58 protein-coding genes (1 of these 58 only partly in view) are annotated in these 55,904 nt (G+C 69.2%); 27 read left to right on the top strand and 31 right to left on the bottom strand.

What is annotated here, in order from left to right; translation table 11 throughout:
- From QM774_RS03880 to secA2, 7 genes are all read right to left on the bottom strand, one after another.
- Positions 1–408: the 5' portion of a MerR family transcriptional regulator gene (locus tag QM774_RS03880; protein WP_414976584.1), read on the bottom strand. Its footprint begins 198 nt before the window's first position; only the first 408 of its 606 coding nucleotides appear in the window; its start codon is at positions 406–408; its stop codon lies beyond the left edge, outside the window.
- A 297-nt stretch (positions 409–705) separates the two neighbouring features.
- On the bottom strand, positions 706–1,221 hold the full coding sequence (locus tag QM774_RS03875) for a bifunctional nuclease family protein (RefSeq protein ID WP_414974630.1): 516 nt from the start codon (positions 1,219–1,221) through the stop codon (positions 706–708).
- Between the two features lie 44 nt (positions 1,222–1,265).
- Positions 1,266–1,946 (bottom strand): MerR family transcriptional regulator, encoded by a 681-nt coding sequence (locus QM774_RS03870; RefSeq protein WP_414974629.1) that lies wholly within the window; start codon positions 1,944–1,946, stop codon positions 1,266–1,268.
- Positions 1,947–2,027: 81 nt separating this feature from the next.
- Positions 2,028–2,471, bottom strand: coding sequence for a glycogen accumulation regulator GarA (gene garA / locus QM774_RS03865; RefSeq protein ID WP_414974628.1), 444 nt, complete (start codon positions 2,469–2,471; stop codon positions 2,028–2,030).
- 187 nt (positions 2,472–2,658) lie between these two features.
- Entirely contained in the window at positions 2,659–3,063 is a 405-nt protein-coding gene (gcvH, locus tag QM774_RS03860; protein ID WP_414974627.1) for a glycine cleavage system protein GcvH, read from the bottom strand.
- A gap of 51 nt (positions 3,064–3,114) precedes the next feature.
- The gene (locus QM774_RS03855) at positions 3,115–3,792 is read right to left on the bottom strand and encodes a CDP-alcohol phosphatidyltransferase family protein (RefSeq protein WP_414974626.1); all 678 of its coding nucleotides are present in this window, start codon (positions 3,790–3,792) and stop codon (positions 3,115–3,117) included.
- Positions 3,789–6,083 (bottom strand): accessory Sec system translocase SecA2, encoded by a 2,295-nt coding sequence (gene secA2, locus QM774_RS03850; protein WP_414974625.1) that lies wholly within the window; start codon positions 6,081–6,083, stop codon positions 3,789–3,791. Before secA2 ends, QM774_RS03855 begins: the two co-directional genes overlap by 4 nt.
- A gap of 118 nt (positions 6,084–6,201) precedes the next feature.
- On the opposite strand from secA2, the gene QM774_RS03845 reads away from it, so the two are divergent.
- Genes QM774_RS03845 through QM774_RS03830 form a run of 4 tightly spaced genes read left to right on the top strand, consistent with a single transcriptional unit; the run spans position 6,202 to position 10,089 of the window.
- Positions 6,202–6,996 (top strand): META domain-containing protein, encoded by a 795-nt coding sequence (locus QM774_RS03845; protein ID WP_414974624.1) that lies wholly within the window; start codon positions 6,202–6,204, stop codon positions 6,994–6,996.
- 16 nt (positions 6,997–7,012) lie between these two features.
- Positions 7,013–7,999 carry a malate dehydrogenase gene (locus QM774_RS03840; protein WP_414974623.1) on the top strand — a complete coding sequence of 329 codons (987 nt, stop codon included), beginning with the start codon at positions 7,013–7,015 and terminating at the stop codon, positions 7,997–7,999.
- 26 nt (positions 8,000–8,025) lie between these two features.
- The gene (gene ppk2 / locus QM774_RS03835; protein ID WP_414974622.1) at positions 8,026–8,853 is read left to right on the top strand and encodes a polyphosphate kinase 2; all 828 of its coding nucleotides are present in this window, start codon (positions 8,026–8,028) and stop codon (positions 8,851–8,853) included.
- 3 nt (positions 8,854–8,856) lie between these two features.
- Positions 8,857–10,089 (top strand): polysaccharide pyruvyl transferase family protein, encoded by a 1,233-nt coding sequence (locus tag QM774_RS03830; protein ID WP_414974621.1) that lies wholly within the window; start codon positions 8,857–8,859, stop codon positions 10,087–10,089.
- A gap of 455 nt (positions 10,090–10,544) precedes the next feature.
- Here QM774_RS03830 and QM774_RS03825 read toward each other — a convergent pair whose 3' ends face one another.
- From QM774_RS03825 to QM774_RS03810, 4 genes are all read right to left on the bottom strand, one after another.
- Positions 10,545–12,014: an MFS transporter gene (locus QM774_RS03825; RefSeq protein ID WP_414976583.1), complete on the bottom strand. Its 1,470-nt coding sequence runs from the start codon at positions 12,012–12,014 to the stop codon at positions 10,545–10,547.
- Positions 12,015–12,121: 107 nt separating this feature from the next.
- Complete coding sequence (locus QM774_RS03820; protein WP_414974620.1) at positions 12,122–13,114, bottom strand: glutathione S-transferase family protein; 993 nt, start codon at positions 13,112–13,114, stop codon at positions 12,122–12,124.
- Positions 13,115–13,119: 5 nt separating this feature from the next.
- Positions 13,120–13,698: a hypothetical protein gene (locus tag QM774_RS03815; RefSeq protein ID WP_414976582.1), complete on the bottom strand. Its 579-nt coding sequence runs from the start codon at positions 13,696–13,698 to the stop codon at positions 13,120–13,122.
- Positions 13,699–13,890: 192 nt separating this feature from the next.
- Entirely contained in the window at positions 13,891–14,406 is a 516-nt protein-coding gene (locus QM774_RS03810) for a M15 family metallopeptidase (protein WP_414974619.1), read from the bottom strand.
- An 88-nt stretch (positions 14,407–14,494) separates the two neighbouring features.
- Here QM774_RS03810 and QM774_RS03805 point away from each other — a divergent pair, with 88 nt between their 5' ends.
- Entirely contained in the window at positions 14,495–15,889 is a 1,395-nt protein-coding gene (locus QM774_RS03805) for a lipase family protein (protein ID WP_414974618.1), read from the top strand.
- A 35-nt stretch (positions 15,890–15,924) separates the two neighbouring features.
- Complete coding sequence (locus QM774_RS03800) at positions 15,925–16,287, top strand: DUF488 domain-containing protein (protein WP_414974617.1); 363 nt, start codon at positions 15,925–15,927, stop codon at positions 16,285–16,287.
- Between the two features lie 12 nt (positions 16,288–16,299).
- Here QM774_RS03800 and QM774_RS03795 read toward each other — a convergent pair whose 3' ends face one another.
- Positions 16,300–16,620: a hypothetical protein gene (locus tag QM774_RS03795; protein WP_414974616.1), complete on the bottom strand. Its 321-nt coding sequence runs from the start codon at positions 16,618–16,620 to the stop codon at positions 16,300–16,302.
- A 65-nt stretch (positions 16,621–16,685) separates the two neighbouring features.
- Entirely contained in the window at positions 16,686–17,354 is a 669-nt protein-coding gene (locus tag QM774_RS03790) for a GAP family protein (protein ID WP_414974615.1), read from the bottom strand.
- A gap of 82 nt (positions 17,355–17,436) precedes the next feature.
- On the opposite strand from QM774_RS03790, the gene QM774_RS03785 reads away from it, so the two are divergent.
- Together QM774_RS03785 and QM774_RS03780 are read left to right on the top strand one after the other, a co-directional pair.
- Entirely contained in the window at positions 17,437–18,093 is a 657-nt protein-coding gene (locus QM774_RS03785; protein ID WP_414974614.1) for a TMEM175 family protein, read from the top strand.
- The gene (locus tag QM774_RS03780) at positions 18,090–18,437 is read left to right on the top strand and encodes a YrdB family protein (protein WP_414974613.1); all 348 of its coding nucleotides are present in this window, start codon (positions 18,090–18,092) and stop codon (positions 18,435–18,437) included. Before QM774_RS03785 ends, QM774_RS03780 begins: the two co-directional genes overlap by 4 nt.
- A gap of 13 nt (positions 18,438–18,450) precedes the next feature.
- Here QM774_RS03780 and QM774_RS03775 read toward each other — a convergent pair whose 3' ends face one another.
- From QM774_RS03775 to QM774_RS03765, 3 genes are read right to left on the bottom strand one after another with little or no spacing between them, the layout of a single operon-like run.
- Complete coding sequence (locus QM774_RS03775) at positions 18,451–19,476, bottom strand: fused (3R)-hydroxyacyl-ACP dehydratase subunits HadA/HadB (RefSeq protein WP_414974612.1); 1,026 nt, start codon at positions 19,474–19,476, stop codon at positions 18,451–18,453.
- 35 nt (positions 19,477–19,511) lie between these two features.
- Positions 19,512–20,489 (bottom strand): NADPH:quinone oxidoreductase family protein, encoded by a 978-nt coding sequence (locus tag QM774_RS03770; protein WP_414974611.1) that lies wholly within the window; start codon positions 20,487–20,489, stop codon positions 19,512–19,514.
- The gene (locus tag QM774_RS03765) at positions 20,486–21,286 is read right to left on the bottom strand and encodes an alpha/beta hydrolase (protein WP_414974610.1); all 801 of its coding nucleotides are present in this window, start codon (positions 21,284–21,286) and stop codon (positions 20,486–20,488) included. The genes QM774_RS03770 and QM774_RS03765 overlap by 4 nt, the downstream gene beginning before the upstream one ends.
- 286 nt (positions 21,287–21,572) lie before the next feature.
- Between QM774_RS03765 and QM774_RS03760 the strand changes: the two genes are divergently transcribed.
- Positions 21,573–23,246 (top strand): DUF222 domain-containing protein, encoded by a 1,674-nt coding sequence (locus QM774_RS03760; RefSeq protein ID WP_414974609.1) that lies wholly within the window; start codon positions 21,573–21,575, stop codon positions 23,244–23,246.
- A gap of 16 nt (positions 23,247–23,262) precedes the next feature.
- On the opposite strand, the gene QM774_RS03755 is transcribed toward QM774_RS03760, so the two are convergent.
- Complete coding sequence (locus tag QM774_RS03755; protein WP_414974608.1) at positions 23,263–23,865, bottom strand: DUF6636 domain-containing protein; 603 nt, start codon at positions 23,863–23,865, stop codon at positions 23,263–23,265.
- Between the two features lie 153 nt (positions 23,866–24,018).
- On the opposite strand from QM774_RS03755, the gene QM774_RS03750 reads away from it, so the two are divergent.
- From QM774_RS03750 to QM774_RS03740, 3 genes are read left to right on the top strand one after another with little or no spacing between them, the layout of a single operon-like run.
- Positions 24,019–26,301 carry an excinuclease ABC subunit UvrA gene (locus tag QM774_RS03750; protein ID WP_414974607.1) on the top strand — a complete coding sequence of 761 codons (2,283 nt, stop codon included), beginning with the start codon at positions 24,019–24,021 and terminating at the stop codon, positions 26,299–26,301.
- Between the two features lie 24 nt (positions 26,302–26,325).
- Complete coding sequence (locus QM774_RS03745; protein ID WP_414974606.1) at positions 26,326–27,555, top strand: esterase/lipase family protein; 1,230 nt, start codon at positions 26,326–26,328, stop codon at positions 27,553–27,555.
- On the top strand, positions 27,552–28,076 hold the full coding sequence (locus QM774_RS03740) for a GNAT family N-acetyltransferase (protein WP_414974605.1): 525 nt from the start codon (positions 27,552–27,554) through the stop codon (positions 28,074–28,076). The genes QM774_RS03745 and QM774_RS03740 overlap by 4 nt, the downstream gene beginning before the upstream one ends.
- Here the strand turns inward: QM774_RS03740 and zapE are convergent.
- Positions 28,073–29,089, bottom strand: coding sequence for a cell division protein ZapE (gene zapE / locus QM774_RS03735; protein ID WP_414974604.1), 1,017 nt, complete (start codon positions 29,087–29,089; stop codon positions 28,073–28,075). The genes QM774_RS03740 and zapE overlap by 4 nt on opposite strands.
- 35 nt (positions 29,090–29,124) lie before the next feature.
- On the opposite strand from zapE, the gene QM774_RS03730 reads away from it, so the two are divergent.
- The 4 genes from QM774_RS03730 to msrB all read left to right on the top strand — a co-directional run bounded on the left by QM774_RS03730 (position 29,125) and on the right by msrB (position 33,172).
- On the top strand, positions 29,125–29,898 hold the full coding sequence (locus QM774_RS03730; RefSeq protein WP_414974603.1) for a dihydrofolate reductase family protein: 774 nt from the start codon (positions 29,125–29,127) through the stop codon (positions 29,896–29,898).
- A 10-nt stretch (positions 29,899–29,908) separates the two neighbouring features.
- Positions 29,909–31,456: an alpha/beta fold hydrolase gene (locus tag QM774_RS03725; RefSeq protein WP_414974602.1), complete on the top strand. Its 1,548-nt coding sequence runs from the start codon at positions 29,909–29,911 to the stop codon at positions 31,454–31,456.
- 94 nt (positions 31,457–31,550) lie between these two features.
- Positions 31,551–32,738: a glycosyltransferase family 87 protein gene (locus QM774_RS03720; protein ID WP_414976581.1), complete on the top strand. Its 1,188-nt coding sequence runs from the start codon at positions 31,551–31,553 to the stop codon at positions 32,736–32,738.
- Positions 32,735–33,172: a peptide-methionine (R)-S-oxide reductase MsrB gene (gene msrB / locus QM774_RS03715; protein ID WP_414974601.1), complete on the top strand. Its 438-nt coding sequence runs from the start codon at positions 32,735–32,737 to the stop codon at positions 33,170–33,172. Before QM774_RS03720 ends, msrB begins: the two co-directional genes overlap by 4 nt.
- A 3-nt stretch (positions 33,173–33,175) precedes the next feature.
- On the opposite strand, the gene hemQ is transcribed toward msrB, so the two are convergent.
- Genes hemQ through hemE form a run of 3 tightly spaced genes read right to left on the bottom strand, consistent with a single transcriptional unit; the run spans position 33,176 to position 36,299 of the window.
- A complete protein-coding gene (hemQ, locus tag QM774_RS03710) occupies positions 33,176–33,871 on the bottom strand; it encodes a hydrogen peroxide-dependent heme synthase (protein WP_414974600.1) in 696 nt (231 codons plus the stop codon).
- A gap of 26 nt (positions 33,872–33,897) precedes the next feature.
- On the bottom strand, positions 33,898–35,262 hold the full coding sequence (hemG, locus tag QM774_RS03705) for a protoporphyrinogen oxidase (RefSeq protein WP_414974599.1): 1,365 nt from the start codon (positions 35,260–35,262) through the stop codon (positions 33,898–33,900).
- Positions 35,259–36,299, bottom strand: coding sequence for a uroporphyrinogen decarboxylase (hemE, locus tag QM774_RS03700; protein WP_414976580.1), 1,041 nt, complete (start codon positions 36,297–36,299; stop codon positions 35,259–35,261). Before hemE ends, hemG begins: the two co-directional genes overlap by 4 nt.
- Before the next feature lie 124 nt (positions 36,300–36,423).
- On the opposite strand from hemE, the gene QM774_RS03695 reads away from it, so the two are divergent.
- On the top strand, positions 36,424–37,059 hold the full coding sequence (locus tag QM774_RS03695; protein ID WP_414974598.1) for a DUF3000 domain-containing protein: 636 nt from the start codon (positions 36,424–36,426) through the stop codon (positions 37,057–37,059).
- Positions 37,056–38,276, top strand: coding sequence for an HRDC domain-containing protein (locus tag QM774_RS03690; protein ID WP_414974597.1), 1,221 nt, complete (start codon positions 37,056–37,058; stop codon positions 38,274–38,276). The genes QM774_RS03695 and QM774_RS03690 overlap by 4 nt, the downstream gene beginning before the upstream one ends.
- On the opposite strand, the gene dxs is transcribed toward QM774_RS03690, so the two are convergent.
- The 3 genes from dxs to QM774_RS03675 form a co-directional block, all read right to left on the bottom strand.
- Positions 38,230–40,113: a 1-deoxy-D-xylulose-5-phosphate synthase gene (dxs, locus tag QM774_RS03685; RefSeq protein ID WP_414974596.1), complete on the bottom strand. Its 1,884-nt coding sequence runs from the start codon at positions 40,111–40,113 to the stop codon at positions 38,230–38,232. The genes QM774_RS03690 and dxs overlap by 47 nt on opposite strands.
- A gap of 68 nt (positions 40,114–40,181) precedes the next feature.
- Positions 40,182–41,450 (bottom strand): class I SAM-dependent RNA methyltransferase, encoded by a 1,269-nt coding sequence (locus QM774_RS03680; RefSeq protein ID WP_414974595.1) that lies wholly within the window; start codon positions 41,448–41,450, stop codon positions 40,182–40,184.
- Positions 41,447–43,456 (bottom strand): APC family permease, encoded by a 2,010-nt coding sequence (locus QM774_RS03675; RefSeq protein ID WP_414974594.1) that lies wholly within the window; start codon positions 43,454–43,456, stop codon positions 41,447–41,449. The genes QM774_RS03680 and QM774_RS03675 overlap by 4 nt, the downstream gene beginning before the upstream one ends.
- A 39-nt stretch (positions 43,457–43,495) precedes the next feature.
- Here QM774_RS03675 and QM774_RS03670 point away from each other — a divergent pair, with 39 nt between their 5' ends.
- From QM774_RS03670 to QM774_RS03660, 3 genes are read left to right on the top strand one after another with little or no spacing between them, the layout of a single operon-like run.
- Positions 43,496–44,167, top strand: a complete 672-nt coding sequence (locus QM774_RS03670; RefSeq protein WP_414974593.1) for a potassium channel family protein — start codon at positions 43,496–43,498, stop codon at positions 44,165–44,167.
- Complete coding sequence (locus QM774_RS03665; protein WP_414974592.1) at positions 44,164–44,826, top strand: potassium channel family protein; 663 nt, start codon at positions 44,164–44,166, stop codon at positions 44,824–44,826. The genes QM774_RS03670 and QM774_RS03665 overlap by 4 nt, the downstream gene beginning before the upstream one ends.
- Positions 44,827–44,841: 15 nt before the next feature.
- Positions 44,842–45,279 (top strand): hypothetical protein, encoded by a 438-nt coding sequence (locus QM774_RS03660; RefSeq protein WP_414974591.1) that lies wholly within the window; start codon positions 44,842–44,844, stop codon positions 45,277–45,279.
- A gap of 38 nt (positions 45,280–45,317) precedes the next feature.
- Here QM774_RS03660 and QM774_RS03655 read toward each other — a convergent pair whose 3' ends face one another.
- Positions 45,318–45,689: a DNA-binding protein gene (locus tag QM774_RS03655; protein WP_414974590.1), complete on the bottom strand. Its 372-nt coding sequence runs from the start codon at positions 45,687–45,689 to the stop codon at positions 45,318–45,320.
- A gap of 105 nt (positions 45,690–45,794) precedes the next feature.
- Between QM774_RS03655 and QM774_RS03650 the strand changes: the two genes are divergently transcribed.
- Positions 45,795–46,508: an alpha/beta hydrolase gene (locus tag QM774_RS03650; protein ID WP_414974589.1), complete on the top strand. Its 714-nt coding sequence runs from the start codon at positions 45,795–45,797 to the stop codon at positions 46,506–46,508.
- 15 nt (positions 46,509–46,523) lie between these two features.
- Here QM774_RS03650 and QM774_RS03645 read toward each other — a convergent pair whose 3' ends face one another.
- The 3 genes from QM774_RS03645 to dut are packed head-to-tail and all read right to left on the bottom strand — an operon-like array spanning position 46,524 to position 48,422.
- Positions 46,524–47,057, bottom strand: a complete 534-nt coding sequence (locus QM774_RS03645; RefSeq protein ID WP_414974588.1) for a hypothetical protein — start codon at positions 47,055–47,057, stop codon at positions 46,524–46,526.
- A 56-nt stretch (positions 47,058–47,113) separates the two neighbouring features.
- Positions 47,114–47,935 (bottom strand): DUF3710 domain-containing protein, encoded by an 822-nt coding sequence (locus tag QM774_RS03640; RefSeq protein ID WP_414974587.1) that lies wholly within the window; start codon positions 47,933–47,935, stop codon positions 47,114–47,116.
- Between the two features lies 1 nt (position 47,936).
- Positions 47,937–48,422: a dUTP diphosphatase gene (gene dut / locus QM774_RS03635; RefSeq protein ID WP_414974586.1), complete on the bottom strand. Its 486-nt coding sequence runs from the start codon at positions 48,420–48,422 to the stop codon at positions 47,937–47,939.
- Between the two features lie 54 nt (positions 48,423–48,476).
- Between dut and QM774_RS03630 the strand changes: the two genes are divergently transcribed.
- Complete coding sequence (locus QM774_RS03630; protein ID WP_414974585.1) at positions 48,477–48,980, top strand: DUF3093 domain-containing protein; 504 nt, start codon at positions 48,477–48,479, stop codon at positions 48,978–48,980.
- A 7-nt stretch (positions 48,981–48,987) separates the two neighbouring features.
- Here the strand turns inward: QM774_RS03630 and QM774_RS03625 are convergent, their stop codons facing one another.
- Entirely contained in the window at positions 48,988–49,287 is a 300-nt protein-coding gene (locus QM774_RS03625; RefSeq protein ID WP_414974584.1) for a DUF4193 domain-containing protein, read from the bottom strand.
- 211 nt (positions 49,288–49,498) lie between these two features.
- Here QM774_RS03625 and cei point away from each other — a divergent pair, with 211 nt between their 5' ends.
- A complete protein-coding gene (gene cei / locus QM774_RS03620) occupies positions 49,499–50,155 on the top strand; it encodes an envelope integrity protein Cei (RefSeq protein WP_414974583.1) in 657 nt (218 codons plus the stop codon).
- 16 nt (positions 50,156–50,171) lie between these two features.
- Here cei and QM774_RS03615 read toward each other — a convergent pair whose 3' ends face one another.
- Positions 50,172–51,053 carry an inositol monophosphatase family protein gene (locus QM774_RS03615; protein WP_414974582.1) on the bottom strand — a complete coding sequence of 294 codons (882 nt, stop codon included), beginning with the start codon at positions 51,051–51,053 and terminating at the stop codon, positions 50,172–50,174.
- A gap of 55 nt (positions 51,054–51,108) precedes the next feature.
- Here QM774_RS03615 and ppgK point away from each other — a divergent pair, with 55 nt between their 5' ends.
- The 3 genes from ppgK (at position 51,109) to QM774_RS03600 (ending at position 53,987) form a co-directional block, all read left to right on the top strand.
- Complete coding sequence (ppgK, locus tag QM774_RS03610) at positions 51,109–51,870, top strand: polyphosphate--glucose phosphotransferase (protein WP_414974581.1); 762 nt, start codon at positions 51,109–51,111, stop codon at positions 51,868–51,870.
- Positions 51,871–52,071: 201 nt separating this feature from the next.
- On the top strand, positions 52,072–53,658 hold the full coding sequence (locus QM774_RS03605) for an RNA polymerase sigma factor (RefSeq protein WP_414974580.1): 1,587 nt from the start codon (positions 52,072–52,074) through the stop codon (positions 53,656–53,658).
- A gap of 140 nt (positions 53,659–53,798) precedes the next feature.
- Entirely contained in the window at positions 53,799–53,987 is a 189-nt protein-coding gene (locus QM774_RS03600) for a hypothetical protein (protein ID WP_414974579.1), read from the top strand.
- A gap of 71 nt (positions 53,988–54,058) precedes the next feature.
- On the opposite strand, the gene QM774_RS03595 is transcribed toward QM774_RS03600, so the two are convergent.
- Positions 54,059–55,831 (bottom strand): DEAD/DEAH box helicase, encoded by a 1,773-nt coding sequence (locus tag QM774_RS03595; protein WP_414974578.1) that lies wholly within the window; start codon positions 55,829–55,831, stop codon positions 54,059–54,061.
- Positions 55,832–55,904: the final 73 nt, after the last annotated feature.

Below are 55,904 nucleotides of genomic sequence, written 5' to 3'. Positions count from 1 at the left end.
GCACTCGTACACGGTGGCGCCGTCGGAGAACAGGGTGATGCGGGCGAGGTCCTCGACGCCGCGCTGTCGGAGGTGATCGACGGCCACACGGATGTTCTGCAGGGAGATGCCGGTGTCGAGCAGACGCTTGACGATCTTGAGGACCAGGATGTCCTTGAAGGAGTACAGCCGCTGGCTGCCCGAGCCGGCGGCACCGCGGATCGACGGCACGACCAGCGAGGTCCGGGCCCAGTAGTCGAGCTGACGGTAGGTGATGCCGGCGATCTGGCAGGCGCTGGGGACGCGGTAGCCGACGAGTTCGTCGGGCACGGTGTCGTTGGGGAACAGTCCCGGCGCGATGTCGTCGAGTCCACCCTGCACGGGCTCGGTCACGGCGTCATCGATCGTGGTCTGTCCGGCGGGACGCAGATCGGACGGCTGATCGCCCACGGTATCTCCCTTACGCAACTCGGACCCTTCGGTACGGTCCTCGTCCGAGGATACTCCGCCAGGTCGCTTTCCAGTAGGTGCCGCGTGCACCGGCTGCTGCCCGTGCTGCGACGTCGTGTCTGAAACTAGGGCCGCCGACGTGCGGGAACAACGCGACACACGGGTAAATCTCAACCTTAAGTTCAGGTGTAGGCCAATGGTGACCGGGCCGAGACCACTCCGTTACCAAAGTGGCTGATGTTACTTATGTGACTGGTGTGAAAGATGTGACTTGTGTCAGGCCGGGTTCTCGGGACCCAGGAAGTCCTCCGGCGACACCTGATCGAGGAACTCACGAAACGCTTCGAGGGCCTCTTCGCTGTCGGCGCCCTCGTCGTCGGCGTCCCGGGGAGCCTCCTCCTCGGGCATCAGCAGACCGGCGTCGTCGAGGACCTCGTCGGTCGCCACGATCGGCGCGCCGAACCGCATCGCCACCGCGATCGCGTCCGACGGCCTCGCCGACACCTCGACCCCGGAATCGAACACCATCTCGGCGTAGTAGGTGCCCTCCTGGACGTCGACGATCTTCACCTGGGTGAGCTTCTGATCGAACGCTTCACAGAGGTTGACGATCAGGTCGTGCGTGAGAGGCCGGGGCGCTTCGATTCCGCGCTGCTGCAAGGCGATCGACGCCGCCTCGCTCTGACCGATCCAGATCGGCAGGTACCGCTCACCGGTCTCCTCCCGAAGCAGAAGAACCGGCTGATTCTGCGGGGGCTCCACCCGGATTCCGACGACTCGCATCTCACCCATCGCTCACCCCTCTCCCGGGCCGGACGGGTGCCGGCGCCGGACGCTCAGTCGAGAACGCCGCGGACCGCGGCCTTCACCAACTGAGTATGCAATGTCACCGAGAGCGCCGCCATCTCGCGGATCAGCTCCTCGGCGCGATCGCGCGCACCGGTCCCCCGGCCTTTCGCGATGGGACCGGCGACCTGAGCCACCAGGCCGGCCTCCCGATCGGCGCTCACCTTGAAGGCACGCAGATGACGGGTCTCCAGACCGAAGTTCGCGAGCGCCGCCGCCGCCTCGACCAGACGGACCGCATCCTCGTCGAAGAACCCGCCGGGCCCCGACGACAGAAGGCTGTTGCGCATCAACTCGGTGATGAACGCCGCATCCACGCCGGTCCGCTCGATCAGCACCTCACGGGACACCCGACCGCCGCGTTCGGAGAAGTCGGTCGCCGGGGCCACCGCACTCCGCGCCGACGAGAGCATCGCCGGACCGGTGGCCTCACCGGTCTGCGCGTCCATGTCGTCGAGCTGCTCACGGATCACCTTGAGCGGCAGATAGCGGTCACGCTGGGCCGTCAGGACGAAGCGCAGACGCTGCACGTCCGCATCGCTGAACCGGCGGTAGCCCGACGGCGCGCGTTCGGGAGTGACCAGACCCTCCGACTCGAGGAACCGGATCTTCGAGATCGTGACGTCCGGAAAGTCCTCCCGGAGCACGTTCAGCACCGCGCCGATCGACATGGGCCGATCACCGGCGCGGTCGCCTCCCGGGCGCCCCGCTTCGGAGCGCGCTGCAGATCCCGTCACTGTGGTCGCCAGGTCCTACTCTCCGGCGCGCGGGCCGGACAGGAACACCAGGCGGAACTTGCCGATCTGGACCTCGTCACCGTTGCTGAGCGCGGCGTCGTCGACCGGCTCGCGGTTGACGTAGGTGCCGTTCAGCGAGCCCACGTCCACGACCTTGAAATCGTTGTCGGCGACACGGAACTCGGCGTGACGACGGCTGACCGTCACGTCGTCCAGGAAGATGTCGCTGTCCGGATGCCGGCCGGCCGACGTGGTCGGCTGGTCCAGCAGGAAACGCGAGCCCGCATTCGGGCCGCGCTTGACCACCAGCAGAGCGGTGCCCGGGAGCAGTCGCTCCACACCGGTGTCGGCGGGTTCGGGAGACGTCGCGGGGGCGTCGATCTCCTTGATGAAGTCTTCACGGAAGACCGAAGTGGTCTCCACCGGGGCTTCAAAACCGTCGTCGTTACCGCTCACCACAACTCCTTAGCCGGCCTGCCGAAGCGGCCGATCGCACAAAAATTCACTGCGAACGCCTCTCGTCATCGAGTGCGCTCGCGGGCAGCATCTCTCACTAGAGAAACTACCGGGTCTCCCCCGCCTCCGTCAGCACTCCTGCCGACGAGGAAGGAAATTTGGATCCTATCGTTACCGACGGCGCTCGCCGTCAGTCGCTGATGACGGCGCGGTAGCCCGCGGCGTCGAGCAGATCGCCGAGAACAGCGTCCAGATCGACGTCGTCGGCGACGGTGATCTCACACAGCCAGCCGTCACCGTACGGATCGGAATTGACCAGTTCCGGCGACGCCTCGAGGGCGTCGTTGACGGCCGAGACCGTGCCGTTCAGGGGGCCGTAGATGTCCGAGACGCTCTTGTGCGACTCGACTTCGGCGAACGACTCGTTCTCCTCGACCTCGCTGTCGACCTCGGGCAGCTGCACGAAGACGACGTCGTTGAGCGCCTGCTGCGCGTAGTCGGTGACACCGACGCGGACCGTGAGGGAGCCGGTCTTCCGGATCCACTCGTGCTCCTTGGTGTACCGCAACTCCTCGGGGATCTGCGTGTCAGTCAACGTGTCACCTTTCTCGGGGCCGATTCGGTGAGAATCGCTCTGGGGAGAACTCTATCCGGAGGCGCCCGGACCCGGGCGGCCGGGCCGACTCTCTTCGGCGGCCGCCGGCGCCTCGCCCACGCGCGGCATCCGCCGCATCACCGACACGGTCTGGATCCAGTACAGGATCAACGACCACACGTACATGCCGACGCCCCAGATCAGGAACGCCCAGCCGACCGGATAGAAGACGGTGCCGACCCAGCCGTCGAGCTGACCGGCCAGAATCCACGGGAAGGCGCTCATCAGCGCGAACGTCGCCGCCTTACCGATGTACAGGGTCGGCAGCGCCAGCACGCCACGTGTCCGCAGCAACGGCGCGGTCGCGAACAACAGGACCTCACGGGCCAGGATCAGGCCGATGATCCACCACGGCACGTAGTGCTTGAGGCCGAAGCAGATCGGGATGACGACGATGTAGAGCCGGTCCGCCGCCGGATCGAGCAGCGCGCCCAGCTTCGACGACTGTCCCAGCCAGCGGGCCAGTTTGCCGTCGAGCCAGTCCGACAGACCGGAGACGAACAGGATCACGAACGCCCAGCCCGGAGAATCGGCTCCGAGCAGCACCCAGACGAACACCGGGACCAGCAGCAGCCGCAGCACGCTGATCGCATTCGGCACCGTCCAGATCGCATCGGGTGCGGTGCTCCCGGCGGCCTCGGACTCGTTCCGGGCGCCGCCCTCGGTCATCGGAAGATGCCGACGATGCCCTGCATCGCCTGCGAGCCGGCGGAGAACTGATTCTGGTGCACCAGGTAGGTCCACGTCATCGTCGAACGACGCAGGTCCGCGGCATCCAGATCCACCCCGTCGGCGGTGATCGGCAGCGTGCGGAACGACTCCCGTGCCGCCTGCTGCGCTTCATCGAGGATCTTGGTGAACTCGGCGAAGATCAGCTTGTGGAACTCCTCGAGGGGGCTCTGCTGCCCCAGGGCCCGCAGATGGATGCTGGCCTGCACGTCGGCCACGTACGCGAGGTGGTCCGCCCACGCCCGGTCCAGGTGATACAGCACGATCTGCCGGGCGGCCTCCCCGATGACGTCGTCCGGCACGCCGTCGGCTTCCAGCTCCGCCCAGCGCTCGGGCTCCTGCTCCTTCATCTCGTCGGCGGCCACATCGGTCTTGAGGACCTGCATGCGGCGCCGCACGATGGCCTCGCGCTGCTCGTTGACCTGCTTGTTGTACGCCCAGGTGTTGGAGTGCAGGGTCAGCATGGCGCCCTCGGCGACGCGCTGCGCCTGCTCGACGGTCTCCACGCCCTTCGGGCCCATCAGGCCGTCCGCGGAATCCGAATGCGGCTCGCGCTTGAGATCGCCGTACTTGGTGACCAGGGGATCCTCCAGGCTGGAGAAGAAGATCGACGTTCCCGGGTCGCCCTGTCGGCCGGCGCGTCCGCGGAGCTGGTTGTCGAGCCGCTCGGTCTCGTACCGGCCGGTGCCGACCACGCAGAGACCGCCGAGGTCGAGGACCTCCTGGCGGGCGGCGTCGTCACCGTCCGATCCGCCGAGACGGATGTCGGTACCGCGGCCGGCCATCTGCGTCGACACGGTCACCGCATCCTTGCGGCCCGCCTCGGCGATGATCGCGGCCTCCTCGGCGTCGTTCTTGGCGTTCAGCACCACCGCGCTGACCCCGGCGCGTTCCAGGAAGTAGGCGAGCTCCTCGGACTGGGCGACGTCGTGCGTGCCGATGAGGATCGGCTGGCCGGTCTCGTGGGTCTTGGCGACGTAGTCGACGACCGCCTCCACCTTGTTGGCCTTGGTGTCGTACACCTTGTCCGGCTCGTCGATGCGGATGTTCGGCTTGTTCGGCGGGATCTGCGACACCTGCAGGTCGTAGAACTGGCGGAACTGTTCACCGGCGGCGATCGCGGTGCCGGTCATGCCGGCGATGTGCGGGTAGCGGCGGATGAGCGCCTGCACGGTGATCGTGTCGATCACCTCGCCGGCCTCCGTCAGCGGCAGCCCCTCCTTGTACTCGACGGCGGCCTGGACGCCGTCCGGCCAGCGCTGCAGCCGTGCGACACGGCCGCGCGAGGCGTTGATCAGGTGCACGCCGTTGTCGCGGACGATGTAGTCGATGTCGCGTTCGAGCAGGTAGTAGGCGTACAGGGCGACGTTGACGTCCACCAGGGTGCTGCCGACGTGCTCGTCGTCGTACAGGTTGATCCCGCCGAGGGTCTTCTCGATGAACTCGGCGCCCTCATCGGTGAGCGCGACGTTGCGGCCGTCGGGGTCCACCTCGTAGTGCTTCTTCTTCGAATGCGCGACGACGTCGTAGATGGCGCTGTTCGGGATGGCGGCCGGAGTGGCGCCGGCCAGGATCAGCGGCACCAGCGCCTCGTCGACCAGCACCGAGTCGGCCTCGTCGACGATCGCGACGTCGGGGGTCGGCGACACCAGTTCGTCGGCGGTGGTCGCGAGCTGGTCGCGCAGCACGTCGAAGCCGATCTCGTTGACCGAGCCGTACGTGACCTTGCTGCCGTACGCGGCCTGACGCTCAGCGCGCGTGGAGTTCTCCGAGATCGACCCGACGGAGACGCCGAACAGCTCGTAGAGCGGCTTCATCCAGTTCGCGTCGCGATCGGCGAGGTAGTCGTTCACCGAGATGACGTGCACGGAGTGGCCCTGCAGCGCGTACCCGATCGCCGCGATCGCACCGGCGAGCGTCTTGCCTTCACCGGTCGCCATCTCGACCACATCGCCCTCGAGCATGCGGAGCGCACCCTGCAGCTGGACGTCGAACGGCGTCTGGTCGAGCGCCCGCTTGCCGCCTTCGCGCGCCATGGCCAGGAAGCGGGTCCGTCCGCCCTCGGTCTCGACCTTGAGGTCGGCGGCCTCCTTCGCGAAGTCGGCGTCGGACAGTCCGGCCGCCCACTCGTCGTCCTCCGCGGAGGCGTCGATCAGCGCGACCGACTTCGTCTGGTTCCGGGACGACTGCGCACCCAGTGCACGCCACATCGCATTCGAGAACTTACCCACCGGTGAATCCCACTCCTCATGTCTCGATCCCGGCACGCTGCGCGCCCGGGAGGAATCGTGATCTACCGTACGCGGGTCTCTCCACTCACGGACGTCTCACTGCACTACCGTTTAATGCGTGAGCGCATTCCGCACGATTCGCACCGTTTCGGTCCTCGTTCTGCTGGGCGCTGCCGCGGTCGCCGGATGCGCTCGCAGTGACGGACAGTCCCCCGCCGATCCGTCGATGCTGGCCGGTACGACCTTCCTGGCGAGCGCCGACGGGGTGACCGGTCCCCCGATTCCCGGGGGCGGCCCCCTCGAGGTGTCCTTCCCGGAGAAGGACCGGATCAGCGCCACCGCCGGCTGCAATCGGCACAACGGCGGTGTGTCCTTCGACGGGCACACCCTGACCGCGGGACCGCTCGCCTCGACGATGATGGCCTGCCCGGGCGAGCGGATGCAGGCCGATGCCTGGCTCGCCGACCTGTTCTCGGCACCGCTGCAGTGGTCGGTCGGCGACGACCACGTCCTCACGCTCTCGCGCGGAGACCGGACCGTGCGTCTGGCCCCGCGCCGGGATCTGCCGCTGGAGGGCACCACGTGGAAGGTCACCGCCCTGGTCCGCAACCAGGGCGTCGAGTCGTCGGTGGCCCTGAACGACGCCGCACCGCACCTGACGATCGATGACGGACGGGCGTCCGGCTTCGCCGGCTGCAACGACTTCGGCGGTCCGGCGACCGTGTCCGGCGACACCGTCGACTTCGGACGACCGGTCGCCACCGTGAAGGCCTGCGCCCCGGAGATCAACGACGTCGAGGGCGCGGTCCTGTCCGTGCTCACCGGCGCGGTGAAGTACGCGATCGAGGGCGATCAGCTCTCGCTCACCAACGTCGCGAGCCCGGACCTCGGTCTGCGGCTGACGGCGAACTGACTGAAAGGTCGCCACCATGACCAAGACTCCCGTCACCGTCGCCGTCACCGGTGCCGCCGGAACCATCGGCTACGCCGTGCTCTTCCGCATCGCCTCCGGCGCCATACTGGGCGACGACCAACCGGTGAATCTGCGGCTCCTGGAACTCCCGCAGGCGGTGTCGGCTGCCGAGGGCACCGCCATGGAGCTCGCCGACTGCGCGTTCGGCCTGCTGGGCGAGGTCGACGTGTTCGATGATCCGCGCCGGGCCTTCGACGGGGTGAACGTCGCACTGCTGATCGGGGCCAAACCGCGCTCGGAGGGCATGGAACGCGCGGATCTCCTGTCGGCCAACGCGTCGATCTTCTCGGCGCAGGGCGCCGTGCTGAACGAGGTGGCCGCCTCCGACGTGCGGGTGACCGTGGTCGGAAACCCGGCCAACACCAACGCCGCGATCGCCGCCCGCCACGCCCCGGACATCCCGGCGGAGCGCTTCAGCGCCCTCACCCGGCTCGATCACAACCGCGCGGTCGCCCAGTTCGCGGCGAAGGCGCAGACACCCGTCTCGCAGGTCGGTGGCCTCACCATCTGGGGCAATCATTCGGCCACGCAGTACCCGGACGTGTTCCATGCGTACGCGGGCGCGGTGTCCGGCGCCGATCTGGCCGCCGATCGTGCCTGGCTGGTCGACGACTTCATTCCGACCGTCGCTCAGCGCGGTTCGGCGATCATCGCCGCCCGCGGCGCCTCCTCGGCGGCGTCGGCCGCCAACGCGACCATCGAACACACCCGGGACTGGGTGCTGGGCACCGACGGCGACTCCTGGACGTCCGCCGCCATCGTCTCCCCCGGGGCGTACGGCGTGCCCGAGGGCCTCGTCTGCTCGTTCCCGGTGCGCTCGGTCGACGGCGACTGGACGATCGTGGACGGCCTGGAGATCAACGACTTCTCCCGCGAGCGGATCGACGCCTCGGTGGCCGAACTGCAGTCCGAGATCGCGGCCGTCGACGCCCTCGATTCCTGATCGGCTGCCGAACCTAAGGTTGAACCATGGCTAAGAAGAAGCGCGCCCGGAAGCTGTCGAAAGCGGCCTACGAAGCCGAACTGTTCCGGTTGCAGACCGAGCTGGTGGCCCTGCAGGAGTGGGTCCGCGAATCGGGCGAGCGGATCGTCGTGATCTTCGAGGGACGCGATGCGGCCGGCAAGGGCGGCGCGATCAAGCGCATCACCCAGTTCCTCTCGCCGCGCGTGTGCCGCGTCGAGGCGCTGCCGGCACCCACCGATCGCGAGCGCGGCCAGTGGTACTACCAGCGCTATGTGGCCAAGCTGCCCGCCCCCGGCGAGATCGTGCTGTTCGACCGGTCCTGGTACAACCGGGCCGGTGTCGAGAAGGTGATGGGTTTCTGCACCCCCGAGGAGCACACCCGATTCCTGCGCCAGACGCCGATCTTCGAGCAGATGCTCATCGACGACGGCATCGCGTTGCGCAAGTACTGGTTCTCGGTGTCCGACGACGAACAGTTGCGCCGGTTCCGCGCCCGCCGCGACGATCCGGTCCGTCAGTGGAAGCTGAGTCCGATGGACCTGGAATCGGTCTACCGCTGGGAGGACTATTCGCGCGCCAAGGACGAGATGATGGTGCACACCGACACCTCGGCGAGCCCGTGGTTCGTCGTCGAGTCGGACAACAAGAAGGCCGCGCGGCTCAACATGATCGCGCACCTGCTGTCCACCATCGACTACCAGCCGGTGCCGCATCCCGAGGTGAAGCTGCCGAAGAAGCCGCTCCCGTCGAGCAACTACGTGCGTCCGCCGCGCTCGCTGTCGAAGTTCGTCCCCGACCACGTCGCCACCCTGCTCGGCGACCGCGACGACTGATTCATGGCCGTCGATCTGGCGTCACTGCGCCATCGTGCCCGCCGCGCCGTCGAGTCCCGCGATCTGATCTATCTGGTCTCTCCGGCAGGCCACCCGAACTACGGCGACGAACTGATCGCCGAGGCCTGGCTCACATACCTGGCACGTCACCGGCCGCTGGCGACGGTGGTCGTGGACAGTCCGCGGCCCGGACAGGCCGCACTGCTGCTGCGGCATGCGAACCGCCGGGCGATCTTCGTCAGCACGCTGTGGGAACTGACCCGGTATTCGGCCCAGGACCCGCCCCCCGCCGACGTCGATCCCGCACAGCCGTGGGACTGGGCGGCGCGGGCCGCGAGCAGATTCGGCCCGGCACCGATGGAGGGACACGGCGTGGACCTGCTGCTGCGCGCCACGACTCTTCACCTGGTGGGCGGCGGCTACGTCAACGCGGTCTGGCCGCACCAGGTGGCCCTGGTCGCGGCGATCGCCGAAGTCGCCCGCACCACGGGCGCACGCGCGGTCGGCACGGGTCTGGGCCTGACACCCCCGGTGCCGGGCCTCGCGGGAGAACGGCTGCGCACCGACGCCGCGGCGTTCGAGGTCATCGACGTCCGTGACCGCCCGTCGATGGACCTCCTCGATCAGATTCCGGGCGCGTCGTTCGACGGCGACGACGCCTGGCTGTCGCCACGGGTCCGGCGCCCCAAACGCCCCGGCCGCAGCGACCCGGTGATCCTGTGCGCTCAGGGCGATCTCACCGACGACTTCCGTCGCGGCGATCGGACCGGTCTGCCCGCGCTGGCCGAGTTCATCGAGGCGACCCTGGACGCCTGGAGCGTTCCGGGTCACGACGTCACCGTCGTCGAAGGCATGCCCGCGTCGGACCGGAAGGTGGCCGATCTGCTCGGCGATCGGCTCGCCGGCGCCACCGTCGTCCCCTTCATCGACGTGTGGCGCGACGGTCTGCCGACCGGCACCGGCGCCACCTGGCTGAGTACCCGGTTCCACCCGCACCTGTTGGCTGCCGCCTCTGGGGACAGTGGCGTCGCCATCGTGCCCAAGCCCGACTACTACGGCACCAAACACGCCTCCCTCATCGAAGCCGGCAGCGCCTGGACCCTCGCCGCCGACGGCGACACGATTCCCGATCGCCCCACCGCCGGCGGATTCTCCGCCGACGCGGTGCGCACGGCGCAGAAGACGAAGACCGACCTGGCCGCCCGGCTCTATCCGGCGGGCGTCCGTCTGCGCTGATCGCGGTTCGGTCTGATCACGCTCCGCACCGATCCCGGTATGGTTCCCCCATGCCCGACACTCCTCCCGGCGATCAGACGCCGGCGCCTGCCGAGCCCGTGACCGCTGCCGCCGTCACCGACGACGGCAACTCGAAGACACCGCTGGTCGACAAATTCACCCGGTCACTGCTCCGCATGGCCAAGGCCTTGCGTCTGCTGCTGGCCACCCTGGCGGTACTCGCCGCCCTCGTCGGCGTCGCCGCACTCGTCGTCGGGCTGTGCGCGTGGCACGACTGGTTCCACTGGCATCTGCCGCTGGGCGTTCTGCTGGTGGTGCTGGTCTGCCTGCCGGCCATGCTGCTGCCGTTCTATGTGCACCGGCGGACGCTGCCGCTCACTCGCGCGGTCGAACACCCCAACGAGTTGCTGTCTCAGGCCCGTGAATACGCCGGGAGCCTGAACATCCGCACCGGTTCAGACCTCTCGGACTTCACCGCGGTCGCCAAGAAGCGGGGCCGCTTCCGTCCCAGCAACCTGTGGAAGATGACCCGGAGTCTCACCAAGTTCACCGAGCAGGTCCAGCCCAACCGGCAGACCGAGCCGCTCCTCGCCGCCTTCATGCCCAGCTATCTCTCCGACCTGTGGCTGATCGTGCTGATCACCGGCTGGGCTCTGCTCACCGCCGTCGCGCTGCTGGTCGTCTCCGTTCTCGCCCTGGTCTTCGGCTGGCATCCCTGATCGCGCGACGTCGCGGCGTACCGCGACGACCACGATGCCGATCGTGAGGAGCTGAAGCAGGCCGCCGCCCACCAGCGGCGCGCGCGGCCCGAAGATCTCGGCGAGCCAGCCGAGCAGCGGTGACCCGAGCGGGGTGCCGCCCATCAGCACCGTCATGTACAGCGCCATCACCCGGCCGCGGACCTGCGGATCGACGCTGGTCTGGATGTACATGTTGGCCGCGGTCAGCGTGAGCAGCGTCGTCACGCCCATCACCGGAAGAATCGCCGCATACCAGCCGTAGCCGGGCGCGAGACCGGACAGTGCGATGAGCGCGCCGACGATGACCGACATCACCACCACGAAACGCAGGGTCGGGGCCTTCGCACGGCGGGCGGCGATCAACGCACCCAGCAGCGAACCGATCCCCATGATGGAGCCGACCAGTCCGTACGCCTCGGCACCGAGATGGAACTGGTTGCGCACCATCAGAGCGTTGGTCATCTGGAAGTTCATGCCGAAGGTGCCGACGGCGAACGCCACCCCGAGCGCGATCATCAGATCCGGGCGCCGCCGGATGTAGGTGAAGCCCTCGCGCAGCTGACCTTTCGCCCTCGGCAGCGGAACCGTCGGGGTCAACTGGTCGCGGTGCAGCAGGGCCAAAGCCAGCAGGAACGCGAGATAGCTGACCGCGTTGGTCAGAATCGCCCATCCCGCACCGGCCGACGCCATGATGAGTCCGGCCACGCCCGGACCGATCAGCCGGGCGGCGTTGAACGATGAACTGTTCAGTCCGATCGCGTTGGTGAGGTGGTCGGGGCCGGCCACCTCGGACACGAACGACTGGCGCGCGGGCGCGTCCAGGGCGGAACCGATGCCGAAGATGAAGGCGAACAGATAGACGTGCCAGGTGGTGGCCGTCCCGGTCACGGCCAGGAGGCCGAGTCCCAGCGCCGACAGCGCCATCCACGACTGCGTGACCATGAGGAGTTTGCGCTTGTCGAAGCGGTCGGCGAGAAGTCCGCCGACCGGAGACAGCAGCAGCGCGGGCAGGAATTGAAGAGCCGTGGTGATGCCGACCGCCATGGCCGAACCGCCGGACAGGGACAGTACGAGCCAGTCCTGGGCGACGCGCTGAATCCACGTGCCGATGTTGGAGACGAAGGCTCCGGTGACGTAGAGGCGGAAGTTGGGTACCGCGAGGGCGGCGAACGTCTGGCTTCTCACCTTCGTCAACGCCGATCGGCCTCCTCGTGTCTCCGAAGAGGTTCAACGAACGAGTCGCGCGGATTGTTCCCGGTATCCGCCGGCCGCCGGTCGGGTCAGGGTCGGCGTCAGAGTGGCGCGGGCGCCGTCCCGCTCCCGAACGGGCGTCCACCCAGCGCCTCCCGGCCGTGGGGCGTGCTCCATCCCGACGGGTCGGGCCCGGCGGGCACGATGCCGGACGGATTCAGATCGCGATGGACCTCGTAGTAGTGCCGCTTGATGTGGTCGAAGTTCACCGAGTCGCCGAATCCGGGCGTCTGGTACAGGTCGCGGGCATAGGCCCACAGCACCGGCATCTCGCTGAGTTTGCTGCGGTTGCATTTGAAGTGCCCGTGGTAGACGGCGTCGAATCGGGCGAGGGTGGTGAACAGCCGGATATCGGCCTCGGTGATCGTGTCGCCCACCAGATAGCGCTGCGTCGCCAGCCGCTCCGACAGGGCGTCCAGCTGGGCGAAGAGCTGGTCGTAGGCTGCGTCGTACGCAGCCTGGGACCCGGCGAAACCGCACCGGTAGACGCCGTTGTTGACGTCCCGGTAGACGTCGGCGTTCACCGCGTCGATCTCGGCACGCAGATCGTCCGGGTACAGCGCCGGGGCACCCGGCCGGTGGTGGTCGGTCCACTCGGTCTCGAGGTCCAGGGTGATCTGGGCGAAGTCGTTCGTGACGACCGCCCCGGTCGTCTCGTCGACGATGGCCGGCACCGTGATGCCCTTCTCGTAGCCGGGAACCCGAGCGAAGTAGGCGTCCTGCAGTCGCGGAATTCCCAGCACCGGATCGATGCCGTCGGGGTCGAGATCGAACGTCCACGAACGTGTGTCGTGGGTGGGACCGCACACCCCCATCGACAGGACCGGCTCCAAGCCGAGCAGCCGGCGCACGATGATCGCCCGATTGGCCCACGGGCACGCGTAGGACACCACCAGTCGGTAGCGCCCGGGCTCGACCGGGTAGTCGTCCCCGTCGCCGCTCCGGGTGATGCGGGTCTCGATGTAGCGGGTGTCGCGGACGTACGGCTGGTCCGGCACCACATAGGTGCCGGGCTCGCCGTCGGACTCGGCCACGGCGTCTACTTGTCCCCGCCGCCCATCGAGGCATCCAGTTGCGCCGCCACATCGATGTAGCAGGCCTTCTGCACCTCCGGCTTGCGGATCTCCTCGGCCACCGTCTTGGCGATGACCCGTTTGATCTCGGCGTCGACCTGCGCGAGGTTGCGCACGATCTCGCCCCGCATGTTCCGGGAGGCCACATCGACCAGCACGTCCCGCGGCGACGGCGGCTCCACCTCGATACGCACCTCGAGCGGCTTGGCACACCGCACGGTCAGCGGCAGCGTGACCAGACCGTCGACGTCGTAGCGCAGCCGGTCGAGCTTCAGATCGATCAGGAGACCGATCTTGAGCGGCAGCTTCACCAGGAAGGTGATGAGCTGTCCGACGTTACGCGTGATGTCCGGCTGATCGATCTTGACGTCGGCCTTCACGTTCACCAGACCACCCGGACCGGACGGAATCGGGCCGACCTGGAACTCCTCACCGGCGATGTTCGCGAAGGCGTCGGCGATCCGCTCCTCGGTGACCGCCACCTCGAAGAAGGCGCGGCCGAACTCCTCGTACGAGAGGTAGTCGACGTCGCCGGATCCGGCCACGGCGTCCGTGGCGACGGGGGCGACGGTTCCGGCGGACGCGGGCACGGCGTCGGTGACCGGTGCGGCCTCGTCGGACACCGCGGCGGTGGCGTCGGCGGGCGAGCTGAAGTCTGCATCGTTGTCAGGCACGGACCCATCCTTGCCTATCGCGCCCGGAATGCTCCACTTGTTCCGGAGAATCCGTCATGGTCGTCACCGGCGGGGACGATAGGAGGCATCCGGGATGCGCTTCGGGCAGGCACCGCCCGGGAAGGTCAGCAGCTCGAAATGCCACCATTCGTTGTCGAAGGGCCGGCACAGCCCGTACCGGTTGCCGTTGCGCTGCAGCCACGCCGCTCCGCGCGCAGGCTTCACATCGATCGCTTCACCGCTCACATGGGTCGAATCCCGGGGCGGGAGCACCCAGCGACGCGTCTCCTGCGGCGACCCGTAGGTGGCCAGGCCCTCCCGCCAGAGCTGCTGCTGCTCGGCGACGCTGCGCTTGCCCGAGTTGATCGACAGCGGAACACCCTGGGCGTGGGCGTCGTTGGCAGCGAGCGTGTACGCGGTGGCCAGCTGCGGGGTCAGTCCCGCGGTGCCGGGAGCCAGTGGGATGCCGAGCAGGTTCGCACGCCCCTTGTCGGCGTGGGCGGGCGCGGCGGCCACCAGCGTTCCGGTTGCGGCGGCCGCCGCGACGGCGACGACGGCCAGGTTCCGACGCAGATTCATCGGTACTCCTTCTGCTCTGACAGTGCGACTCATTGTGCCACTCGCTGAAATCATTCATTTCTGTGACCGGCGCCACTACCATCGCGGCATGGGTCGAGGGAAGCCATACGTCTTTGTCGTGCTGTCCGCGGTGGCGGCGTTGCTGCTGTCGCCGGTGCCCGCTCAGGCGGCGCCCTGGGAGCCGCCCAACATGATGGCGGTGCCGCCCCAGGTGCCCGAAGCCATCGACGGGGTGGTCCCGCCGGCGCCGTATCCGAAGGTCGATCCGATTCCGCAGCGTGCGCAAGCACCCGGCTTCGACAAGACGACCCTGCAGCTGCGCAACGCGATCCTTCCCGACCCGGTGGGCGATCCGATGTTCGATCGGTGGCCGTCGAAGGCGTCGCTGGCCGGCCAGAAGAACGGCGACCTGATCGCCCAGCGCGATGTGACCGGCACGGCGGGCATCGTGGTCACCGCCCCGATCACCCGCGCGCGACTGATCAAGTTCCGGTCGACCGACGCGCTGGACCAGCCGATCTTCGCGACGGCGACGGTCATCGAGCCCCGGGCGGCGTGGGACGGGCCGGGACCGCGCCCGATCCTCGTCAACAACCTGCCGATCGATTCGCTGGGCGCCGCCTGCACGTCGGGCGTCACCCTCGCGCACGGCTTCGGGATCACCACCGGGGCGACCGACCTGATCCCGCCCACCACACAGCTGGCGCTGGCGCGCGGCTACACCGTCATCATCCCGGACCATCAGGGACCCCGGATGGCCTATGCCGAGCCGAATCTGGCGGGCCACATCATCCTCGACTCGATCCGGGCGGCGGGCAACCTCGATCACGCCCGATTCGGTGAGAGCCGGGTCGCGATGACCGGTTACTCCGGCGGCGCGATCGCCAGCAACGGTGCCGCGAAACTGCTCGGCGGTTACGCCCCCGATCTCGTGGGCCGGATGGTGGGCGCCGCGTACGGCGGCGTCCCGGCCGACTTCCACATGCTGGTCGGCAGCATGAACGCGAATCTCGCGACCGGCCTGTTCCACGCCGCGACGCTGGGGATCGCGCGCGAACAACCCTCGATCCTGCCGATGGCGAATCACTTCGCCCAGTGGCTGGCGACGTCACCGCTGAAGAACGTCTGCATCATTCCGGAGGCGCTAGCCGGTCAGACGTTCTTCCCGATGCAGTTGATGTCGAACGATCCGGATCCGTTCCATTCGCCGGCGGCTGAGCAGATCTACAAGGTCACGAAGATGGCCGGCAAGAAGGCCGAGGTTCCCCTGTACATCTACAACGGTGCGCAGGAGTTCTGGATCCCGGCCCAGGCGGCCCGGAACCTGTACCACGAGCAGTGCCGGCTCGGAGCGAACGCGACCTATCGCGAGGTGTTCGGCGAACACGTGATCGCGGCCGTCACCGGCTATCCGGAAGCGCTGACCTGGCTGGACGCTCGGCTTCGCGGTATTCCGGCCACGAGCGAGTGTCCCCGGCACTGACCGTGCCGCCTGGATGCTCGTATCCTGGAGATCTCATGAGCGCACCCGTGCGGATCCGGCGGATCTACGACGAGCCCTCCACCGACGACGGGGCCCGGGTCCTGGTGGACCGCCTCTGGCCGCGGGGTATCAGCAAGGAGCGCGCCGCCCTCGACGAGTGGTGCAAGACGGTCGCGCCGTCGACGGAACTGCGGCGGTGGTACGCGCACGATCCGGCGCGGTTCGACGAGTTCGACCGCCGGTACCGCGCCGAACTCGAGTCCGGAGACGACCAGACCGCTGGGCTCGCACATCTGCGAGAGCTGGCGACGGACGGGGTGTTGACGCTACTGACCGCGACGAAGGATCCGGCGCTCAGTGAGGCCGAGGTCCTCCGCCGGATCCTCACCGGGGGCTGAGTGCTCCGGCGGTCAGAGGATCTCCGGTTCGACGTTCACGCGCCGCCTGATCAACCTCTGCATCTGGGCCGCCAGCCATTCGGTGGACAACCGCTGGGTAGCGATGGAGCGGCGTGCGGCGGCGATGTCGACGATGTCCGGCCGGGTCGGTAGACAGGCGGCCCCGTAAACGGCGATCACGGCATCGACGGTGCTGGAGGAACTCACGCCGAACGTATACGCACCCACCTGCATGTCGAGCCCGTCCTCTGTCAATGCGTCGACCAGGCTCACCGCGGCCTGCAGGATGGTCGGCCGAGGACCGCCGCGGCAGGCCCGTCGTTTCTCGTTCATACCGGGATCATGCATCGCCCCTCCGACAGAGGGCGCCGTGACCGACGCCTGACCCGCCCGGCGTTTCAAAGCAGTGCGATGCCGTGACCGAGACTCTGTGCGGCGAGCATGGTCATCAGAGTCGCGACCACGGCGGTGCCGTGCTTGGCGAGCCAGGTGTGCACGGCCTCGAGCATCCCGTCCATCCTGTGTCCGGCGATCAGATAGGCGATCACCGGCACCGCCACCGTCGAGATGCCGATGACCGTGAAGACCGTGATGGCCACCGCCTGGGTGGCGGCCGGCTGGCCGGCGACCGAGAACCCGGCATCGAGATCCAGCAGCGCACCCTTGATGTTCAGGAAGCCGAGGCCGAAGCCGATCACCAGCGCTTTGCCCGGGCTCATCGACTCGATGGCCGTCATCCACTTCGGCTGTTCGGTCTGCGCACCCTTGGACGGAACCGACCGCCAGGACAGGTACGCCAGATACGCGAAGACGATGCCGATCACGAGCGGCATGGCCTTCGACAGCCATCCGTCCCCGTTCGCCTGCTGATCGTGTGGGAGTGCCGAGCCCACCAGCGCCGCCGGCACCACGATCGCCAGGATGCCGAGGGTCCAGCCCAGCAGGTACATCGGTCCGGCGACCCGGGCGCGCCTGGTCAGCAGAAGGAGGATCGCTCCGATGATCGGTACGGGAGAGATCGCGATTCCCACGGCGTAGGGCAAGACGGTTCCGATGGCGCCGTTCATCCGGCTCCCCCTTCGTGTTCGAGACCGCGAGTCGTCGGCGACTCGACGCCCACAACGTAACAGCGCGGACTACGCTTTCGTCATGAAACTCCAGGCCCGCGCCCAGCGGCGCACCGGCGAGGGACTCAAGCGACTCACCGCGTTCACCGACGCGGTCGTGGCGATCGCCCTGACCCTTCTGGTGCTGCCGCTCACCGACCTGGCCGACGATCGCCATCCGCCGGAACAGACCGTGTGGTCGTTCCTCGCGGCGAACTCGGACACGCTCATCTCGTTCGGCGTCAGCTTCGCCGTCATCTGGGTGATGTGGCGACACCATCACCGGTTGATCGAGTACTTCGCGACCTACGACGACACCCTGGTCCGGCTCCATTTCGTCTGGCTGCTGACGATCGTCGTGATGCCGTTCTCCACCGCGTTGATGTCGTCGCCGCTGCGCTGGGCCAGCACCCTGTACATCGCGGTCCTGTTCGTCTCGGCGGGCATCCTGCTCGCCATGCGCTGGTGGGGTGTGCGCCATCCCGATCTCCTCGAACCCGGGGCGTCACGCGATGAGTTCGTCGCCGAGGGCATCGACTACACGAGTGTCGGGTTGCTCGCGGTCGCGATGGCGGTCAGCGCGGTCTGGCCCGACAGCGGCGAGGAGCCGCTGCTGATCCTGTTGCTGGGATTCCCTCTCGGCGCACTGCGGGACCGTCGGCGCGCCGCACGCGGCGACACGGTAGGCGTGGACGGATGAACGACGTCAACGCCAACGACGTCCTCGCGTTCTTCGTCGAACTCGCGGCGCTCGTCCTGCTGGGCGTCTGGGGCTGGCATGTCGGTGCCGACGGTTCGTGGACCCGGCCGCTGCTGGCCGTGCTGTTCGTCGCCGTCGCCATCGGCCTCTGGGCGTTGTTCGCCGCCCCGAAGGCGCGGATCCAGGATCCGACGCTGACGCTGCTCACCAAGGTGGCGGTGCTGGGCGCCAGCGTGGTGGCCGCGTTCGTGGTCCTCGGCAACCCCGGCCTGGCCGGAGTGTGGGCGGCCCTGGTCGCGGTCAACCTGATCCTGACCTACCGCGGGCCGTACGCCCGCGGTTGATCCGGTCCTCGCGTCAGGAGAAACGGATCTCCAGGGTCGCCATGCCGAAGATCTTCTTGCCGCCGGACTTGGCGGTCAGGATCACGACGCCGCTGCGCGTCTCCTCGTCGAGGGACTTGATGCGGCCGCCGTATTCGACGTCGCCGCCCTCGGCCGGAACGATCGCCGGGGCAGACAGGCGCACCGCGTAGCGCTGGACGGCGCCCGGGTCGCCCGACCAGTCCGAGATGACGCCCGCACCGAGTCCCATGGTCAGCATGCCGTGGGCGATGACGTCGGGCAGTCCGGCCAGCTTGGCGATGTCCTCGTCCCAGTGGATCGGGTTGGCGTCACCGGAGACGCCGGCGTAGTTCACCAGGTCGCCGCGTGCCAGACCCGTGTGGTGCTCGGGGATCTCGTCGCCCTTGGTGAGACCGTCGAAGCTCAGCGAGTTCGGCGTGCGGGTGCGGCCGATCTCCGACTGCTTCGGGGCCTCCCCCTCGCGCACGGTCTTCACGTAGTTCTGTGCCGATTCCTCGGCGGTCAGGATGTCGACGTCGTGCATCATCACCTTGCGCACGGCCGGCGTGATGTTCGGATCGACCTCGTCGGCGCTGACGCCGACGACGGTGGTGTGCATCGTGTGCACGGTCTCGCCGTTCTGGTCGACGAAGGTGTTGGTGATGGTGATCATGTCCTTGCCGGCGATCTGGCGCACCGACGACAGCTCGACGTCGGTCTGCAGGACGTCACCGGCGACGATCGGCCGGTGCTGCTCGAATACCTGCTCGGTCTGAACATAGGTCTCGTAGCCGACGACCACGGTCTCCATCAGCTTCTGGTTGGCCGCCATCGCCGGAATGGAGGTGAACGTGATCGGCGCGACGAGTCCGCTGTAGCCGGCGGCCTTCGCCGCGTCTTCGTCCCAGTGCACGGGGTTGTCGTCCTGCACTGCGCGCGCGTACTCGCGGATCTTCTCGCGTCCGACTTCGTACGTGTAGTCGGCCTTGTAGTAGTGGCCGACTCGTTCCAGCAGCCCGGGGGCCTCCGCCGTGGTCATCGATTCTCCCAACCGTTTCGCGTAACGGACCGAGTCTAGTCCGTTCCCGCGCCGATCAGGACGACGGCCTTGCCGCGCACCTTTCCGTCGGCGAGATCGGTGAGAGCCTGCGGGAGGTCCGCCAGGGAGTAGGTGGCGTCGACGGGCGGCCGCATGCCGTCGGCGATCATCTCGGCGAGCTCCTCGTGCAGGAGCCCGGGCACGTCCGGGTGCGTGCGGATGTATTCGCCCCAGGCGGCACCGACGATCGAGATGTTGCGGAACAGGACCCGATTCAGTTTGACCGTCGGGATGCCGCCGGCGGCGAAACCGATCACCACATAGCGGCCGTCCGGGGCCAGCACTCGCAGCGCGTCGTCGAAGACGTCGCCGCCGACCGGATCGATCACGACGTCCGCACCGCCGTCGGACAGCTCCTTGACCTTCTGTCCCCAGCCGTCGACCAGTTGCACCACCTCGTCGGCGCCCGCGGCACGCAACATGTCGTCGGCGCCGGTGCGATGGACGACGGCGATGACCGTCGCGCCCATCTCCTTGGCCACCCGGATGCCGGCCACGCCGACGCCACCCGCCGCACCCAGAACGACCACGACCTCGCCCGGCGCGGTCTGCGCCCGCAGCTTGAGTGCGAACAGCGCGGTCTGGAAGTTGATGCCCATCGCCGCGCCCTCGGCGAACGTCAGCTGGTCCGGCATCGGCAGAAGCTGAGCCTCGACCGCCGCCACCTTCTCGGCGAAGCCGCCGATGCCCGAGAACACCAGAACCTTGTCGCCGACCGCGTAGCGGCCGCCGTCCGGCGCCTCCCGGACGACGCCGGCCACCTCGGTGCCCGGTGTGAACGGCACCGGCGGGCGCATCTGGTACTCCCCGCGTGAGATCAGAACGTCCGGGAAGCACACGCCGCACGCCTGCACGTCGATCAGATAGCGGTCCGGCCCGGCGACCGGGTCGTCGAGGTCCGTCAGCTCCAGGCCGGACGGACCGGTCTCGGCGGTGAGCAGTTGCGCCTTCATGCCGTCGTCTCCGCGGTGATCCGGTTGGCGGCGAGCCATTCGTCGACGAAGTCCATCGTCTTGGGCAGGTTCGGTGCGACCGTCATCTGATGGCACGATCCGGCGACTTCCCGATAGGTGGCGCGATCACCGTACTTCTTGGCGGTCGCCTTGATCATGGGCGGCACACAGCATTTGTCGAGTTCCCCGGCGAGCAGCAAGACCGGGGTGGTGATCGTGTCGAAGTGGACCGTCGCCGCATGCGTACGGTCGGTGAAGTAGAAGGCCATCTGCCGGTAGACCGTCCCCGATTCCGCGCACAACTGCGTATACATCTCGTCGGCCTTGTCCCGGGGAAGGCTGTTCACGATGTACTCGTTCCACGGCTTCTTGGAGATCGGGAACATCGGCTTGCTGCGCAGCCAGGTGAGCGTGTACCGCGACCACACCTTCGTCGTCGTCGGATACTGGGCGAAGATGCCGGCTGCCGGAGCAGTACCGATCAGGATCTGTCCGCGATTGGGGACCTCCTGCGCGAGGAGTTGGGCGATCAAACCGCCCAGCGAGTGGCCCACGATGAGCGGCGGGGTGTCCATCTTCTCGACGAGCCCCTTCAAGAAGTCGACATAGTCCCGCAGACCGAGCTTCGCCACCCTCTGCGCACAGGCCTGCACGTCGATGTCGTGGGCGTCTCCGTGCTCCGGAAGGTCGGGGGCGTGGACGGTGAAGCCGCGGGCCGTCAGCTCCGGCCCGAACTCGTCCCACGCCTTCGCATTGCTCCAGGTGCCATGAATGAGCAGAACGTCTTGTGCGGGCATGGAATACGGACCTTTCGTGGGGCGGGAACTCGCCCCCGACGCTATCGGCCGAACGATCGACGCGGCAGGTAATCGCCGACTCCGCTGGCCGCGGTCGCCGCCGGGTGCGAGCGACCTGGACCGATACGAGTTCTCGCGGCCGGCCGGTTCCCTCAATACCCTCCAAAGTTCCGGCTGAAAGATTGGAGAAGTCCCCTCCCCGGCCGGCCTGGAAATTGTCGTAGGCCTGCGTAAACTAGAAAGTAGTCGAACACCTGTTCTAGTCGACGAAAAAGGGGGTGTGGACATGAGTCGACGACGCAAGCAGTCACGTACTCCGAAACGCTGGCGCGATGCCGACCTCACACCCCTGGGTTTGGGACCCGTACCGGACGGCCTGTCTGATCATGACGCTGATGTGGCGGCGATCAATCAACTGGTCGCGACGTGTGAGGGTGAGTCGTATCTGGTGTGGCGACGTCTGAACGCGGTCGCCGACCTCCTCGAACGACGCGCCCCTGTCGATCCAGCAACCGCCAAGGACTCGGTCGAGTTCACCCGCCTGTGCGACCCGCGTACGAAACTGGTCACCAGTATCGCCACCACTTTGGCGGTCAGTACGTATCTGGCGGAGAAGCTGGTGACCGAGGGCGAAGCCCTACGCCACCGCCTGCCGCAGACCGGAGTGTTGTTGCGGGACGGGGTCTTGAGTCCGCGAGCATTCTCTGCGGTGGTGTTCGAAACCACCGCCGTCATCGACCCAGGTCTGATGGTGCAGATCGATCACCGGATCGCCGACGAACTCACCGCCTCCGGCATACGCACCGTGACCACCGTCGCCGATCTGGCACGCCGGATCGTCGCCGACGTCGACACCGAAGCAGCCCGCGCCGAACGCGAAGCAGCCAAGAAGAACGCCGGAGTGGCGAGTTACCCGATCCGCAGTGGGATGGCGGTCCTGGAAATCACCGACACCGCCGAACGGGTCGCGGTCATGGACGCCGCGATCACCGCCGCATCCCAGAAGACCGACGAGACGGACACCCGCAGCAGTGGCCGCCGCCGCGCCGACGCCACCTTCGACTTGTTGACCGGGGACGGCACTGGTCCCGGTTCCCGGATCGTCGTCAACGTCATCACCGACGGATCCACGCTTGAGGGCGGTGATAAGCCCGGGCACCTCGACGGCCACGGAACGATCTCTGCCGATCATGTGCGCGACATCGCGTCGACGCCCGGCACCGTCGTGCGGCCTCTGGACTTGACCACGCTGGCCGACCACACTGCGCAGGCGGCGGATCCGTATCGGCCTACTGCCCTGTTGGACACGGTGGTGCGTGGCTTGTTCGGAACCTGCACCTGGCCGGGTTGTTCACGCCCCGCTCACCGTTGCCAGCTCGATCACGTCACCGAATACAACCACCAGAACCCTGATGCGGGTGGTGCGACGTGTTGGTGCAATCTCAACCCGAAGTGCGTGTTCCACCACCAGATCAAAACCTTCGCCGACGGGTTTCTCGATGATCAGGTCATCGACGCGAACGGTCAGATCTGGACTGAAGTCACCACTCCCGAGGGATTCGTCTCCCGGACCCGGGCAGCCAACACCTGGCTACTACCCGACCTCGGGTTGATCCCGTGCCGGCATGGACCGCCCCAGGATCTCCTTTCGACAAGCTCAAGGAGCGGGTCAACAGACCCAGCGAACGGGACTGCACCACAACGCTCCTCGAGCACACCGCAACGCCCCTTGAGCGTGCGGTGCCCTGAGCATGCGTGGCGGAGCTTGCTCCGACACGCGGTCGAAGGGTCGAAAGGAGCCGAACCCACACGCACCCGTACCCGCACGGAGGCCAAACACGCCTACCGGCTGCAGCTGCGCGCCCAGAACCGGCAGGCTCGCTTCGAGAGGCTCAACGAGCGGACTATCGAGCCGGCGACTCGCACGGCATTCGCCGATGACGGACCGCCACCGTACTGACTCGGCAGATCTCGGCTCACCAGGAGCGTGCCTCCTGCATGGACAGGACGAAACCGTGCTCGCCGGACGGCGTGTTGCAGGTCATGCCGTCCTCGCGGGACGTGCACGTGTAGCCGTTCGCGGTGATCGTGTAGCCGTACGGCAACGGCTTACGTTCCGGGGATGCGAACACGCCCTGGTTGAAGCAGGACGGCGTCACCTTCTCGCCGTCCAGATAGAAGCCCCGCGTCAGCGAGTCCACCGGATTCATGTCATTGCCCCGGCAGTCGGCACCCGCCGGAATCGGCGCCTTCTCCGCCTGACACCCCGCCGAATACTGTCCCGCACCCAGACGGCACCAGACGTTGCCGGACGGCGACACGAACGCCACATCCCCCTGATATCCGTCCGAGCGGAAATCGTCCGGATTCGCGTTCGTCAACTGCGAACCCTTCGGGGGACCCGGCGCCGTCGAGGCACCCGAACCGGCGCTACCGCTGTCCGACGGCGCCCCGGGGGCCGGCGACGCGGACTCGGTGACCGTCACCGTGCTCGGCGACGCCGCCGGATCGCTGTTCCCGCAGCCGGCGATCAGGATCGGCGACGCCAGCAGAGCGGCCGCCGCGATCGACTTCTTCATGGATCACTTCCTCGCTCCCCACCCGGAACGCAACGTACGCCGCCGCCGCCCCGGCGCAGTTCGCGACCGGATCGAGACCGAGATGAACCCGGGTACCCGGCAGATCCGACTAACGTCGCGGGAGAACACCGTGAACACCGAACGGAGGCCGGGATGTCGCGCGACGACGCCGAGATGATCCGGGTGGTCGGCGCCCGCACCCACAACCTGAAGAACGTCTCCGTCGACATCCCGAAGAAGTCGCTCACCGTCGTCACCGGAGTGTCCGGCTCGGGCAAGTCGTCGCTCGTTCTCGACACGGTCGCAGCCCAGGCGCAGCGTCTCGTCAACGACGCCTACCCGACGTTCGTCCGCAGCCGCCTGCCCCAGTACCCGGCACCCGACATCGACTCGATCTCCGGACTCACGTTCACCGCCCTCATCGACCAGCGGCGCTTCACCGGCAACGCCCGCTCCACCGTCGCCACCGCCGCCGACCTCGCCCCGTTGATCCGCCTCGTCTTCTCACGCATCGGCGAACCCAACGCCGGCTATTCGCCCGCCTACTCGTTCAACGACCCCTCCGGCATGTGTCCCCGCTGTGAAGGCCTCGGCACCGTCGTCGACATCGACGTCGACACACTCATCGACCTCGACAAGTCCATCAACGAAGGCCCCGTCAACTTCAGTCAGTTCCGGCCCCAGGTGTACCGCTGGAAGCGTTTCGCCTACTGCGGACTCTTCGACCGTGACATGAAGCTCCGCGACTACACGCCCGAGCAGATGGACCAGTTCCTCTACGCCGACCAGATGAAGCTCCCCGACCCCGACCCGGAATTCCCGAAGACCGCGAAGTTCGACGGCGTCATCACCCGTATGCGGGACGTCTACATCAAGAACCGGCCCGCCACCATGTCGGCCGAGGTGACCGCCGAGCTCGACGCCGTCACCGACTCCGGGGTGTGTCCCGAATGCGATGGCGCCCGCGTCAACGCCGCCGCCCGGGCCAGCCGGATCGACGGCCGTAACATCGCCGACTGGAACGCGCTGTCCGTCTCACACCTGCGTGAACTGGTCGCCGGCCTCGACGACGCCCGCGTCGCGCCGGCCGTCGACGGCATCCTCGCCACCCTGGACTCCCTGCTGTCGGTCGGACTCGGCTACCTCACCCTGGACCGCGAATCGTCGACGCTGTCGGGCGGTGAAGCCCAGCGCGTCAAGATCGTCCGGCATCTCGGCAGCGCACTCACCGACACCACCTACGTGTTCGACGAACCGTCCACCGGCCTGCACCCGGCCGACGTCGAACGCCTCAACCGTCTGCTGCAGCGTCTGCGCGACGACGGCAACACGATCCTGGTGGTCGAACACCACCCGCAGGTGATCCGGGTGGCCGACCACATCATCGACATCGGGCCGGGCGCCGGCACAGCCGGCGGCACCGTCCAGTTCGAGGGCACCCCGTCGCAGCTCCGCGACGCCGGCACCGTCACCGGGCGCCTCCTCTCCCAGCCCCTCCGGTTCGCCGCCCGTCTTCGCGAGCCCGCCGGACACGTCACGATCAGGAACGCGACCGCCCACAATCTGACCGGCTTCGACGTCGACATCCCACTCGGCACCCTGACCGCGGTCACCGGTGTCGCCGGATCCGGCAAGAGTTCACTCGCGACCGTCGAACTCCCCCGGCAGTATCCCGGCTTCACGGTGATCGGCCAGGATCCGCTGCGCGGCGGAGTGCGGTCCACCGCGCTGTCGCTGATGGGCGTGGCCAATGCGGTGCGGCAGGTGTTCGCCGACGCCTCCGGTCTCGCGCCCGCCTGGTTCAGCTTCAACTCGAAGGGCGCCTGCCCCACCTGCCGCGGCAAGGGCTACATCACCACCGAACTGGCCTTCCTCGACGACGTGTCCACCCCCTGCGACGACTGCGGGGGCGCCCGCTTCAACGAGACCGCGCTCGGTGTCACCGTGAGCGGAAAGACCATCGCCGACGTGCTGGATTCGGGTCCGTCGGCGACCGCCGACCTGTTCGCCGGCCGGCCCGACATCGCCGGCGCCATGACCTGGCTGTCGCGCACCGGACTGGACTATCTGTCGGTCGGGCAGTCCGTCGACACGCTGTCCGGCGGCGAGAAGCAGCGCCTGCTCCTGGCCCGACACCTGCACCGCGCCGGTGACCTGTCGCAGGAGCGGATCGTCCTCGACGAGCCCACCACCGGCCTGCACCCGTCCGACGTCGACCGGCTCAACCGGTTGTTCGCCGATCTGGTGGACGGCGGCGCCACCCTCGTGGTGGTGGAACACAATCTGCGGGTGGTCGCTCTGGCCGACACCGTCATCGACATCGGTCCCGGTGCCGGCGACGAAGGTGGCCGTCTGCTGTTCACGGGTCCGCCGGCCGATCTGGCCGATCAGGAGGACTCGGCGACGGGCCGCGCTCTCGCCATCTACCGCGGCTGAGTGAACATCTGTACACTCAATCGCATGTCGAACAGTTCCGACGTGCGCCGACGCGAGGTCCGTGCACTCTCCGAGCTCGGTCTGACCGAGCTCGGCAAAGCCACCGACGGCGTGCACCGCACCCACCGCGCCGTCTCCGACCGGATCTTCGGCGTCGTGCGCCGCGGCATCGGTCCGGCCGTCGCACCGGTGAAGGCGGCGCACGACATCATCGCCGACGGCGTCTACCGCACGGTGTCCGAGTCGACGCGCGCCGCCGGTCGGGTCGGTGGCCGGTTCGCCGATCTGCCAATGTCGTCCGCGCCCTCGTCCACCACCGGCGGAGCGAACCTCATCGCCTTCGTCAACGGCCTCATCGGCGACGAACTGGACGCCACCCGCTCGCCGCTCACCGACGACGGCATGACCATCCGGGTCGCCGGCGAGCCCGTCGACCTCTCCTCCGACGGGCTGGCCGAGGCCTTCCCGCAGGCCACCGGCCGCGTCGCGCTCTACCTGCACGGCCTGGTCGAAACCGAGCACGCCTGGCGTTTCGGTCAGAGTGCGTCGACGCCGTATGAGCACGTGCTGTCGCTGCGTGGCGTCACCAACGTCTTCCTGCGCTACAACACCGGGCGGCACATCTCGACGAACGGCGCCGATCTCGCCGAACTGATCGACGACCTCGTCCGCTTCTGGCCGGTGCCGGTCGACGAACTGATCCTGATCGGGCACTCGATGGGCGGCCTGGTCGCCCGCAGCGCGGTGCATCACGGCTACGAGGCGTGGCAGCAGTGGGTTCCGCAGGTCCGCACCATCGTCACCCTCGGCACGCCGCATCTCGGCGCCCCCTTGGAGGGTCTGGCGCACCGGGCCAGTGCCGCCCTCGCCGCCGTCCCCGAAACCGAGGCCTTCGGCCGGCTGCTGCGCCGTCGCTCCGGCGGGATCCGCGACCTGCGGGCGGGCTCCCTCGTCGACCAGGACTGGACCGGGCGTGACCCCGACGACCTGGCCGCGGCACTCGCCACCGAGGTTCCGCTCCTGCCGGGCATCGATCACTACTTCGTGTCGGCCACCGTCACCCGCAACCCCGGCAATCCGCTCAGCCGGGTGATCGGCGACGGCCTGGTGCTGCACCAGAGCGCCGCCGGCGAGAGCTCCACCCGGACCATCGGATTCGATCCCGCCAACGGACTGCACCTCGGGCGCGCCCATCACTTCACCCTGCTCAACGATCCGCGCGTCGCCGACCGGCTGGCACACTGGGTCGGGTGATCCAGACACTCACCGACCCGGCTCAGGCCGAGGCCGTCGCCGACGTCGCGGCGATCACCTTCCCGCTGGCCTGTCCGCCGCACTCCAGGCCGGAGAACATCGCCGCGCACATCGCGACGGAACTGTCACCGGACCGCTTCGCCGCCTGGATCGCCGCCGACGACCACGACGTTCTGGTCGCCCGTGACGGCGACGCCCTGATCGGCTACACCCTCATCGTCTACGGTCTGCCCGCCGACCCGGATGTGGCGGCGGTCGTGCCCGCCGACGGCGTCGCCGAGATCTCCAAGATGTACGTGCTGCCCGATCATCACGGCGCCGGCGTCTCCCACCGCCTGATGGAGGCCGCTCTCGACGCGGCCCGGCGCCACGGCGCGACCACGGCCTGGCTCGGGGTGAACGACGAGAACGACCGTGCGGTCGCCTACTACCGGAAGATGGGCTTCGAGATCGTCGGCGACAAGAGTTTCGACATGAACGGGGTCATCGAGCACGACCACGTCATGGCGCGCTCGCTCTAAGAGGCGGTCTCGGCGAAGCGGGACAGCGCCAGCAGACGCGACGTGGCACGAAGGTACTTCTTGCGGTAGCCGCCGGCCACCATCTCGGGTGTGAAGACCTCGTCGAGTTTGGCGCCGGACACGACCACCGGGATGCCGGCGTCGTACAGGCGGTCCGCGAGCGCCACCAGGCGCAGCGCGACGGCCTGATCGCCGGCCGGGTGCAGATCGCTGATGCAGACCAGCTGCACACCGTCGATCAGGGCTTTGTACTTCGACGGGTGCAGCGAGGCGAGCTTGGCGCTGAGCTCGTCGAAGGTGTCCAGGGTGGCACCCGGGGTGCTTTCCGCAGTCGCCAGCAGCTCGGCCTCCGACTCGGGTTCGGGGGCGGGCGGAAGATCGCGGTGCCGGTAGTCGGGACCGTCGACACGGATGGTCTCGAAGATCGACGACAGCTTCTGGATCTCGCGCAGGAAGTCCTGGGCGGCGAAGCGGCCCTCGCCCAGCTGACCCGGCAGGGTGTTGGACGTCGCCACGATCGAGACGCCCCGGGCACTCAGCTCGGTCAGCAGACGCGACACCACCATCGTGTCGCCCGGATCGTCGAGCTCGAACTCGTCGATGCACAGCACGCTGTGATTGCTCAGCCGGTCCAGTGCCTCGGTGTACCCGAGCGCGCCGACGAGGTTGGTGAGCTCACCGAAGGTGGCGAACGCCTTGGGGTCGGGCATGGCGTGGTAGATGGACGCCAGCAGGTGCGTCTTGCCGACGCCGAAGCCGCCGTCGAGGTAGAGGCCGACGCCGTGCACCGGCGCGGCTTTGCGGAACAGTCCCTTCTTGCCACCGGACCGCACCTTGGAGGCCCGCTCCACGAAGTCCCGGCAGGCGGCGACCGCGGCGGCCTGGCTCGGTTCGTTGGGATCCGGGATGTAGGTGTCGAAGCTGACGTCGTCGAACGTCGGCGGAGGGACCATCTCGCCGATCAGTGCGTCCGGAGAGATCACGGGATTCCGGTCGGAGAGTCGTTCCACCATGTGCGAAGGATATCCGGACCGGTCACACTGGACTGATGTTCCTCCTGCAGAAAGCGACCCAGGTCACAGCCGCCGCCCCGGTGCCCGAATCCCCAGGCCACGACGATGCGGCGCTGACCGAGTGGCTGGCCGGGCAGTACGCACCGGCCGGGCCGCGACCGGCGGAACGTCCCCGGGTCCGGGTGAACTTCGTCGCCAGCATCGACGGATCCGCCACGGCCGCAGGACGATCCGGCGGCCTGGCGGGTGACGGCGACCGCCTTCTGTTCGGGGTCCTCCGGTCGCTCGCCGACGTCATCCTGGTCGGTGCCAGCACTGCGGTGACCGAGGGCTACCGGGTGCCGAAGCCGAATCGGCGCGGCGACACCCCGTTGCTGATCCTCGCTTCACGCTCGCTCGACATCCCCCCGGACTACGACACCGTCACCCGTCCGGGCGTGGTCGTCGCGACCTGCACGAGCGCACCCGCCGATCGCCGGGAACGGCTGACCGCGGCCGGTGCGACGCTCCTGGACTGCGGTTCGGACATAGTGGAGATGCGCCGGCTGCTCGGCGAACTCGGCGACCGCGGCCACGACGACGTCCTCTGCGAGGGCGGACCGCGCCTGTTCGCCGATCTGCTCGCCGAGAACGTGGTCGACGAGTTGGCCCTCACTCTCAGCCCTCGCCTGGTGGGCGGCGACGGCCCTCGGATCGCGCACGGCACCGCGGTCCCGGGCGCTCCGCTCGGGGCGACGTGCCGGCACCTCATCGGCGACGACGAAGGCTTCCTCTACTTCCTGTGGGACTGCGCGCACCCGGGTCGGTAGGCTCGCGGACATGCCCCTGCCCCGCTCCCGTGCCGCGCTCGCGCTCGCCGCGGCCGGTGTACTCGCACTGACGGGCTGCACCGCCGGACCCGACGTCGGACCGGGCATCGTCCGTGGCGACAACCCGGGCGGCGGCACCTCGAAGACACAGCTTCCCGGGATCGCCGCACCGCAGCACGACCTCAAGTACTCCTCGTGCGGCAGCAAGCTCTCCGGCTACGGCGTCGACGTGCCCTCCGCGGTCAAGGTCGCCTGCGCCCGGCTGTCGGTTCCGGTCGACCCGAAGGATCAGGGCGGCGACGACCTGCGTCTGGGCATCGTGAAGGTCTCCACCTCCGCGACCCCGTCCGCGGCGGCCCCGATCGTCCTGGTCACCGGCAGCGACCTTCCGGCGTCCCGCCTGGCGCTGCTCTTCGCCGACGACCAGATCCGCCCCCTGGTCGACCGGCACCCGATCGTCGCCGTCGACCGCCGCGGCATCGGCCTCTCGGCGCCGGTCGACTGTCTCACCAAGGACCAGCGCACCACCCTCACCAACGATGCCGCCTCGGGTGATCGCGACGTCCAGGACCGGGTGACCGCCCTCGCCGCATCGGCCCGGCAGGGTGCCGACATCTGCAACGACACGCTCGAACCGAACCAGCTCGAGTACTCGGTGTCGGCGGCGGCCGCCGATCTGGAGACCCTGCGGACGACGTGGGGTGTCGACCGGCTGGCTCTGCTCGGCGTCGGCAGCGGATCGTCGGTGGCGCTCGCCTATCAGGCGGCGCACCCCGATCAGGTGGGGCGCCTGATCCTGGATTCCCCCGTCGGATTCAACACCCAGGCCACCGACGCCGCCCAGGCCCGCGCGGACGGCCTGCAGAACACCCTCGCCGCCTTCGCATCCCGCTGTTCGGCGGCCGGCTGCTCCCTGGGCGCCGACGGGATCGCCATGATCGGGCGGGTGGTGCAGGCCGGCGCCGCCGGCACCCTGCCCGGCCTCTCGGACACCGCGATCCTGACCGCGGTCACCACCGCGCTGGCGGTCGGCGACACCGGCACCGCGGGACTGAAGAAGCTGGCCGACGCCATCAGCAAGGCCGACGGCGGTGATGCCGGACCGCTGCGCGCACTCGCCGACACCGGCCGCGACCTCCGCGCCTCCGACGGCCAGCTCGTGTCGGCGTGCAACGACCTCGTCGGCCGGCCCGGCCTGGACGAGCTGCCGTCCATGGCGAAGGACTGGTCGAAGGACGCCCCGATCACCGCGACCGGCGCGGCACTCGGCCTGGCACGCTGCGACGGCTGGGGTGTGGCCGACGCCGCCACGGCGCCCACCGGCTTCCCGGTGGCACCGCTGGTGTTCGTCGGCGCCGACGACCCCGTGAACGGTGCGAAGGCGGCGGAAGGTCTCACCCCGCTGCTGATCACCGCCGGCGCGAACGCGAACACCGTCAGTTGGGACGGCCTCGGCTACTCGGTGGTGGCGCACAGCGACTGCGCCGTCCGCACCGTCGTCGAATACCTGGGCAGCGAGCCGCTCTCCGGCGCTGGTGAGCGGGTATGTCCTTCCTGATCGGCGACACCCGGTGTAGTACGGTGCGCGGGTGAACGTTTCGATCGGGTCGACCCTGTTCCCGCGCCTGGACACCAGCCGCATCCTGCGGTCCATGCTGTGGCCGATCGCCGTGATGCTGATGTTCCAGCGCACGGTGATCCTGGCGATCAACGGGGCCCGCACCGACGACTTCGTGCCGGTCTACAACGCGTCGTACAACTTCCTGAACCGGTTGCCGCTGTACGCGGAGAACTACACGACCGTCGACCCGCACTATCTGTATCCGCCGTCGGGCGCCCTCCTGATGGGCCCCCTCGCGCTGCTGAACCCCGATCACGCGCGCTGGCTGTTCCTGGCGGCCAGCGTCATCGCCCTGATCGCGTCGGCGTACCTGCTGTGCCGCCTGTTCGGGCAGGGCGCCGGCACCTGGCTGTTCCCGACCATCCTGGTGTTCTTCTTCCTCACCGAATCGGTGACGAACACGCTCGTCTTCGCGAACTTCAATGCCTTCGTTCTCCTCGGCCTCGTCGCGTTCATGCTGCTCATGCGCGCACACCGCGACTTGTGGGCCGGTGTCATGATCGGCCTGACCTTGTGCGTCAAGCCGGTGCTGGCCCCGCTGCTGCTGCTTCCCCTCCTCAACCGGCAGCCGAAGATCCTGATCACCGCCATCGGCGTGCCCGTCGTGCTCAACGCCGTCGCCTGGCCGCTGGTGACCGATCCGATGGACTTCATCCAACGCACCGCGCCGTACATCTTCGAATCGCGCGACTACTACAACAGCTCCATCACCGGACTCGGCGCCTACTTCGGTGTCGCCGGCTGGCTGATCCTGCTGCTGCGCATCGCCTTCCTGGCGATGGCGGTCTTCTCGCTCTGGTTCCTGTACCGCTACTACCGCGAGCGCGACGACCTGCTGTGGCTGACCACCTCGTCCGGTGTCCTCCTGACCACTCTGTGGCTGGTCGGTTCACTCGGTCAGGGCTACTACTCGATGCTGCTGTTCCCGATGGTCCTGACGGTGCTGCGTCCGGGATCGGTGGTCCGCAACTGGCCGGCCTGGCTCGCGCTCTACGGCTGCCTCACCTTCGACTCGTTCACCTCCAAGCGCTGGGAGCCTCTCGGCCGCTGGCTCGACTACTCGAAGGTCACGTTCGGCTGGTCGCTGCTGATGGTCGTCGTCTTCTGCGTCCTGCTGTTCCGCTGGCTCGACCTGCGGGCCGCGAATCTCGCCGGCCAGGGGCCGTCGGAGAGCAGCACGGTGCCCGACGTCACGAACGCGGCTACCGTGGAGGGATGACCTCCACCGACCGCGACTATCCCGCCGATCCGGGCGCGCTGACCGACGCCGACTGGCGTGAGCGACTGTCGGCCGCCGAGTTCCGGGTGCTCCGGCGTGCGGGCACCGAGGCGCCGTTCACCGGTGAATACACCGACACCACCACCCCGGGTATCTACCGGTGCCGTGCCTGCGGCACGGAACTGTTCCGCAGCGACAGCAAGTTCGCGTCGCACTGCGGCTGGCCGTCGTTCTTCACGCCGCTCGCCGGCGACTCGGTGATCGAACGCGTCGACGACTCGCTCGGCATGCGCCGCGTCGAAGTGCTCTGCGCGAACTGCCACAGCCATCTGGGGCACGTCTTCGCCGGCGAGGGCTACGACACCCCCACCGACCTGCGGTACTGCATCAACTCGGTGTGCCTGGACCTCGATCAGGGGTCCGGCGACGCCTGAACGTCAGGGCAGCGTCTGCACCAGTGCGGCCGGGGCCACCCGCGGCCCGGTGAAGAACGGGATCTCCACCCGCACGTGGTAGCGCGCCTCGGTAGCGCGCAGGTCACGCATCAGATCCACGATCCGGTACAGCTCGGGCGCCTCGAACGCCAGCAGCCATTCGTAGTCGCCGAGGGCGAAGGCGGGCACCGTGTTGGCGCGCACGTCCTTGTACCCGCGGGCCGCCTTGCCGTGATCGGCGAGCATCTTGCGGCGGTCTTCGTCGGGCAGCAGGTACCACTCGTAGGACCGCACGAACGGGTAGACGCAGACGTAGGCGCCCGGTTCCTCACCGGCCAGGAACGCCGGAATGTGCGCCTTGTTGAACTCGGCGGGCCGGTGCAGGGCCGAGGCGCTCCACACCGGATCGCTCGTCTTGCCGAGCGTCGTGGTGCGCCGGAACGACGAGTAGGCGTCCTGCAGCTGCTCGATGGTCTCCGCGTGCCACCAGATCATGAAGTCGGCGTCTCCACGCATACCGGCCACGTCGTAGACGCCGCGGACCACCACACCCTTGTCGGCCAGACCGTCGAAGAACTTCTCGGTGTCGGCGGCGATGATCGTCCGGTCCTCGGGGAGTTCCCCGGCACGGACCTTGAAGACCGAGAACATCAGGTAGCGGATGGTGGCGTTGAGTTCGTCGTAGTCCAAGCGAGCCATGACCCCATCCTGCCACCGGCGCGGATTCAGGCTCCGGTCAGGCCGCCTGCCACCGCATCGGCCGCAGACCGCGCGGCGCGGATGCAGGCGGGGACGCCGACGCCGCCGAGTGCGGCACCGGCCAGACCGATGCCCCGCGGCAGGGCGGCGACGGCCTCGGCCATCGCCGTCAGATGGCCGGGACCGTAGTGCGGGATGCCGCGCGGCCAGCGCTGCACCGCCACGTCGGCGACCGCCGGCGCGGCCAGCCCGACGGCGGCGAAGAAGCGTTCCAGGTCGGCTGTCGCGCGGTCGATGAGCGTTCGGTCGTCCACCGTCACCGGATCGCCCAGACGCCCGAACGACACCCGCAGCGCCGGAGAACCGGACGCGTCCAGATGCGGCCATTTCCGGGTCGACAGGGTAACCGCCTTCGAGAAGGTGTCGGCGTCGCTCGCGACCAGGATGCCCGAATGCTCGGGCTGCGGACTGCCGGGTTCCAGAACGCAGGCCACGACCGCCGAACCGGCGGGCTCCACCGCTTCCAGCAGCGCCGACGACTCCGGCGCGATCACCGACAGCAGTGGTGCGGCGTTCCACGGCGGCACGGCCACGACGACGGCGTCGTAGCGCGCCGACCGGTGTCCGGTGTCCACGGTGTAGCCGGCGCCGTCCGGGGTGATTCCGGTGACCGGTGCGTCGAGGAGGACGGTCGCGCCGCCGGCCGATACGAGCGCGTCGACGAGTCGCCGGTAGCCGCCGCGGAGCGTGCCGAACACGGGACCGGTGGCCTTGGGCGCCGACGTCAGGGAACCGACGGCGGCGGTGAGCGACGGCGCGCCGTCGTCGAGGGCCACGGCCAGGGCCGGGACGGTCTCGGCGAGGCCCAGGTCGTCGGCCAGGGCCGAATACACACCGCCGAGCATCGGGTCGACGCTGCGCGCCACCACACCGTCGCCGAAGCGATCCCGCACGAGCGCACCCACCGAGACGGGTGCGCCGGGTGCCCAGTCCAGCGGGCGACGGGCCTCGGCCTCGATCGCCGCGCGTTCGTCGTCATCGATCAGATCGCCCAGTGACCCGGCCGTGGCGGGGATGCCCATCACCGCCGGGGCGGGAACGGCGTGCAGCCGGCCCTGGGACCAGATCGCCGGGCGGAGCGGACCCGGGGAGACCACCTCGCCGGACAGGCCGAGTTGCGCGACCAGCTCGACGGCTTCCGGGCGGCGCACGATGAAGGCCTCGGCACCGACGTCGAACGGCTGCCCGCCGATCGTCCGCGTGCACAGCAGGCCGCCGGGGCGTTCCGACGACTCGTAGACGTCGATCCCGGCGTGGGCGCCGAGACGGCGCCGGAGTTCGTGTGCCGCGGTCAGTCCGGAGACTCCGCCGCCGACGACGGCGACCTTCACAGTGTGTGGATCAGTTCCACCGCACGCGTGATGGCGTCCGGGTCGGTGTTCGGCAGCACCCCGTGGCCGAGGTTGAGGATGTGACCGCGGGCTCCGGCATCGACGGCGCGCTCGCCTTCCCGGATGATCCGCGTGAGCTCCCGCTCGATCACCGCGTCGCCGGCGAACAGCACCGTGGGGTCGAGGTTGCCCTGGACCGCGACGTCTCGGCCGCCGGCACCGCAGCCGACGCGCTGCGCGGCCACGTCCAGCGGCACGCGCCAGTCGACGCCGATCACATCGGGTCCGACGCGGGTCATGGCGGCGAGCAGTTCGCCGGTGCCCACCCCGAAGTGGATGCGCGGGATCCCGCAGCCGGCGATCTCGGCCATCACCCGCGACGAGTGGGGTGCCACGTACGTCTCGTAGGTGGCTTCGCTCAACGCTCCGGCCCAGGAGTCGAACAGTTGGACCGCATCGACGCCGGCTTCGATCTGCGCCTTCAGGAAGGTGATGGTGATGTCGGTGAGCGATCCCATCAGGCGGTGCCACAGCTCGGGCTCCGCCAGCATTATGGTCTTGGTTCGCTCGTAGTTGCGGCTCGGTCCGCCCTCGATGAGGTAGGACGCGAGGGTGAACGGCGCACCGGCGAAACCGATGAGCGCCTTGGCTGCGGGCAGTTCGTCCACCAGCAGACCGACCGCCGACGCGATGGCGCCGACCGACGCGGGATCGAGTCGGGGCATGGCCGCGACCTGCTCGGCGGTGCGGATCGGGTCGGCGATCACCGGACCGGTACCGGGCACGATGTCCAGGTCGATGCCGGCGGCGCGCAGCGGCACCACGATGTCCGAGTACAGGATGGCGGCGTCCATGTCGTGCCGGCGGACCGGCTGCATGGTGATCTCGCAGACCAGTTCGGGGTCGAAGCAGCACTCCAGCATGCCGCGGCCGGCCCGCGCCTCGTGGTACTCGGGCAGTGACCGGCCGGCCTGCCGCATGAACCACACCGGACGTCGCGACGGGACCTGCCCGGTCGCGGCGGCGATCAACGGCATCTCCGCCGACGACCGACGGGTACCGACCACCGAAGAACTCATACCCCAACTCTGCCATGTCCCGGATCGTCCGCTTCGGCGCGCCTGCGTGATCGAGCGCCACCTGTTGCCTACTGTGACGCATGTGACTACTGGAGCACAGACGGAACCCGACGAGTTCCGCGAAGCGGTGCAGTCCCTGCACCGAGCCGTGGTGCGACCGGAGATCGAGGTCGGATCGATCCGCCCGCCCCAGCGCCTGGCCCCCTACAGCTATGCGCTCGGCGTCGAGGTGGCCCCGCCCGATGCCGACGCGGCGATCGTGCCGACCGACTCCTCGGGCAGCGCGTTCGGACGACTGGTCCTGCTCTACGACCCCTCCGGTCAGGACGCCTGGAACGGCATGTTCCGCCTCGTCGCGTTCATCCAGGCCGAAGTGGAAGCCGAGCTGGCGACCGATCCCATGCTGCCGCAGGTCGCCTGGAGCTGGCTGTCCGAGGCGCTCGGCGTACCGGAGGGGGCGACCGAGTCGCTGCCGCCGCTCGGCAGCGACGTTCCCGCGGTCGTCGCCCTCGGCGGCACCGTCACCTCCACGACCTCCGTCCGGTACGGCGACATCGCCGGTCCCCCGCAGGCGCACCAGCTGGAACTGCGTGCCTCGTGGACGGCCGCGAGCTCCGATCTCGCCGGTCACCTGGAGGCGTTCTGCGAGGTCCTGTCCAACGCGGCGGGCCTGCCCCCGGCCGGCGTCGCCACCCTCGGCCGTCCCTCCGCCCAGTGAGCGAGCCCGCACCGCTCACCGCACCGGCCGACGGCGTCCCCGAGGTCATCGATTCGCCGCAGCAGTTCGCCGACGCTGCCCGCCGTCTGACCGCCGGAACCGGGCCGATCGCCGTCGACACCGAGCGTGCCAGCGGCTACCGCTACTCGCAGCGTGCCTACCTGATTCAGCTCAAGCGGACCGGATCGGGCAGTTTCCTGATCGATCCCATCGAACATCCGGACGCGCTCGCCCCGGTGATCGAGGCGCTCGACGGACCCCAATGGATCCTGCACGCCGCCGACCAGGACCTTCCCTGCCTCACCGAGCTGGGTTTCGTCTGCCGCGATCTGTTCGACACCGAATTGGCCGGACGACTCCTCGGTATCCCCAAGGTCAACCTTGCGGCGATGGTCGCCGAGTTCCTGAACCTGGGCCTGGCGAAGGGGCACGGCGCCGCCGACTGGTCTCACCGGCCGCTGCCCGACGACTGGCTGAACTACGCCGCCCTGGACGTCGAAGTGCTGATCGAGCTCCGTGACGCGGTCGCCGCCGCTCTCGCCGACCGGGAGCGCACCGAGTGGGCGGCCCAGGAGTTCGACTACGTCCTGCACCGTCCGCCGGCCCCGCCGAAGACCGACCGCTGGCGCCGGACCTCCAACATCCACACGCTGCGCGATCCGCGTCAGCTCGCGATCGTGCGGGAACTCTGCACGGCCCGCGAGCAGGTCGCCGAGCGCCGGGACGTGGCACCCGGCCGGGTGCTGCCCGACTCGGCGATCATCACCGCGGCCACCGCCTCCCCCGTCGACGAGGCCGCCCTGACCCGGCTGCCGGTGTTCGGCGGACCGCGGCAGCGACGTCAGGCCACGACCTGGATGAAGGCGATCGCCCGCGCCCAGGCGCTCGACGAGAAGGACCTGCCGCCGCGGAAGGCCGCGTCGGTCGGACCCCCGCCGATCAACCGCTGGGACCAGCGCAATCCGCCGGCCGCACGCCGTGCACACGAAGTCCGGCCCGCGATCAAGGAGATCGCCGATCGGGAAGGTCTGCCGGCCGAGAACCTCCTCGCCCCGGACGTGGTGCGCGAGCTGTGCTGGACCGGCCTGAGTCCGGCCGATCCCGGCGCCGTGGACGCCTGGCTGGCCGACCATGCGGCCCGGCCGTGGCAGCGGTCGTTGACCGCGGAGGCTATCGCCGAGGCTCTGCGAGCCGCGGATCAGCCGCAATCGTCTTGACCAGCTGATCGGGCGTCAGACCGAAGTCACCCAGCAGTTCGTCGCGTGACGAGTGCTGCACGAACTGCTGCGGCACGCCGAGCCGGCGTACCGGGACGTCGACGGCCGACGCCGACAGCGCTTCGGCGACCGCACCGCCGACGCCGCCGTGCACCGCGCCATCCTCGAGCGTCACGACCAGACGGTGGTCTCCGGCCAGTTGCACGATCGAGTCGGGCACCGGCAGCACCCAGCGCGGATCGATCACGGTCGCGCGGATGCCCTCGTCGACGAGCCCGGCCGCCGCGTCGATGCCGGCCTGCGCGAAGGCACCGACGGCCACGATCAGTACATCGGCCGGCCCGTCCGGACGGACCAGCACGTCCACACTGTCGACCAGACGATCGACGGCCGGAATGTCCTGCGGCACCTCGCCCTTGGAGAAGCGCACGGCGGTCGGCCCGTCCGCGATGCGCAACGCCTCGCCGAGCTCCTCGCGGACGCGGATGGCGTCCCGCGGCGCGGCCACCCGCATGCCCGGAACGATCGACATCAGTTCGAGATCCCACATCCCGTGGTGGCTGGGGCCGTCCGGGCCGGTCAGACCCGACCGGTCCAGCACCACGGTGACCGGGAGTTTCAGGAGCGCCACATCCATCAGGAGCTGGTCGAAGGCGCGATTGAGGAAGGTCGAGTAGATGGCCACCACCGGATGCATCCCGCCCAGGGCGAGGCCGGCAGCGGAGGTCATCGCATGCTGTTCGGCGATGCCGACGTCGTACATCCGGTCGGGGAAACGCTCACCGAACGCCGACAGTCCGGTCGGTCCCGGCATGGCCGCGGTGATGGCGACGATGTCCTCGCGCCGGGCCGCCTCGTCGCAGAGGGCCTCGGAGAACACCGAGGTCCAGTCTTCGGCGGACACCGCGTGGGCCATGCCGGTCGCGGTGTCCATCTTGCCGGTGGCGTGCATCTTCTCGGCGTGATCGTTCTCCGCCGGCGCGTACCCCATGCCCTTGCGGGTCACGGTGTGGACGATCACCGGACCACCGAACGCCTTGGCCTGCCCGAACGCCTCCTCGAGAGCGTCCAGGTCGTGGCCGTCGACCGGGCCGACGTACTTGATGCCGAGGTCGGAGAACATGGCCTGGGGTGCGACGAGATCCTTCACACCGCTCTTGAGTCCGTGCAGCACCGCGAACACGGGGTCGCCGATCACCGGCACGGAGCGCAGCAGCTTGCGGCCGCCGTCGAGCACCTTCTCGTAGCCGGGCTGCAGACGCAGCGCCGACAGATGACGGGCCAGACCGCCGATGGTCGGCGCGTACGAGCGGCCGTTGTCGTTGACCACCACGACCACCGGCCGGTGCGACGCCGCGATGTTGTTGAGCGCCTCCCAGCACATGCCGCCGGTCAAGGCGCCGTCCCCGACCACGGCCACGACGGTGCGGTCCTCGCCCCGCAGCTCGAAGGCCTTGGACAGGCCGTCCGCGTTGGAGAGCGCGGCCGAGGCGTGCGACGACTCGATCCAGTCGTGCGGGCTCTCGTGACGGTCCTGATAGCCGGTGAGGCCGCCGCGCTGGCGCAGGGTGTCGAAGCCGTTCTTGCGGCCGGTGACGATCTTGTGGACGTAGCACTGGTGCCCGGTGTCGAAGAGGATCGGGTCGGTGGGCGAATCGAACACGCGATGCAGGGCGAGGGTCAGTTCCACGACGCCCAGGTTCGGGCCGAGGTGACCGCCGGTCGCCGCGACCTTCTCGATCAGGAAGCGGCGGATCTCGGTGGCGAGTTCGGCGAGCTCGGCCGAGTCGAGGGCACGCACGTCAGCCGGTGAATCCACCCGATCAAGCACACCCATGTCCGTGCACTCTCCTCTACTTCGGCACTCGTCGTCGGCAACCGGGCTGTGGTGCCGTCCGATCCAGTCTACGGACTCCGGAGAACGGCGATCGCCTCCACATGACTGGTCCGCGGGAAGGCGTCGAACGCACGCCATGCGACCAGGCGGTATCCGGCCGCGACGTAGGCGGCGAGATCACGGGCGAAGGCGGCGGCGTCGCAACCGACGTGGACGACGCCGGCCGGTCCGGCCGCGCAGATCGCCGCGACGGTCGCCGCACCGGTCCCCGAGCGCGGCGGATCGGCGATCACCAGATCGGGGGCGGGAAGGTTCCCGACGACCGCCTCCACCGCGCCGCGGTGCGTGGTGACGGGCTCGTCGGCGAGGGTGTCCTCCGCCAATGCGAGTGCGGCGGGCGCGGTCTCGACCAGGTCGATACCGGCGACCGCCGGCCCGCCCTGCGCCGCACCGTCGAGGAGGGCGGCGCCGAGCACCCCGGCACCGCCGTACAGATCCCATACCCGCAGTCCGGTGGAGGTCGCGACGTCGGGCACGAGTGCCGCGAAGTCGCGGATGGTCTGCGCGTACACCTCGGGTGCCCGGCGGTGGGCCTGCCAGAATCCGGTGGCCGGCAACGTCCAGGTCCGCTCGCCGACCCGGTACGACACCAGACCGTCGCCGTCGAGGACCGTCTCGGTGCGCGGCGCCGACCGGCGGGCGCGCGCCCGCTGCGCCGCGGTGCGGCCGCGGCCGGCGGCGGTGCGGATCGGCGCCAGCTCCACGACCTGCCGTCGCCCGTCGTCGCCCACGGCGGCGACCAGGTCGGCGCCCGGTGTCACCGGGAGGTCGTCGAGTCCGTCCGTCAGACCCGCGACCGGGCCGCTGCAGCGCGCCGTGACCACCTCCGACGACCGGCAGGCGCGCAGTCCGACCGCGCCCCGCGCGTCGACGGCCAGCCGTGTCCGTACCCGCCAGCCGACCGGGTCGTCGTCGAGCTCGGCGACCTCGGGGAAGGCGAGACGGTCGGGATCGAACCGGCCGATGCGCGCCAGCACGTCGCCGAGGGCGTCGGCACGCAGCCCTCCGGCGTACTCGGGGGTGACGTAGGCCAGGTCGCAGCAGCCGGCGCCGGCGGCCGCCGCCGGGCACGCGACCGGAATCCGATGCGGCGACGCGTCCAGGACCTCGGCGGTCTGTGCCTTCGCATACGTCGACCGCCGGTCCACGATCCGGGCGCGGACCCGTTCACCGGGCAGGGCGCCGGCCACGAAGACGACCCGCCCGTCGGCGTCGTGCGCGACGCCGTCTCCGCCGTTGGCGAATCCGCTGACCGCCAGGTCGACGGTGTCGGTCACGAGGGTCCCAGTCCGCGGCGGGTGTCGCCGGGCGCCGTGAACTCCTCGTCGCCGCGTCTGGCCAGACGATCCGACGAGTCCAGCTGCCACGGCACCGACGTCACCATGACGCCCGGCTCGAACAGCAGACGGGTCTTGAGCCGCAGCGCCGACTGGTTGTGCAGGATCTGCTCCCACCAGTGGCCGACCACGTATTCGGGAATGAAGACGGTGATGACGTCGCGCGGCGACTCGCGTCGCACCCGGCGGACGTAGTTGATCACCGGCCGGGTCACCTCGCGGTACGGCGACGCGACCACCTTGAGGGGAATGCTCAGATCACTCGACTCCCATGTGGAGACCAGTGTCCGTGTATCGCGGTCGTCGACGTTGACGGTGACGGCCTCGAGCACGTCCGGCCGGGTGGCCCGGGCGTAGCGCAGCGCGCGCAGGGTCGGCAACGCCAGCGACGACACCAGCACGATCGAATGGGTGCGGCTGGGAAGCACGCCGTCGTCGGTCTCGGCGGCCCGTTCCAGTTCGAGCTCCACCGACCGGTAGTGGTGGTGGATCGCCTTCATCAGCACGAACATGCCGACCATCGCGAGCACCGCGATCCACGCGCCGGCCAGGAACTTCGTGATCAGCACCACGACCAGGACGGTGCCGGTCATCACCATGCCGATCGCGTTCACGATGCGCGACCGGATCATCCGGCGCCGCCCGTCCGGGTCGGTCTCGGTCTTCAGCAGACGGGTCCAGTGCCGCACCATGCCGGTCTGGCTGAGGGTGAACGACACGAACACCCCGACGATGTACAGCTGGATCAGTGTCGTCACCTCGGCGCCGAACGCGACGACGATGGCGATCGCCGAGAACGCCAGGAACAGGATGCCGTTGCTGAACGCCAGACGGTCGCCGCGCGTATGCATCTGACGGGGCAGATACCGGTCCTGCGCCAGCACCGAGGCGAGCACCGGGAAGCCGTTGAAGGCGGTGTTGGCGGCCATCAACAGGATCAGCGCCGTCACCGCGGCGATCACGTAGAAGCCGGGACTGAAGCCCGCGAACACGGTCTTGGCCAGCTGCGCCAGGATCGACATCTGCTGATAGTGGTCGGGGATGCCGTGGAGTTCGCTCACCGGATCCAGGACGTACTTGGCGTGCAGTCGTTCGGCCAGCAGGATGATGCCCAGCAGCAACGCCACCGACAGCCCGCCCAGCATGAGGAGCGTCGTCGCCGCATTCCGCGACTTCGGCTTACGGAACGCCGGAACACCGTTGCTGATCGCCTCGACACCGGTGAGCGCGGCACATCCGGACGAGAACGACCGGGCCACCAGGAACACCATGGCCAGCGAGGTCAGCTTGTTCGGTTCACCGACCAGCTCGTACTGCGCGGTCGGCGCCACCAGGTCGCGACCCATCACGAAGATCTGGGTGAAGCCCCAGATCAGCATGACCACCACCCCGGCGATGAACGCGTACGTCGGGAACGCCATGGCGACACCCGACTCCTTGATGCCGCGCAGGTTGACGGCCGCGATGAAGGCGATGCCGGCGATGCAGAACCAGACCTTGTGGTCGTGCACGAACGGGATCGCCGAACCGATGTTCTCCGCCGCCGACGACACCGACACCGCCACCGTCAGCACGTAGTCGACGAGCAGGGCAGCCGCGACCGTCAGGCCGGCGTTCGGCCCCAGGTTGACGGTCGCCACCTCGTAGTCGCCGCCGCCGGACGGGTACGCGTGCACGTTCTGCCGGTAGCTGGCGACCACCACCACGAGCACCACGGCGACGGCCAGACCGACCCACGGTGCGAAGGCGTACGCACTGATGCCGGCGACCGACAGGACCAGAAAGATCTCCTGCGGCGCGTAGGCGACCGATGACATCGCGTCGGAGGCGAAGACGGGAAGAGCGACCCTCTTCGGGAGGAGTGTTTCGCCGAGATCGTCGCTGCGGAACGGGCGTCCGACGACGAGGCGTTTGGCCGCTGTCCGGATCCTGGTCTTGCTGGGCACCCCGCAACACTAGGCGTCGCGAAGGGTAACGTCCATCGCGTGCGCGTAATCATCATGGGCTGTGGGCGCGTCGGCGCCGGACTCGCCCTGGCCATGGCCGATCGGGGCCACGACGTGGTGGTCGTCGACCGCGACCCGTCCGCCTTCGCCCGACTGGGTGACGACTTCGCCGGACGCACCGTGTGCGGTGTCGGCTTCGACCGGGACGTGCTGGTGGAGGCCGGGATCGAGTCCGCCGACTCGTTCGCGGCGGTGTCCTCCGGCGACAACTCGAACATCATCGCCGCCCGGGTGGCGCGCGAGACGTTCGGTGTCGACCGCGTGGTGGCCCGCATCTACGACCAGAAGCGCGCCGCGGTCTACGAGCGCCTGGGCATTCCGACGGTGGCGACCGTTCCCTGGACCACCGAACGGTTCATCACCGCGCTCGGCGAGGTGCCGGGAGCCCCGCTGTGGCACGACCCGACCGGTGCGCTGGTGATCGCGCAGATCGCCGTCCACGAGGACTGGATCGGCATGAGCTGCGCCAAGTTCCAGGAGCTGACCGGCGCACGTATCGCCTTCGTGCATCGGCTCGGCCGGCCAATGCTTCCCGATCCGCGCAGCGTGCTGCAGATCGGCGACGAGGTGTACGTCGCGACTCCGGCCGCCAACCTCGACTCCGCGCGCGCCGTCGCCGCCGAGCCGCCCGTCGAAGGAGAGTCCGAATGAAGGTCGCGATCGCCGGTGCCGGCGCCGTGGGCCGGGCCATCGCCCGCGAACTCCTCGACGACGGCCATCAGGTGACACTGGTGGAGAAGCGCACCGAGCACATCGACGAGCAGTCGCTGCCGGGCGCCGAGTGGGTACAGGCCGACGCCTGCGAGCTCGGCGATCTCGAACGCGTCGGCCTGCAGGACTACGACGTGATGATCGCGGCCACCGGCGACGACAAGGCCAATCTGGTGGTGAGCCTGCTGGCGACCACCGAGTTCGCGGTGAACCGTGTGGTGGCCCGCGTCAACGATCCCCGCAACGAATGGCTGTTCAACGAGGACTGGGGCGTGGACGTCGCGGTGTCCACCCCGCGCATCCTGGCGTCACTCGTCGAGGAGGCCGTGAGCGTCGGCGACATCGTGCGACTGATGACGTTCCGTCAGGGCCAGGCGAATCTGGTCGAGCTGACCCTGCCGGAGGACACCCCGCTCGCCGGCAAGCCGGTCCGGCGCCTGCAGCTCCCCCGCGACGTCGCCCTGGTGGCGATCCTTCGCGGCCGTCGCGTGATCGTGCCCGAGCCCGACGATCCCATCGAGGGCGGCGACGAGCTGGTGTTCGTCGCTCCCGAGGATGCGGAGTCCGAGCTCCATGAAGCGATGAACCTGCCCGTCTGACGTGAGGAGCCGTCGATGAGTTCCGCTGTCCTCGCCGGGAGCGCCCTGGTCTTCCTGTGGCTGGGCATGGTGCTGGCCATCTCGTTCATCGAGGCGCCGCTGAAGTTCCGGGCACCGCACATCACCATTCCGCTGGGTCTGGGGATCGGTCGTCTGGTGTTCCGGGCACTGAACAGTGTCGAGTCGGCGATCGCGGTGGCGTTGATCGTGATCGCGGCGGTGAGCGGCGCCTGGCCGACCGGCGCGATCGTCGGACTGTCGATCGCGGTCCTGGCGCTGGTCGTCCAGATCGTCGGTGTCCGTCCGGTGCTGTCCCGCCGCACCGATGCCGTGCTGGCCGATCCGGAGAACGTGCCGTCCGAGCGCAGTCACGCCCACCTCGCCTATGTGGGGTGCGAACTCGTCAAGGTGGCGGCGCTGATCGCGACCGGCGTCTACCTGCTGCTCAGCTGAGGTCCCGGTCGCTGCGCGGCCCGGTCAGCCGGGAGACGTCACTCGAGAGTCGAGTGGAGTTCGTAGTAAGGGTTGTAGATGACCTTCATGCCGTCGACCGTCGCCACCCGTCCGGTGACGGTGATGCGCCGGCCCGGCTCGATGCCCGGGATGCGGCTGCGGCCGAGCCATTTGAGCATCACGGTGTCGCTGCCGTCGAAGAACTCCGCGAGGACGCCGGTGTGGCTGGCCTTGGAACAGGTCTGCACGGAACGGAGCTCCCCGACCATGGTCACCTTGTCGCCGCGGCAGCAGTCCTTGGCGCGCTGCCCGGCCTCGGCCCGCGACTGCCGATCGATCCGATGGTCGTCGACGGTGTCGAGATCCTCGGTCAGCATCTGCCCGAGTCGCTTGATGAGCCCTGAGGCCATGCCATCCTCCGGAATGACGGAATCGCGGACCCCGCTCGTCGTGCGAACGGGAGGGCTGGGGAGCCCGTTGCACAGGCCACTGTACGCCCGCTGGATCGAGGCATCATGACGGTGGTCGCCTTGATGGCCGGGACCGGTTCGGACGACGACTATCTGCGTCGCGCGTTCGGTCCGGCGGTGACGGCGGCCGGCGGCGAACTCGCTGCTCTCCGGCCGTCCGCCGACGTGATCGACGGCTATCGCCGCACGCTCGACGACCTGGCCGCGGCCCACGGAGGCATCGTGGTCGGCGGAGTGTCGCTGGGCGCGTTGGCCGGCCTGCGGTGGGCTCTGGACCACACCGGCGACGGAGCGTGCCGGGGTGTGCTGGCGGCCCTGCCGCCGTGGACCGGGGAACCGGGTGGCTCGATCGCCTCCCTGTCGGCGGCCCACACCGCGGCGAGTGTGGAGAACGACGGGCTCGACGCGACCATCGCGGCCATGCGGGCGGGCAGCCCCGACTGGCTGGCCGACGAGCTGGAGCGCTCGTGGCGCGCCCTCGCCCCTCTCGGTCTGGCCGAACAGCTGCGGGCGGCGTCGGCGTATCCCGGTCCGGGCGCCGAGGCGCTCACGCAGTTGGACGTGCCGCTCGCGCTCATGGCGTCGACCGGTGACCTGCTGCATCCGGAGTCGGTCGCCCGCGAGTGGGCCGGTCTGGCCCCGCGATCGGCGATCGAGGTGCTGCCGATCGAGCGGTGGGGACCGGAGGAACGTCTGGTGGGCGACGCGTGCCTGCGGGCATGGCGCGCGGCCGGCGGCCCCGATCTCGGGGCGCCCTGATCGCGCCCTGCTCGATCAGTCGGCGAGCAGGACGTCGCCCTGCGTCTTCCGGAGCGCGATGCGCTCCCAGATCGCCAGCGCCGCGACGACGGCGGCGCCGACGGACGCGACCACCACCAACGGTGTCGAGGAGGCCGCGATCGCGAGGATCACGAGCGCGACGACGGTGACGATGCCGAGCGCGATGACCCCGGCCAGGAGGCCGCGCACCGGGTAGCGCGACGGCGCCCACAACAGTGCGGCACCGAACAGGATCGAGAAGATGCCGATCCCCGAATGCCAGCCCAGCGGGGCGATCGGGTGCACGAACCCGGCGACGATGAGCGCGATACCGGCGACGATGCACACGTTCGCATCCACCCGCAGCGCCAGCCGGCCCATCCGGAATCCGGCGCACCGGGCCGGATGCGTCTCGAGGGCGTCCCGGCGGACCCGGGTGCGGCAGTCGTCGCACTGGCCGCAGCACGCGACGACGTGCTGCACGGAGGGGTTCCGGTGGCACAGGCATTCGCACTCGTCACCGGCGAGGACCTGGAGTTGATCGACCATGCCCCGACCTTATAGGCGCAGGCGCATGAATCGGACGGAACCGGCAGGTGCCTTCGTCAGCGGCGACGCTTGCGACGGCCGCGGAGACGCTGCAGAGCGGACCCCTCGGAGCGGGCCGGCGGCACCGCCTCCTCCTCGGCGACGGGCTCGTCGTCGGGCGCGGCCTCGTCGTCGTCCTCGGTGAACACGGTGGCTGCGGCGGCCTGGGTGACGGCGCCGCCCGGGATCACCTGCTCCGGCACCGGTTCGGCCGGAGCCGGAGCCTGGTCGACGGGCATCGACGGCGGCACCTCGATCCCCTGGTCGGCGGCCATCTGCTGCTGCGCCGCCGCCACCTGCTCGGCCAGGACCGGGGGCAGCTCGATGGGCAGCAGGTCGCGCGGCGGGAACGGCTCGTCGCCGCGGCGCACGACCGTCTCGGCCAGCACGGCGCGCGCCAGCTGTGCCAGCTGCTCGCCGTCGCCGTCCGAACCGCTGGCGACGCAGCGCACCATCCAGCGCGGACCGTCGACACCGATGAAGCGGTGCTCACCTCCCGGCACGGTCGCGATCACCTCGCGGCCCCAGTGTCCGTCCACGATCGATGTCTGGGCGCCCTCTGCGCGCAGCGAGTCCGCGAGTTCCCGGACCACCTCGCGCCAGAGTCCGCCGCTGCGCGGCGCGGCGAAGGCGTGGATACCGATCCGGCCGACCGGAGTCAGCAGATAGACGGCCTCCGGGCGATGATCGGGCGACATCTCGACCGTCACCTGCCCGCCCTCCACCACCGGCACCAGCACCGAACCGAGATCCAAATGCGAGTTGGCGAGGTCGGCGGGCGAGGTGTCCAGGTCGCCGATGTCGTACGGGCCGGCGGTGTCGCCGATGCGATGTCCCATGTCAGTTCTCTCCGTTCAGGATCGCGTGGCCGCCACTGGAGCCGTGGCCCCCGGCGCCGCGCTCGGTGTCGTCGAGCTCGGACACCTCCACCACTGCGGGCAGTTCCACCCTCTGCACCACCAGCTGCGCGATCCGGTCGCCGCGCGAGATGACGATCGGCGCCTCCGGATCGAGGTTGATCAGGCACACCTTGATCTCGCCGCGGTAGCCGGCATCGATGGTGCCGGGCGTGTTGACGATGGACAGACCCGCGCGCGCGGCCAGGCCCGACCGCGGGTGCACCAGTCCGACCGTGCCGAACGGCAACGCGATCGCCAGGCCGGTGCCGACCAGCTGGCGGCGGCCGGGCGCCAGTTCCAGATCGATCGCCGAGCACAGGTCGATTCCCGCGTCACCCGGGTGCGCACGCGACGGCAGCGGCAGCCCCGGGTCGAGACGGACGACGCGCAGAACAGAGGAATCAGTGGAGTCGATGGGCGAAGTCACTCCCGCAGCCTACTCGGCGAAGGGTGCCCCGCCGCGTCGCCTACGCTGGGTGTCGTGACCGATGCAGCACCTTCTTCGACTCAGGCCGCCGACCGGTACTCGGAGCGGCTCACGGTGCCGTTGTGGTGGTGGCCGATCGCCGCCGGCGTGGCCGCACTGCTCGGCTACGAAGCCCAGCTGGCCGCGTACCGGGCGACGTGGAGCATCGTCTTCTACCCGATCTTCGCGCTGCTGTTCGTCTGGTTGCTGCTGTCCATGGGACGGGTGCGGCTGCGCGTCGACGCCGACGGAGCCCTGCATGCGGACAAGGCGATCCTGCCCGCCGAGGTGATCGGCCGGGCGGCCACGATCCCGCCGTCCGCCCGCAGCGCCGCGATGGGGCGCCAGCTCGACCCGGCCGCCTTCCTGGTCTACCGCTCGTGGATCAAACCGATGGTGCTGCTGGTGCTCGACGATCCGGACGATCCGACGCCGTACTGGCTGGTGTCCACCCGCCGCCCCGAGCAGCTCCTCGACGCCCTCGGCGTGCCGGACGCATCACTGCAGCAGCAGTCCTGACCGCCGGTCAGGCGCAGTCGACGCAGATGAGCTCGTTGCCCTTCTCGTAGGCCAGCCGATTGCGGTGGTAGACGAGGAAACAGCTGGTGCAGGTGAACTCGTCGTCCTGCTTGGGCACCACGCGCACCGACAGCTCTTCACCCGACAGATCGGCACCCGGCAGCTCGAACGACTCCGCGGTATCGGCCTCGTCGACATCCACCTCACCGGACTGCGCCTCGTTGCGTCGGGCCTTCAGTTCCTCGAGGGAGTCGGTGGCGATCTCTTCGTCGTTGTTCCGCCGCGGTGCGTCGTAATCGGTAGCCATTGTGTGCCTCAGCTGGTGTCTCGTAGTGCGGTGATCTCAGTGCGCGGAATATCTCGCGAAGACGTGGCTTGTGGCCTGTCTCCGACGCTCGCAAGACCGTTCCATGTCGGCGCGAGCGCCCGAAGTCTAGGCGAGTGTTCCGATCGGGTCAACAGTTGCCGCGCCGGGTGTGTTCCCGCCCCATCGCGCGTGCGGCCTCTACAGTGAGCGCATGGTCTCGAAGTTCGCCACCGGCTACTCCACGGACGCCCGCGGACGCCCGTTCCGGCGCCGCAACTACCGTCCGGCGATCGTCATCGCCTCCGTGCTCGCGGTGCTGGCCCTGGCGGCCTGGATCTTCACCGTCGTGAGCCAGCGGTCCGAGGCCGCGCCGATCGACTGCAACATGCCGACGGCCAAGGGCGCCCCCGATCTCAAGCCCGCCGCCCGCAACGACATGTTGAGCGTCTCGCCGGCCGCGCTGCCGTCCTTCCAGGTGGAGGTGGTCAACTCGGCCGCCGCGCGCGGACAGGCCCGCTCGGTGTCCGACGATCTCACCGGTCAGGGCTTCTCCCCCGGCGACCCCGCCTACGGCGACGACCCCGTCTACCCCGATCGCGACCTGCACTGCGTCGCACAGATCCGCTTCGGACCCGCCACCCAGGCGGCGGCCGCCGCGGTGTGGCTGGCCCAACCGTGCGCCCAGCTCGTCAACGACGGACGCTCCGGAACCCAGGTGACGCTCGCCCTCGGCGAGTACTACACCGGCGGCCATCCCAGCCAGGACGTGCAGGCCGCCGTGGAGGCGCTGCGCGCCGTCGACCCGCGGAACCCGAAATCCGGGGTCGACCGCAGCCTCATCGAGGCCGTGCACAACCAGAAGTGCTGAACCGGCGCGCCCGGGGTCACGGCATGGGGTCCCAGCCGCCGGCCGTCCGGATCAGCGTGAACAGGTCGTCGGCGATCCCCGGCGCCGCGGCGATCGTGAGATGACCGTCGGCCGAGCGTGAATCGGCGGACGGAACGACGACGCGGGCGCCGGCCTCCTGGGCGATCAGTCCGCCCGCGGCCCAGTCCCACGGCGACAGTCCGTGCTCGAACTGGGCGTCGACCGCACCCGAGGCGACCATGCACAGATCCAGGGCCGCCGCGCCGACCCGGCGGATGTCGCGGATCCGGGGCAGCAGTTCCGCGAGCAGCCGCCCCTGTTCGCGCCGGCGCCGGGCGTCGTAGGACGTGCCGGTCGCGACCAGCGCCATCGACACCTCGCGCACCGGATTGGCCTGCAGCCGCCGCGTCCCCGACGCCGACGACTCCCACGCACCACCACCGGTGAACGCCCAATAGGTGACCTCGCGGGCCACGTCGACCACCGCACCCGCGACCGACACTCCGTCGATCTGCGCCGCCAGCGACACCGCGTAGGCGGGGATGCCGTACAGGAAGTTGACGGTGCCGTCGATCGGATCGACCACCCAGCGGACACCGGCCGGGGCCCGATCGGCGCCGCCGGCCTCCTCACCCAGGACGGCGTCGCCGGGCCGCTGCCGGGCCAGCAGGTCCCGGATCAGCGACTCGCTCTCGGTGTCGACCACCGTGACCGGATCGGTCGGTGTCGACTTGGTGGTGACCTCCTCGACCGGCTCGGCGGCCGTCTCGCCGGCGTGACCGGTCGGGGCGAACAGTTCCCGGCGCCGTGCGCGCACCCGGTCGGCGGCCGTCTGTGCCACCTCGCGGGCGATCGCGGCCAGGGCCTCGGGCGACGGTGTCGGCGATGGTGTGTTCACGCCGCCGAGTCTAGAGAACGCGCGGCCTCGCGGAGCGGCCCGTAAGCTGAGCCGCATGGCTGACGACACCGCTCCCGGCAAGAATCTGGCGTTCGGCATCGACATCGGCGGTTCCGGTGTCAAAGGCGCCGTCGTGGACCTCGACACCGGCGAGTTCGTCGGCGAACGCTTCCGTGTCGAGACTCCCGACCCGTCGACCCCCGATCTGATCGCGGACGCCGTCCGCGAGGTGGTCGATCACTTCTCGTGGACCGGACCCGTCGGATTGACGGTGCCCGGTGTGGTCGTGAACGGCGTGGTCCGCTCGGTCGGCAACATCGATCAGTCGTGGGTGGGCACCGACACGCAGAAGCTGTTCGGCGACGCACTCGGCGACCGCCGGATCGCGGTCCTCAACGACGCCGACGCCGCCGGGCTGGCCGAACTCCGTTACGGCGACGAGCGCGCCCGAACGGGCCTGGTCATCCTGCTCACGTTCGGCACCGGAATCGGATCGGCACTGCTCTACAACGGCGTGCTGGTGCCCAACAGCGAGCTCGGCCACCTGGAACTGAACGGCAAGATCGTCGAGCGCTCGGCGTCGGCGAAGGCGAAGACGGACCACGACTGGGGCTACCCGAAGTGGTCCAAGAAGGTCTCCAAGGTGCTCCTGCACTTCGAACGCGTCCTCACGCCGGACCTGTTCATCGTCGGCGGCGGGATCAGCAAGGAGGCCGACAAGTGGGTGCCGCACCTGACCAACGCCATGCCGGTGGTTCCGGCACGCCTGCGCAACACCGCCGGTATCGTCGGCGCGGCGATGGCCGTGAACCTCTGACCAGGGTCGTCGCCGTCGCCGGGCGCGCCCGGCGCGCACCGTCCGTTCAGAGTTTCGTTACAATGGAACGCGTCGGTCTCCGCCCGACCGAACGATTCCGACAGAACCAGGCACGACGCCCCCTCTGACGCCGGTCTTCGTCTCCACGAGCATCGGTGTGACGGTGTCGTTCGCCGTCGTCCAGTGTGTGAAAGGTTGTACGTGGCAACCACCAAGTCTGCAGCGGCCAAGGCGTTCGCCAAGGCGCGGGCACTCATCATCGACACACCGAAGACCCCCACCGATTCCGAGAAGGCAGTGACCGAGAAGGCAGTGACCGAACAGGCAGCCCCGGCGAAGAAGGCTCCGGCCAAGACCGCCAAGAAGACCACCGCGACCAAGACGGCTGCCAAGAAGGCTCCCGCCACGAAGGCCACCACCAAGAAGGCGACGGCCGCCGAGGCTCAGGAGCCGGAGGCCGAGTCGACCACCGCGAAGGCGCCGGCGAAGAAGACCGCCGCCAAGAAGACCGCGACCAAGACCGCCGCCAAGAAGGCACCGGCCAAGAAGGCACCGGCCAAGAAGGCGCCGGCCAAGAAGGCGACCGCGAAGAAGGCCGCCGGCAAGAAGGACGAGTCGCCCGCCGGCGAGCCCGACGGTACCGACGAGGATCCGCCGGAGAACCTCGACGACGCCGAGATCGATCTGGCCGACGCCGAACTGGACGTCGACGATGACGACGCCCCCGCCGCCAAGGGCAAGGCTCCCGCGAAGGGCAAGGCCGCCGCCAAGGACGAGGAGCCGAGCGAGAAGACCTCCAGCGACTTCGTCTGGGACGAGGAGGAGTCCGAGGCGCTCCGGCAGGCCCGCAAGGATGCCGAGCTGACCGCGTCCGCCGACTCGGTGCGCGCCTACCTCAAGCAGATCGGCAAGGTCGCCCTGCTGAACGCCGAGGAGGAGGTCGAGCTCGCCAAGCGGATCGAGGCCGGCCTGTTCGCCACCGAGAAGCTGCGCCGGGTGATGGAGTCCGGTGAGAAGCTGTCGGTCGCCGCACGCCGTGACCTGAACTGGATCTCCCGCGACGGCAACCGCGCCAAGAACCACCTGCTCGAGGCGAACCTCCGACTGGTGGTGTCGCTGGCCAAGCGCTACACCGGCCGCGGCATGGCGTTCCTGGACCTGATCCAGGAGGGCAACCTCGGTCTGATCCGCGCGGTCGAGAAGTTCGACTACACCAAGGGCTACAAGTTCTCGACGTACGCCACCTGGTGGATCCGTCAGGCGATCACCCGGGCCATGGCCGACCAGGCGCGCACCATCCGTATCCCGGTGCACATGGTCGAGGTCATCAACAAGCTGGGCCGCATCCAGCGCGAACTCCTTCAGGACCTGGGCCGCGAGCCCACCCCGGAGGAGCTCGCCAAGGAGATGGACATCACGCCCGAGAAGGTCCTCGAGATCCAGCAGTACGCGCGTGAGCCGATCTCGCTGGACCAGACCATCGGCGATGAGGGCGACAGCCAGCTCGGCGACTTCATCGAGGACTCCGAGGCCGTCGTCGCCGTCGACGCCGTCAGCTTCACCCTGCTGCAGGATCAGTTGCAGGACGTCTTGGACACGCTCTCCGAGCGCGAAGCCGGCGTGGTGCGACTGCGCTTCGGCCTGACCGACGGTCAGCCGCGCACCCTGGACGAGATCGGTCAGGTGTACGGCGTGACCCGCGAACGCATCCGCCAGATCGAGTCGAAGACCATGAGCAAGCTCCGTCACCCGAGCCGCTCGCAGGTTCTGCGCGACTACCTGGACTGATCCGCCAAACCCCCAGGTCGCCCAGTGGTGTGCGACACACCCGGGAGACCTGGGGAACAAAGCGGTTGCGCCGAACGTCTGAGACAGTGAGTATCGACGGACCCGCACCGCGGGACGCTCGCACAGGGACGGAGGAAACCATGTCCGACAACGCCACCACCGTTATCGATCCCACCCCGCTGACCAACGCCGATCGCTGCGATCGGTGCGGCGCCGCCGCCAAGGTGCGCGCCACCCTCAACGGGGGCGGCACTCTTCTGTTCTGCCGGCACCACTTCAACGATCACGAGGCTCGCCTCGCCGAGATGGGTGCCGTCCTCAGCGAGTGACCTGACACCCGCGATCGACGAACAAGCCGGGCGGCACGCACAGCGTGCCGCCCGGCTTGTCTCGTCGACGGCTACTTCCAGGTGCGCAGGGCCGCGATGCGCTCTTTGAGCTGATCGGCGGTGGCCATCGCGGTCGGCGGACCGCCCAGCTGGCGCCGCAGCTCACTGTGCACCTGGCCGTGCGGCCGGCCGGTCCGGTGGTGGTGCAGGGCGACGAGCGTGTTCAGTTCCTTGCGCAGCGCGTGCAGGTTCTCCCCCGTGCCGCGTTCGGCGGCGTTCGGGGCGTTCTGGGCGCCCTCGCCGTCGCGGGGACGAACCGTGGAACGTTTCGACACCTGCTGCGCCTGACGCTGCTGCAGCAGGGTGCGCACCTGCTCGGCGTCGAGGAGACCCGGCAGGCCCAGATAGTCCGACTCCTCGTCGGAGCCGACGATGGTCGCAGTGCCGAACGAGGATCCGTCGTAGATCACCTGATCCAGTTCGGCGCTCGCGTGCAATGACTGGAAGGCCGGCTCGTCCTCACCCGGTTCGTCGCCGGTCTTGTTGGCCTCGATGAGGGCGGCGTCGTCGAAGCCGCCGTCGTCGCGGTGCGGTTTGCCGAGCACGTGGTCGCGCTGCGCCTCCAGTTCGCTGGCCAGCTGCAGGAGCACCGGCACCGACGGCAGGAAGACGCTCGCGGTCTCACCCGGCCGCCGTGACCGCACGAAGCGGCCGACGGCCTGGGCGAAGTACAGCGGCGTGGAGGCGTTGGTCGCGTAGACGCCCACCGCCAGGCGCGGCACGTCGACGCCCTCGGACACCATGCGGACCGCGACCATCCATTCGTCGTCGGAGGCCGCGAACTCGGCGATCCGGGAACTGGACTTGGGGTCGTCGGACAGCACCACCGTCGGTGTCGTGCCACTGATGGCGGCGAGCAGTTCGGCGTAGTCGCGGGCGGTCTGCTGATCGGAGGCGATCACCAGCCCGCCGGCATCGGGGACGCCGGAGGCCCGCAGACTCTGCAGACGGCGGTGCGCCGCACTCAGCACCGCCGGGATCCAGTCGCCGTGCGGATCGAGTGCGGTCCGCCAGGCGCGGGCCGTCTGCTCGGCGGACAGCGGCTCGCCGAGGCGGGCGGTGAACTCTTCTCCGGCACTGGTGCGCCAGCTGGCCTGACCCGAGTAGGCCAGGAAGACGACGGGCCGCACGACGCCGTCCCGGAGCGCGTCGGCATAGCCGTAGGCGTGGTCGGGATGCGACCGCAGACCGCCGCCGGGCTCGGGGTCGTAGGTGACGAACGGGATCGGCGAATCGTCGGACCGGAACGGGGTGCCGGTCAGCGACAGCCGCCGCTCGGCATCGGAGAACGCCTCCCGGATGCCGTCGCCCCACGACTTGGCGTCACCGCCGTGGTGGATCTCGTCGAGGATGACCAGGGTGCGCCGCCGGACGGTCCGCTCCCGGTGCAGATACGGGTGCGACGCCACCTGCGCGTAGGTGAGCACCACACCGTCGAAGTCCGAGCTGGTGACGCCCGTCGAGTTCGAGAAGTTCGGGTCCAGGGCGATTCCGACGCGGCCGGCGGCCTGCGCCCACTGATGCTTGAGGTGTTCGGTCGGCGCCACGACGGTCACCTGGTCGACGGTCCGTGCCGCCAGCAGCTCGGAGGCGACCCGCAGTGCGAACGTCGTCTTGCCGGCGCCCGGCGTGGCGACGGCCAGGAAGTCGGTGGGCCGCGCGGTCAGATACTTGGTGAGTGCGCGCCGCTGCCAGGCGCGCAGCGGCGGACCGGTGACGGCCGGCGAGTCGGTGACCTCGGCGGTTCCGGATGCTCCGGTCGGATCGGTCTCGAGGTCAGTCATAACCCGACCGATTCTAGCGGCTCCGGGCGAGCGAGCCCGCTTCGCCGCGCGCCACGCCGCGACCGCCCCCAAC

Origin of the sequence: Gordonia sp. (in: high G+C Gram-positive bacteria), assembly GCF_047600565.1 — a bacterium.
Lineage (GTDB): Bacteria > Actinomycetota > Actinomycetes > Mycobacteriales > Mycobacteriaceae > Gordonia.
Note: the sequence above shows the minus strand (reverse complement) of the source record. Positions and strands in the feature narration are given on the sequence as shown.

Bases quoted from the DNA above. Each gene is read 5' to 3' on its own strand.
- hemQ (WP_414974600.1), bottom strand. From the start codon at position 33,871: ATGGCTCGCTTGGACTACGACGAACTCAACGCCACCATCCGCTACCTG.
- QM774_RS03785 (WP_414974614.1), top strand. From the start codon at position 17,437: ATGAAACTCCAGGCCCGCGCCCAGCGGCGCACCGGCGAGGGACTCAAG.
- QM774_RS03830 (WP_414974621.1), top strand. From the start codon at position 8,857: ATGGCCGTCGATCTGGCGTCACTGCGCCATCGTGCCCGCCGCGCCGTC.
- msrB (WP_414974601.1), top strand. From the start codon at position 32,735: ATGACCTCCACCGACCGCGACTATCCCGCCGATCCGGGCGCGCTGACC.
- QM774_RS03665 (WP_414974592.1), top strand. From the start codon at position 44,164: ATGAAGGTCGCGATCGCCGGTGCCGGCGCCGTGGGCCGGGCCATCGCC.
- QM774_RS03870 (WP_414974629.1), bottom strand. From the start codon at position 1,946: ATGTCGATCGGCGCGGTGCTGAACGTGCTCCGGGAGGACTTTCCGGAC.
- QM774_RS03765 (WP_414974610.1), bottom strand. From the start codon at position 21,286: ATGCCCGCACAAGACGTTCTGCTCATTCATGGCACCTGGAGCAATGCG.
- QM774_RS03720 (WP_414976581.1), top strand. From the start codon at position 31,551: ATGCTGTGGCCGATCGCCGTGATGCTGATGTTCCAGCGCACGGTGATC.
- QM774_RS03855 (WP_414974626.1), bottom strand. From the start codon at position 3,792: ATGACCGAGGGCGGCGCCCGGAACGAGTCCGAGGCCGCCGGGAGCACC.
- QM774_RS03655 (WP_414974590.1), bottom strand. From the start codon at position 45,689: ATGGCCTCAGGGCTCATCAAGCGACTCGGGCAGATGCTGACCGAGGAT.
- QM774_RS03780 (WP_414974613.1), top strand. From the start codon at position 18,090: ATGAACGACGTCAACGCCAACGACGTCCTCGCGTTCTTCGTCGAACTC.
- hemE (WP_414976580.1), bottom strand. From the start codon at position 36,299: ATGCCGTTGATCGCCGCCGCGACCGGGCAGGTCCCGTCGCGACGTCCG.
- QM774_RS03750 (WP_414974607.1), top strand. From the start codon at position 24,019: ATGTCGCGCGACGACGCCGAGATGATCCGGGTGGTCGGCGCCCGCACC.
- QM774_RS03770 (WP_414974611.1), bottom strand. From the start codon at position 20,489: ATGAAGGCGCAACTGCTCACCGCCGAGACCGGTCCGTCCGGCCTGGAG.
- QM774_RS03745 (WP_414974606.1), top strand. From the start codon at position 26,326: ATGTCGAACAGTTCCGACGTGCGCCGACGCGAGGTCCGTGCACTCTCC.
- zapE (WP_414974604.1), bottom strand. From the start codon at position 29,089: ATGGTGGAACGACTCTCCGACCGGAATCCCGTGATCTCTCCGGACGCA.
- QM774_RS03730 (WP_414974603.1), top strand. From the start codon at position 29,125: ATGTTCCTCCTGCAGAAAGCGACCCAGGTCACAGCCGCCGCCCCGGTG.
- dxs (WP_414974596.1), bottom strand. From the start codon at position 40,113: ATGGGTGTGCTTGATCGGGTGGATTCACCGGCTGACGTGCGTGCCCTC.
- QM774_RS03790 (WP_414974615.1), bottom strand. From the start codon at position 17,354: ATGAACGGCGCCATCGGAACCGTCTTGCCCTACGCCGTGGGAATCGCG.
- ppk2 (WP_414974622.1), top strand. From the start codon at position 8,026: ATGGCTAAGAAGAAGCGCGCCCGGAAGCTGTCGAAAGCGGCCTACGAA.
- QM774_RS03725 (WP_414974602.1), top strand. From the start codon at position 29,909: ATGCCCCTGCCCCGCTCCCGTGCCGCGCTCGCGCTCGCCGCGGCCGGT.
- QM774_RS03755 (WP_414974608.1), bottom strand. From the start codon at position 23,865: ATGAAGAAGTCGATCGCGGCGGCCGCTCTGCTGGCGTCGCCGATCCTG.
- ppgK (WP_414974581.1), top strand. From the start codon at position 51,109: ATGGCTGACGACACCGCTCCCGGCAAGAATCTGGCGTTCGGCATCGAC.
- QM774_RS03810 (WP_414974619.1), bottom strand. From the start codon at position 14,406: ATGAATCTGCGTCGGAACCTGGCCGTCGTCGCCGTCGCGGCGGCCGCC.
- QM774_RS03600 (WP_414974579.1), top strand. From the start codon at position 53,799: ATGTCCGACAACGCCACCACCGTTATCGATCCCACCCCGCTGACCAAC.
- QM774_RS03840 (WP_414974623.1), top strand. From the start codon at position 7,013: ATGACCAAGACTCCCGTCACCGTCGCCGTCACCGGTGCCGCCGGAACC.
- QM774_RS03645 (WP_414974588.1), bottom strand. From the start codon at position 47,057: ATGGTCGATCAACTCCAGGTCCTCGCCGGTGACGAGTGCGAATGCCTG.
- QM774_RS03805 (WP_414974618.1), top strand. From the start codon at position 14,495: ATGGGTCGAGGGAAGCCATACGTCTTTGTCGTGCTGTCCGCGGTGGCG.
- QM774_RS03660 (WP_414974591.1), top strand. From the start codon at position 44,842: ATGAGTTCCGCTGTCCTCGCCGGGAGCGCCCTGGTCTTCCTGTGGCTG.
- QM774_RS03650 (WP_414974589.1), top strand. From the start codon at position 45,795: ATGACGGTGGTCGCCTTGATGGCCGGGACCGGTTCGGACGACGACTAT.
- QM774_RS03875 (WP_414974630.1), bottom strand. From the start codon at position 1,221: ATGGGTGAGATGCGAGTCGTCGGAATCCGGGTGGAGCCCCCGCAGAAT.
- QM774_RS03595 (WP_414974578.1), bottom strand. From the start codon at position 55,831: ATGACTGACCTCGAGACCGATCCGACCGGAGCATCCGGAACCGCCGAG.
- QM774_RS03795 (WP_414974616.1), bottom strand. From the start codon at position 16,620: ATGAACGAGAAACGACGGGCCTGCCGCGGCGGTCCTCGGCCGACCATC.
- QM774_RS03775 (WP_414974612.1), bottom strand. From the start codon at position 19,476: ATGACCACGGCGGAGGCCCCCGGGCTGCTGGAACGAGTCGGCCACTAC.
- cei (WP_414974583.1), top strand. From the start codon at position 49,499: ATGGTCTCGAAGTTCGCCACCGGCTACTCCACGGACGCCCGCGGACGC.
- QM774_RS03640 (WP_414974587.1), bottom strand. From the start codon at position 47,935: ATGGGACATCGCATCGGCGACACCGCCGGCCCGTACGACATCGGCGAC.
- QM774_RS03800 (WP_414974617.1), top strand. From the start codon at position 15,925: ATGAGCGCACCCGTGCGGATCCGGCGGATCTACGACGAGCCCTCCACC.
- QM774_RS03625 (WP_414974584.1), bottom strand. From the start codon at position 49,287: ATGGCTACCGATTACGACGCACCGCGGCGGAACAACGACGAAGAGATC.
- QM774_RS03760 (WP_414974609.1), top strand. From the start codon at position 21,573: ATGAGTCGACGACGCAAGCAGTCACGTACTCCGAAACGCTGGCGCGAT.